The organism is Kosakonia sacchari SP1, from assembly GCF_000300455.3.
Taxonomy (GTDB): domain Bacteria; phylum Pseudomonadota; class Gammaproteobacteria; order Enterobacterales; family Enterobacteriaceae; genus Kosakonia; species Kosakonia sacchari.
This window is the reverse complement of the sequence record NZ_CP007215.2, coordinates 3,736,251-3,793,921: the sequence shown is the minus strand read 5'-3', so window position 1 is coordinate 3,793,921 and position 57,671 is coordinate 3,736,251. Positions and strand designations below refer to the sequence as shown.

Sequence of the window (57,671 nt, the reverse complement as noted above, 5' to 3'; positions counted from 1 at the left end):
AAGTGCTGGAAAATGAACCTTATTACGCGCTGGCTCACCCTTACCTGGCGACAGAACAGGAATTAATTGAAGCGGGTAAAGGGCTTATTGAGCGCGGTGCGGATGTGCTGATGCTGGATTGCCTTGGTTTCCACCAGTATCACCGCGATTTACTGCAAAAAGCGCTGGATGTGCCCGTTTTACTGTCGAATGTGCTGGCCGCGCGGCTGGCATCTGAACTGCTGGTTTAGGCCTGCAATCGTGTGAATTTCTCGTGACAGAAGCAAAGTCCGGCCTCTATAGTGTTTTTCCATACATTTTCTTTATAAGGGCCAGTTCATGCTTCAAAGTAACGAATACTTTTCCGGTAAAGTGAAATCCATTGGTTTTACCAGCAGTAGCACTGGCCGTGCCAGCGTTGGGGTTATGGCGGAAGGGGAATACACTTTCAGCACCGCGCAGCCGGAAGAGATGACGGTGGTAAGCGGCGCGCTGAATGTGCTGCTGCCGGGCGAAACCGAATGGAAAGCTTACGCCGCGGGCGAAGTGTTCAACGTACCTGGTCATAGCGAGTTTCATTTGCAGGTGGCGGAACCGAGTTCTTACCTCTGCCGTTACCTCTAATGTAAAACGCCCGGAAAATCCGGGCGTTTGTCTGTGGAGAAAAGGTTAGCGCTGTGCTTCGCCGCCTAAGCCTTCCACCAGATTTTGAATCAACGCCGCCAGTTCGCCGGTCATCAGAATAAAATCGGCATCGAAGCGCTGGGCAAAATCTTCTCTGTCGATATCTTCATTCTGATCGCGCAGCTCATCGCAGAATTTCAGGCGTTTTACGGAACCGTCATCGCACATCAGGAACTGGATACGCTGCTGCCAGTCGAGCGCCAGCTTCGTGACCACTTTGCCTGCCTCAATGTGTACGGCAATTTCATCGCTCACCAGATCCTGTTTTTTCGCACGGATCACGCCGCCATCTTCCAGCATCGCTTTCAGTTCTGCTTCGTCCAGCAACTGGAAACCCTGCGCTACCGTACCGGAACGCACCCATTCGGTCAGCGTCAGTTCGATAGGATTTTCCATCGTCAGCGGTACCACCGGCAGCGAGCCGAGGCTTTTTCGCAGCAACGCCAGCGTGTCTTCCGCTTTTTTGGCACTGGCGCAGTCGACCATAATCAGGCCATTCACAGTGTCGATCCACATCATGGTCTGGCTGAAGCGGCTGAATGCACGCGGCAGTAAGGAGTGCAGCACTTCGTCTTTCAGCGAATCTTTTTCTGTTTTTTTCAGCTTGCGACCCTGCTCGGCTTCAAGACGGGAAATTTTTGCTTCCAGCGCTTGTTTGACTACCGGCGTCGGCAGAATTTTTTCTTCTTTACGCGCGCAGATAATAATCTGGCCGTTGTTGCTATGGGTCAGCGCGTCGCTGTGTGAACCCATCGGTGGAACCCATCCAGTTTTCGCCATATCCTGACTACCGCATGGAGTAAACGATAGTGGGGCAAGCTGTTTTTCCATCTCTTCCGCACGCAGCGCAACATCGCGGCTGAGACGGTATACCATTAAATTTTTGAACCACAGCATGATTTTTTCCACGGCCTTGTCGTTAAATGCAGCGGGCATGATAGCGAATTGTCGCCGCCGTTGCATTGCTAATGCGTGGTCCACTATGAGGAGTTTGATGTGCGTATCGGTATCGACTTAGGTGGTACAAAAACAGAAATCATTGCGCTGGGTGAACAAGGCGAAGAGTTGTTTCGCCATCGCCAGGCCACGCCGCGTGACTATTGGCAGACCATTGAGCTAATCGCCTCGTTGGTGGATCTCACGGAAAAAGCGACCGGGCAGCGCGGCACGGTGGGCATGGGCATTCCCGGTTCGATTTCGCCCTACACCGGTGTGGTGAAAAATGCCAATTCAACCTGGTTGAACGGTAAACCGTTCGATAAGGATTTGAGCCAGCGGTTAAATCGCGAAGTGAGGCTGGCAAACGATGCCAACTGCCTGGCGGTTTCCGAGGCGGTGGACGGCGCGGCAGCCGGTGCGCAAACGGTGTTTGCGGTGATTATTGGCACCGGCTGCGGCTCCGGTGTGGCGCTTAACGGGCATGCGCACATCGGCGGTAACGGCACCGCAGGCGAGTGGGGGCACAATCCGTTGCCGTGGATGGATGAGGACGAGCTGCGCTATCGCAGCGAAGTTCCCTGTTATTGCGGCAAGCAGGGCTGTATTGAAACCTTTATTTCCGGCACCGGCTTTGCCACGGATTATCAGCGGCTTAGCGGCAAGGCGCTCAGGGGCAATGAGATCATGCGTCTGGTCAACGAACAGGATGCGGTGGCGGAACTGGCGATTAGCCGCTACGAGCTGCGGCTGGCGAAATCGCTGGCGCATGTGGTGAACATTCTTGACCCGGATGTGATTGTGCTGGGCGGCGGCATGAGTAACGTCGAGCGTCTTTACCAGACCGTACCGGTGCTGCTGCGCAATTGGGTATTTGGCGGTGAGTGCGAAACGCCGATCCGCAAAGCGCTGCACGGCGATTCCAGTGGCGTACGCGGCGCGGCCTGGCTGTGGCCGCAGGGCGAATAAACAACAAGGGCGCGGTTAAGCGCCCTGATTTTTAACTCACCGCGAATTTCCCGTCGAGCTTGCTGTAGCCCAGTCCGTTAATTTTCTTCACTTTGATCTGCACCGGGATGCGCTCTTTCATTGCTTCCACATGGCTAATCACGCCGATGGTTTTGCCGCTGGCGTTCAGCGCGTCAAGAGCATCCAGCGCCGTGTCCAGCGTTTCGCTGTCCAGCGTGCCGAAGCCTTCATCGAGGAACAGTGAATCGATGCGGGTTTTATGACTCACCAGATCGGAGAGCGCCAGTGCCAGCGCCAGACTGACCAGGAAACTCTCGCCGCCGGAAAGGGTGCGTGTATCGCGTACCGCATCCGCTTGCCAGGTGTCGACTACCTCCAGTTCCAGGGCATCGCTCTCCTTGCGTTTCAGCAGATAACGTCCGTGCAGGCGATTAAGCTGGTTGTTCGCCAGCCAGACGAGGTTATCCAGCGTTAAACCCTGGGCGAATTTGCGGAATTTATCTCCCTCTTTGGAGCCGATAAGCGCATTCAGATGGCCCCAGTCGTCATACAACACGCTGGCATGCGCTATCTCCTGCATTACATTTTGCTGGCGCTTACGGTTATCTTCATCCTGCTTCAACTGTTGACGGCATTCCCCCTGGCGGGTGGTATTTTCCCGAAGCTGGTGCGACATCGAGTCCAGCGCCAGGCCGATGCTTTCAACCGTGGTATCCGGGGCGAGTGCCGCAGGCGGCTGTGCCTGGTGTGCGCTCAGTGCCTGTTCAGCGCTGTTCGCTACTGCCTGTTTCTGCTGGCATTCGCTGTCGAGCTTCTGACGTAACTGCTCAAGGCGCTGGCGTTCAGGTTCGGTGAGCAGGGCGTCTAGAAAGGCCTGATGATCGGTGAAAACGCTTTTTCCCAGCGCATCGGTAAATTGTTGCTCCAGCGCGGCTGCGGTTTGCTCCTCTTGCGCCAGTTGCTGATGCAGGGTTTGCCACTGGCTTTGCAGCGCAAGACAGGCATCGTGTACTTTCCGCCAGCCTTCCAGCGCTGCTGTCTGCCCGTCGTTGGCGCTGTCGCTTTCCGGTAGTGTGTCGAGGATCGGCGTGAGTTGCGCCATCTTTTCGTGCAGCGCACTGAGCTGTTGCTGCTGATATTGCCACTGTTCGGCTTCCTGCGTGCGCGCCGCCAGCCACAGCTCCTCTTCGCCTTCCGGCGGCAGGGCCAGATCCAGTTGTTGCAGCGTGGTCGCCAGTTTTTCACGGCGGGCAACCACAGCTTGTTGATACTGCTCGCTTTGTTGATGAAGTTCGCGGATTTGCAACTGCAGTGTCTGGCGCTGGTTCAGCAAATAAAGCTGATGTTCATAAGCATCCTGCGCGCTTTGCCAACTGGTAAGCTCGCGATGCGGCTCCAGCGTGACGCTGAGCGCGGCACAGGCTTTTGCCCACTCCTGCAACCAGTTTTGCTCCTCTTGTTGTAGGTTTTTCACTTCGCGCTCATCTTTTTCGTAGCGTTCAGCCAACCCTTTCAGCCGCTCGCCAAGTGCGACGCCATCCTCTTTGACCTGGCGCACTTCCAGATCCAGCGCGCTGCGCCGTGCCTGATTGACGCCTGGCTCAAGAGTTTGATAATGCGCAATCGCCGGATGTTCGGTTGCGCCACACAGCGGGCAAGGGTGACCCGGTTGCAGACGCGCGCGCTCGCTTTCCAGATCTTTGATGCGGTTTTCCAGCTCGCAAATGGTCGTGACTTCCGTCAGCAGCTGGTTTTTCTCTTTGTACAGCTCGCGTTTACGCGCCAGTTCAACACCGATCTTTTCCTGCTCGGCGCGTAAATCAAGCAAGCTCTGCTGGCGCTGCGCCAGCTGTTTGCGCAGCGGAGCAAAACGGGCATGCAGGGCGGTAAGTTGCTGGCGTAGCGGGCGGTTTTGCGCGCACAACGCCATTGCCGCCGCCGTCTCTTCCGCGCTCATTGCCAGTGTCGATTCAGGCAAGGTGCGCAGTTTCGCCTCGTGAGTCTGCACACGCTGTTGCAGGCCGAGCCACTGTTTTTTCTCTTCTTCCAGCTGGTTGAACAACACGCGCCAGCCGGTTAATTCGTTCTGCCAGCGCTCAAAACGGGCGTTCTCAGCAAGCCAGCTTTCCAGCGTTTTCTGCGTTTCCCGCAATGTTGCATGCTGCTGCTGGGCGCTAACGCGAATGCGCGCACGCTGTAACAGGCTGGCATGTAAGCGAGTATTTACTTCTTCGCTCTGCGCACGGGTGCGAACCAGCGCTTTACGCTGCTCCTCAAGCCGATCCCATAGCGGGCGCAATTGCAGCGCCGGTTGCGCGCGTTCCAGCGCCGCTATCTGAGGCTGAGCACCGGCCAGCGCCTGCTGAGCCTGTACCAGTGCGGCCTGCGCGCGTCCGCGCGCGGCGCGTAACTCTGCGTCGCGGTTCAACCAGTTGGCCTGCGCCTGTATGTCGCGCTGCCCTGCCAGCAAACGTTGCTCTTCGTCAGTAAGCGCCTGCAAACGTTGCGCAAGCTGCTGGCGCTGCTCATCACTAAGCAGTTCCACGCCTTTTGCCTGCGCCTGCAACTGCTCAAGCCGGGTTTTCGCCGCTTTGTGTTTTTCAAACACCATGGCGGAAATCTGGCCGTAAATCTCGGTGCCGGTCAGCTCTTCGAGCAGCTCTGCGCGTTCACGCGGTTTCGCATTGAGGAAGGCGGCGAACTGCCCCTGCGACAGCAGCATGGAACGGGTAAAGCGGCCATAATCCAGCCCGGTCAGTGAGGCGGTAAGATCAAGCTTATCTTTCACTTTATCGGCAAGGATTTTGCCATCGGCGCAGGCCGCCAGCTCAACGCGCGGGGCTTGCAAGTTTCCATCCGGCAGCCCGCGGGCGCGGCTCTGGCTCCAGAACGCGCGGTAGGCGACGCCTTTCACTTCAAACTCCACTTCGGCAAGGCAGTCAGCTGTATCGCGGGTCATTAAATCGTTTTGCGATTGTGAAAGGGTGCTAAGGCGCGGTGTTTCGTGGTACAGCGCCAGGCAGATGGCGTCGAGCAGCGTGGTTTTCCCCGCACCGGTCGCGCCGGTAATGGCGAACAGACCGTTGCTTGCGAACGGCTCTTCGGTGAAGTCTATTTTCCACTCGCCTTTAAGCGAGTTCAGGTTTTTTAGCCGCAGGCTCAGGATTTTCATGCCTCATTCTCCTCATCCAGCGCCTGGCGCGCTTCGCTAAACAGCGTGTGTAACCGCGCATTTTGTGTGTCGTCGAGTTCTGCCAGCGCAAGGCGGCGGGCGAAGACCTCTTCGACTTTTAATTCGTTTAAGGTTTCGCGTAACTCGCCGGAAAGAATTCGTTCGCGCTGTTCGCGGCTGCGGCGCACCAGCAGCACTTCGACTGGCAAATCTTCTGTCACCTGCTGGATTTTGCGCTGCATATCCGCCAGATATTCATGACTTTCGATTTCAATATCCAGCCATACGGGGGGCTCTGCGGGGGCATTGCGCCACTGTTCTAACTGACGGCAGATTTCAACAAAATCGCCTTTGATCACCGCTAACGGTTGGGTTGCCGGCACCGCCAGCGCCGTGACATCGGCGAGCTTACCTTCGGCGAATGTCACCAGATTGACGCTTTTGTTTTTCCCGGTTTCATCAAAACTCAACGCAATGGGCGAGCCGCAGTAGCGGATATGCTCCTGGCCGCCAATCTTCTGCGCCCGATGAATGTGGCCGAGCGCGAGGTAATCCACCGGCGGAAAATTTTGTGCAGGGAAGGCGTCTAACGTGCCGATATAAATATCACGTACCGCGTCACTTTTACTGGCACCCACCGTGGTTAAATGGCCGCTGGCGATAATCGGCAGTGGTTTGTCACCGCGCAGTTCACAGGCTTTAGTAAATTGCTGTTGATAGTAATCGGTGATCGCCGCCAGCAAATGTTGATGTTTTTGTTGTCCGGAAAGCCCTGCCTGGCTAACGGTAATGTCGCGCGGGCGTAAAAATGGCACCGGACAAAATACCGCACCGGGTTCGCCATCGCGGCGCTCTAGCAGGAACGGCTGGGCGCCTGCACTGGCTACCACGGTGGTTTTCAGGTAGGCGAGGATCTCTTTTGATTCGTTTAGTGTGGCCACGGAATCGTGGTTTCCCGCCAGCACGATAAGCTGGCAGCCCGTTTGCTGGAGTTTGACCACAAAGCGGTTATAAAGCTCGCGGGCATAGCTGGGCGGGGAACCAGTGTCGAAAATATCGCCTGCGACAATAATGGCATCCACCTGATGCGTTTCGGCGGCGGCGAGCAGCCAGTCGAGAAAAGCGTCATGTTCGGCGGCGCGGTTTTTACTGTAGAAGTTTTGACCCAGATGCCAGTCTGAAGTGTGAATGATGCGCATAGCGGTTCCGTGGCGAAAAAGCGTAAAGCAGATTATAAACATTAAGCAGATGAGGGACATAACCGAACGCAAATTTGCGCTGTCACACAGCCACCGCGCGGGTCATATAGCGGTCATCTTATTCATAAATCTGTCATAAAACTGACGCATAATGGCGCCGCTACCTATACTGACGACTTAATTAAAACAGGGCGAATTATGGCGAGACGAATTCTGGTCGTAGAAGATGAAGCACCGATCCGTGAAATGGTGTGCTTCGTGCTCGAGCAAAATGGTTTTCAACCGGTGGAAGCTGAAGATTATGACAGCGCGGTGAACCAACTTAACGAACCCTGGCCCGACCTGGTTTTACTGGACTGGATGCTGCCTGGCGGTTCTGGCATTCAGTTTATTAAACATCTTAAACGCGAAGCGATGACCCGTGATATTCCGGTGATGATGCTGACCGCGCGCGGGGAGGAAGAGGATCGCGTTCGCGGTCTGGAAACGGGGGCGGACGATTACATTACCAAGCCATTTTCACCGAAAGAGCTGGTCGCGCGCATTAAAGCCGTGATGCGCCGTATTTCACCGATGGCGGTGGAAGAGGTGATTGAAATGCAGGGGCTGAGCCTCGATCCTTCCTCACATCGCGTAATGACCGGTGAGAATCCGCTGGATATGGGACCGACAGAGTTTAAACTCTTACATTTCTTTATGACGCACCCCGAACGTGTTTATAGCCGCGAACAACTGCTGAACCACGTATGGGGAACCAATGTTTACGTTGAAGACAGAACCGTGGACGTGCATATTCGCCGTCTGCGCAAAGCGCTGGAACACAGCGGCCACGATCGTATGGTGCAAACAGTGCGCGGCACGGGATATCGTTTTTCGACCCGTTTCTGAAATTTGACAGGAGTGTGACGCGTGCTGGAACGGCTGTCATGGAAAAGGCTGGTGCTGGAGCTCCTCCTTTGTTGTATCCCCGCCTTTATTCTCGGCGCGATTTTCGGTTACCTGCCCTGGTTTTTGTTCGCCGCGGTAACCGGGTTGCTGATCTGGCATTTCTGGAATTTACTGCGCCTTTCCTGGTGGTTGTGGGTCGATAAAAGCATGACGCCGCCGCCGGGCACGGGAAGCTGGGAGCCGCTACTTTACGGGCTACACCAGATGCAGATGCGTAACAAAAAGCGCCGCCGCGAACTGGGAAATTTGATCAAACGCTTTCGCAGCGGTGCGGAATCGCTGCCGGATGCGGTGATCCTCACCACCGAAGAGGGGGCGATTTTCTGGTGTAACGGTCTTGCACAGCAGATGCTGGGGCTGCGCTGGCCGGACGACAACGGCCAGAATATCCTTAACTTGCTGCGCTACCCAGAATTTACGAAATACATCAGGAATCAGGAGTTTGGCCGACCTCTGCATCTGGTGCTCAATAATGGGCGGCATCTTGAGATCCGCGTCATGCCCTACAGCGAGCAACAACTGCTAATGGTGGCGCGTGATGTGACGCAAATGCACCAGCTGGAAGGTGCGCGGCGTAACTTTTTTGCCAACGTTAGTCATGAACTGCGCACGCCGTTAACGGTTTTGCAGGGCTACCTGGAAATGATGCAGGAGCAAACACTGGAAGGGGCGCCGCGCGAAAAAGCGCTGCACACTATGCGTGAACAAACGTCGCGGATGGAAGGGTTGGTCCGCCAGTTACTCACGCTGTCGAAAATTGAAGCTGCGCCGACGCTACCGCCTAACGAAACCATTGATGTGCCGATGATGTTGCGGGTTGTCGAACGGGAAGCGCAAACCCTCAGTCAACAAAAGCACACTTTCAGTTTTGAAGTGGATAACGCGCTCAAAGTGCTTGGTAATGAGGAGCAACTGCGTAGCGCAATCTCGAATCTGGTCTATAACGCCGTCAACCACACGCCTGCAGGCACGCACGTTATTGTGCGCTGGCAGCATGTACCGCAGGGCGCGGAATTTAGCGTGGAAGATAACGGACCGGGCATTGCCGCAGAACATATTCCGCGCCTGACCGAACGTTTCTACCGGGTGGATAAAGCCCGCTCGCGGCAAACCGGCGGCAGCGGTCTTGGGTTAGCGATTGTCAAACACGCGGTGAATCACCACGAAAGCCGCCTTGATATCGTCAGCGAACCGGGCAAGCGTACCCGCTTTAGCTTTGTCCTGCCGGAACGTCTGGTTGCCAAAAAAGCCGCTTCCTGAAGGCTCTGTCAGCATATCTTTCCAGCGGCCTGCGAAAACAGGCCGCTTTCCCGCACCGTCTACCACAGCTGAAACGTATTTTGTACGTCTGCTGCTTTTTTGTTCGCATGATCAGCCATGTGTTTTTCTTATAAATGGAGTATTTGACTGCTTGTTTTTTGCAATGCAGCATAACCATCTGGTTTTGCGATCCCACCTTGCCTTTAAACGTTATAAGCGTTTAAATTGCGCCCGTACATTGTCAGACCGACTGTGTTTACGTGGTAAATCGAAAAACTATTCTTCGCCACGTTGTACATAAAGCATTTCCCGCTGATTTTTCACGCAATTGGCGTTTTATTGTTCGGTCGGGAAAGGCCAATAATTCATCACTTTACGACACCACATCCACAGGCAGTAAAACTTATGACCCATCACTTAAAACCACGAGACATTGTTGCTCTGGGCTTTATGACCTTTGCCCTCTTCGTAGGCGCAGGTAACATCATTTTTCCTCCGATGGTCGGCTTACAGGCGGGTGAACACGTCTGGACGGCGGCGTTTGGCTTTCTGATTACCGCTGTGGGTTTGCCGGTGCTCACCGTTGTCGCGCTGGCGAAAGTCGGCGGTGGCGTCGATAGCCTAAGCACGCCGATTGGGAAAGTGGCGGGTGTTCTGCTGGCAACGGTTTGCTACCTGGCGGTTGGGCCACTGTTTGCGACGCCGCGTACGGCAACCGTCTCGTTTGAAGTCGGGATTGCACCGCTGACCGGCGAAGGCGCGATGCCGCTGCTGATTTACAGCGTGGTTTACTTCGCGCTGGTGATCCTGGTGTCGCTCTATCCGGGCAAACTGCTTGATACCGTGGGTAACTTCCTTGCCCCGTTGAAAATCATCGCGCTGACTATCCTCTCGATCGCCGCGATTGTCTGGCCGGCGGGTTCCATCAGCCACGCGCTGGACGCCTACCAGAACGCCTCTTTCTCCAACGGTTTCGTCAACGGCTACCTGACGATGGATACGCTAGGCGCGATGGTTTTCGGCATTGTGATTGTTAACGCGGCGCGTTCGCGCGGCGTGACCGAAGCGCGTCTGCTGACCCGTTACACCGTTTGGGCTGGCCTGATGGCTGGCGTGGGTCTGACGCTGCTGTATCTGGCGCTGTTCCGCCTGGGCTCAGACAGCTCTTCGCTGGTTGAGCAATCTGCCAATGGCGCTGCCATTCTGCATGCTTACGTTCAGCACACCTTTGGCGGTGCGGGCAGCTTCCTGCTGGCGGCACTGATTTTCATCGCCTGCCTGGTGACGGCGGTTGGCCTGACCTGCGCCTGTGCCGAGTTTTTCGCGCAGTATCTGCCGCTCTCTTACCGTGCGCTGGTGTTTATTCTGGGTATCTTCTCAATGGCGGTGTCCAACCTCGGGTTGAGCCACCTGATTCAGATTTCGATTCCGGTGCTGACGATGATCTACCCGCCCTGTATCGTACTGGTGGTGCTGAGTTTTACCCGCTCCTTCTGGAACAGTTCAACACGCGTTATCGCACCGGTCATGTTTATCAGCCTGCTTTTTGGTATCCTTGACGGCGTGAAAGCCTCCGCGTTTGCTGAACACCTTCCTGCCTGGACACAGCGCTTGCCGCTGGCGGAGCAGGGGCTGGCCTGGTTGATGCCAAGTCTGGTGATGGTGATTCTGGCCGCAATCTGGGATCGCGCTGCAGGACGACAAGTGACTTCCAGCGCGCATTAACAGCAGCAAACACGGTTTGTTTAACCACGGGGTACGCGCTCCGTGGTTTTTTATTTTTGTGTTGAATAATGGCAGTGGAAACGATGGAAAGTACTAATAAGCTGAAGCGTGGGCTAAGCACCCGCCACATTCGCTTTATGGCGCTGGGTTCAGCGATTGGCACCGGGTTGTTTTACGGCTCCGCAGACGCCATCAAAATGGCCGGGCCAAGCGTGCTGCTGGCTTACATTATTGGCGGTGTCGCCGCGTATATCATTATGCGTGCGCTGGGCGAAATGTCCGTGCATAACCCTTCTGCCAGTTCCTTCTCCCGCTACGCGCAGGAAAATCTCGGCCCGCTGGCCGGTTATATCACCGGCTGGACCTACTGTTTTGAAATCCTGATTGTCGCCATTGCCGATGTGACCGCTTTCGGCATCTATATGGGCGTCTGGTTCCCGACGGTGCCGCACTGGATTTGGGTATTGAGCGTGGTGCTGATTATCTGCGCCATTAACCTGATGAGCGTGAAGGTGTTCGGCGAACTGGAGTTCTGGTTCTCGTTCTTTAAAGTCGCCACGATCATCATCATGATTGTCGCCGGGTTCGGCATCATCATCTGGGGGATTGGCAACGGTGGTGAGCCGACCGGCATCAGCAACTTGTGGAGCCACGGCGGCTTCTTCAGCAATGGCTGGCTTGGCACGGTGATGGCGCTGCAGATGGTGATGTTCGCCTACGGCGGTATTGAGATCATTGGTATCACCGCCGGCGAAGCGAAAGACCCGGAAAAGTCGATCCCGCGCGCCATCAACTCCGTGCCGCTGCGTATTCTGGTGTTCTATGTTGGGACGCTGTTCGTGATTATGTCCATTTATCCATGGAACCAGGTAGGCACTAACGGCAGCCCGTTTGTGCTGACCTTCCAGCATATGGGTATCACCTTTGCCGCCAGCATTCTTAACTTTGTGGTGTTGACCGCCTCGCTTTCCGCCATCAACAGCGATGTGTTCGGTGTCGGACGGATGCTGCACGGCATGGCTGAGCAGGGAAGTGCGCCGAAGATGTTCGCCAAAACCTCGCGTCGCGGTATTCCGTGGGTCACGGTGATGGTGATGACGGTCGCGCTGCTGCTGGCGGTCTATCTGAACTACATCATGCCGGAAAATGTCTTCCTGGTGATTGCCTCGTTGGCGACCTTCGCCACGGTGTGGGTGTGGATCATGATCCTGCTCTCGCAGATTGGTTTCCGCCGCCGTCTCTCTGCTGATGAAGTGAAAGCGCTGAAATTCAAAGTGCCTGGTGGGGTAGCCACTACCGTTGCCGGGTTGATTTTCCTCGTGTTTATTATTGTGCTGATTGGCTGGCACCCGGACACCCGCATCTCTCTGTATGTTGGCTTCGCGTGGATTGTGCTGCTGCTGATTGGCTGGATGTTTAAACGCCGCAAAGCCTGATAACTGTGCCGGATAAGCGTCAGGCTTGTCCGGCATGTTCCCCTCGTTACTGGCTTACACCACCGGCGTCAGCAGTTTCCCTTGCGCAAAATAGCTCACCAGATTATTGATGGTTAGATCCGCCATCGCCTGGCGCGTTTCGGCGGTATTACTGGCGATATGCGGCAATAACACCACGTTTTGCAGGCTGCGCAGCGCGGGCGGAATATGCGGTTCCTCTTCAAACACATCCAGCCCGGCGCCGCGTAATTTCCCTTCCTGAAGCACAGCGATTAACGCCTCCGTATCAACCACGCTGCCGCGCGCAATATTGATCAGAATGCCCTCCGGCCCCAGCGCTTCCAGCACTTCACGGTTGATAATGTGCTGCGTTTTCGCACCGCCTGGCAATGTGAGCACTAAAAAATCGACCGCGTTCGCCAGCTTGATAAGCGAGTCATGGCGCTGCCAGTGGTTGTTGCGCGCTTCCCGTGGGCTGAAATAATGAATCGGCATATTGAATGCCGCGGCACGTTGGGCGATGTCATGGCCAATATTGCCCATGCCAACAATGCCACAGCGCTTGCCGCTCATCTTCCATGCGCCGGGAAAGGCGCCATGTTCCCATTCGCCCGCGCGAGCAAAGCGGTCGGCCTCGCAAATTTTCCGCGTCACGGCCAGCATTAACGCCAGCCCGGTATCGGCCACGCATTCGTTAAGCACGTTCGGTGTGTTGCTGACTTTTATTCCGCGCTGGCGACAGACATTGAGATCGGTGGCATCCACGCCGACGCCGAAACCGCTGATCACTTCCAGCGCTGGAAGCTGCTCTATCAGCGCGGTACTGATGCCTTTCGCGGCGCGTGTCAAGGCGCCACGTATGGCAGAAGCGCGTTCGCGCACTAGAGCCTGTGCATTGGGCTGCCAGTAACGATGCACCACGAAATGGCGTTCGAGGGTGTCGATCATCGCCTGCGGAATTTCGCTAATGACGAGGATCTCGGGTTTGTTGCTCATACTAAGCCCTTTATTCATCTATAGTTTTTATCAGTATAAAAAGCACGTCTGCCTGCGGCTTCGGGCATCAGCACGAAGCGGGCGCGGAAAAACTCACACAAATGCCTGGTGAATATCTCGCCAGATCACATCTGCGCCCTCTCTCTCACCCCCGGAAAAAAGCGGAAAGAAGGAGGCAGGGTGAGAATCGCTGTGGAAGAGTGGCGTCATTTTGAGCAAAGGGGATTTTTTGATGTTGAATGCATGGCATTTGCCCGTCGCGCCGTTTGTGAAACAGAATCAGGATCAATTAGTTATTAGCCTTTGGCTAAGCGGAACCTCGCTGCCGGAGCGGGTGACGCTGCGCACGGAAATCGATAACGAAGAGACGCCGGTAGTAATGCATCGCGCGCGCAAACCGACAGCCGATGGGGTGACTGTCTGGCGGGCGGCAATCGATGTCGCGAATGGGCAGCCGCGTCGTCGCTACAGCTTTAAACTGCTATGGGAAAACCGCCAGATCTGGTTTACGCCGCAGGGTTTTAGCCACTTTCCGCCCGCGCGGCTTGAGCAGTTCGCTATAGATGCGCCGGATAGCGGGCCGCAATGGGTGGCGGATCAGGTGTTCTATCAGATTTTCCCGGATCGTTTTGCCCGCAGCCTGCCGCGCGGCGAAAATCAAGACCAAATCTATCATCACCATGCGGCCGGGCAGCCAATCGTCATGCGTGAATGGGACGATCCGCTGACTGGCGACGCGGGCGGTTCGACCTTTTATGGCGGCGATCTTGACGGCATCAGCGAAAAACTGCCGTACCTGAAAAAGCTCGGCGTCACTGCGCTGTATCTCAACCCGGTATTTGTCGCCCCCAGCGTACATAAATATGACACCGAAGATTATCGCCATGTTGATCCGCAGTTCGGCGGCGATGAGGCGCTACTGCGCCTGCGACACAACACGTGCGAAGCGGGTATGAAGCTAATTCTGGATGGCGTTTTTAATCACACCGGCGATTCCCACGCGTGGTTCGACCGGCATAACCGCGCAACGGGTGGTGCGTGCCACAACCCGGACTCACGCTGGCGTAGCTGGTTCAGCTTTGATGAAAATGGTCACGCCCGCGACTGGCTGGGGTATGCGAGCCTGCCGAAACTCGATTACCAGTCACCCGCGGTCGTGGACGAAATCTATCAGGGCGAAGAGAGCGTGGTGCGCCACTGGTTGAAAGCGCCGTGGCACATGGATGGCTGGCGGCTGGATGTGGTGCATATGCTGGGCGAAGATGGCGGTGCGCGTAACAATTTGTGCCATGTCACGGGCATTACGCAGGCGGCGAAAGAGACTCAGCCGCAGGCGTATGTTGTTGGCGAACATTTTGGTGATGCCCGCCAGTGGTTACAGGCGGATGCCGAAGACGCGGCGATGAATTATCGCGGTTTTACCCTGCCAGTGTGGGCTTTTCTGGCTAAGACCGATCTCTCTTATGATCCGCAAAAAATCGATGCGCAAACCTGCGCGGCATGGATGGATAACTACCGCGCCGGGCTGTCGCATCAGCAGCAATTGCGCATGTTTAACCAGCTCGACAGTCACGATACGCCGCGCTTTAAAACGGTGCTCGGCAACGACATTGCGCGCTTACCGTTGGCGGTGGTCTGGCTGTTTAGCTGGCCGGGCACGCCGTGTATTTATTACGGCGACGAAGTGGGGCTGGATGGCGCTAACGATCCGTTTTGCCGCAAGCCATTCCCGTGGGACAAAAAGCGCCAGGATGGCAAGCTGCTGGCGCTTTATCAGCGCATGGCGAAGTTGCGTTCACGTTCGCAAGCGTTGCGCTACGGCGGCTGTCTGGTGATTTATGCGCACGACAATGTGCTGGTATTTTTGCGGGTTTACCGTCAACAACGGGTTTTAGTCGCCATTAACCGGGGTGAGGCCTGTGAAGTTGTACTGGAGGATTCACCGCTGTTACGGGGGAAAAGCTGGCGGCTTCAGGAAGGTACAGGTACGCTACAGGATGATGTGCTGACGCTTTCAGCCATTAGCGCATCTGTCTGGTCCGCCGCCTGAATCGCCACGCGAAAAGGGGCGGGCATTACGTCTCCCCTTTAGCGAAGGCGATAGTACATGGATGGTCTTTTACTCTTTGGCGTGGTGGTGCTGTTTCTGGCGCTGGTAGTGGTGCCCATTGTGGCCATCACTGCCTGGCGACGCAGCGTTGCCACCCAGAATGAACTGCAACAACTGCGTCAGCGGCTGAGCATACTGGAACGGCAGTTTTCGGCGACGCCGGAAAGCCGCGAACCAACATCGGTGGCGGCGGCTGAAATTGCGCATTCCACCGAACCGGTTGAAATCCCTCAACCTGCCGCGCCAGTGGAAAACCCGTGGGGGCGAAAAGCCGAATCGCCTGTGGCGGCGGAAAACCCGTGGGGACGCAAAGCTGAAACACCTGCGCCGGCTATGCCCGCGCCCGCTATTGACGAACCTGCCGTAACAACAAAAACGCCGGAAACTGCATCGTGGGGAATGGTGACGTCACTGGTACGCTGGTTTGTGCAGGGCAACCCACTGGCAAAACTGGGCGTTATCCTGCTGTTTATCGGTCTCTCTTTCCTGCTGCGCTACACCGTGGAATACGCGTTATTCCCGCTCGAATTGCGGCTGGCCGCCGTCGCGCTGGTGGCGATGGTGCTGCTCGGGCTTGGCTGGCGGTTGCGGCATAAACAGACGGTCTTTGCGCTAATACTGCAAGGCGGCGCGGTTGGTGCGCTCTATCTCACCGTCTTTGGCGCGTTTCGCTTATGGCAGATGCTGCCGATGACGCTGGCCTTTGTGCTGTTAATTGTTATCTGTGCGGCGAGCGTTGGCCTGGCGGTGCTGCAAAAAGCACTGAGCCTGGCGTTGCTGGCAAGCCTTGGCGGCTATCTCGCGCCGATCCTGCTCTCTACCGGCGGCGGCAGCCATATTGCGTTGTTCTCATTTTACCTTCTGCTTTCGGTAGGGATCCTCGCCATCAGTATCTGGCAGCACTGGCGCGAGTTGAACCTGCTCGGCATGGTCTTCACTTTCGGAGTTGCCGGGCTGTGGGGCATGGATAACTATCGCCCGGAATTTTATCTCAGCTGCCAGTTGTTCCTGATGGCTAACATTCTCATCTTCGGTGTACTGAGCGTGGCGCTTTCACTGCGCGCGCAGCGCCGGGGCGAGCGCATTATTGATGGTGTTTTACTCTTTGCGCCGCCGCTGGCGGGTTTTGGTATGCAGTACGCTATCACGCAACACTGGCATTATGGCCCGGCATTTAGCGCGCTGGGCTTTGGCCTCTTCTATCTGGCGCTGGCGATGCTGGCGCTCAAACGATTCCCTGCAACCGCAAAACCGCTGGTGCTGGCAGCGCTGGCGCTCGGCGGCGCGTTTGCCACGCTCGCCATTCCGCTGGCGCTGTCGGCGCGCTGGACGGCAATGGCCTGGGCGCTGGAAGGGCTGGGTATTTTGTGGCTTGGCGTGCAGCAAAATCTGCGCCGCATGAGCTACAGCGGCAGCGCATTACTTCTGCTGGCGTTGTGCAGCGCGCTGTGGGCGGCGGCGGACGGCATCAATGCCGTGTCGACATTGCTGATCTTTGCCGTGCTCAGCGCATGCTGGCTGGCGGCTTCATGGCTGTGGCGTGGTTTGCGACAAGAGGGAAGCTGGCTACTGCTGGTGGGCGGCATCGCATTTTGGGTAGTGGCGCTCGGCGGCGCGTCTCAGGCTGCGCTGCCAGCCTTCGTTGATAACGGATTCGGCGTGCTGGCGTTGCTGGCGCTTTCCGTATGGTTATGGCGTGCGGGTAGCTTGCGCTGGTCGTGGCCGGAACTGGGTTACGCCCGCTGGCTGTTATGGCCGGGAATGGCAGTCATGCTGGTCTGGCAGATTATGACCGAGGGGCACCTGCTAGCGGCGGGTTGGCCGAATCTGGCCTGGTGTGTCGCACTGCCAGCCGCGTTCCTGCTGCTTTACCGCGAGCAAGAGACGATACCCGCGCGGGTGTCGCAAGGTTTGCATATTTCGTTGTTGTGGATGCTGCTGCTGGCGGCAGGCACTGAGCTGTGGTGGTTCGTTGATGGGCTGGCGTGGGGGAATGAACCCTGGCAGGTCGGGCTGCCAATGGCGGCGGGTGGTGTCGTGATTGCGTTGGCGCTGGCGGCCATTCGCCGCCAGTTCTGGCCGTGGCGCATCTGGCCTGCGCTGTATGGCGCGCTGGGATTATTGCCGCTGGTTCCTGTGCTGCTGTGGTTGCTGGTGTATGCCAATCTGAGCGATGGGGTGGTGATGGGCATGCCGTATCTGCCTGTCATTAACCCGCTGGAAGAGGGCGCGGCGTTTGCGTTGCTCGGCGTCTGGCTGTACAGCCGTTTTGCCGAAGCGCACTACCCGGCGGTTGCGCCGCAACTCTGGCGTGCGCGCCCGTGGGTACTGGCGGCGCTTGGTTTCTGGTGGCTAAACGGTGTGTTACTGCGCCTGCTGGCTTACTACGGCGATGTGGCCTGGGAGAGTGAAAGCCTGTGGCAGTCGCGATTGATTCAGACCAGTTTTGCGCTGTTCTGGATGCTGATTGCGCTGGTGGTGATGATCCGCGCTACACGCCAGCATGCGCGCCAGCAGTGGTTGTGCGGCAGTGTGTTGCTGGGCGTGGTGCTGCTCAAATTAATGCTGGTAGACAGCGCTGGCGGCGGCGGGCTTTCGCGAGCCATTGCCTTTATTGGGGTAGCGGTGCTGGTGCTGATTGTGGGGTATTTTTCACCCCTGCCGCCAAAGGCTGTGCGGGAAGAGAACAAGGGAGGTGAGCAATGAAAAAATGGCATGGATTACTACTGGCCGCACTGGTGACCACCGCAGGCGCGGCGACAGGCAGTGATGCTGTTCCGGATTCACCGCCGGATTACGCGTTTGGCGCGACACTCGACCTACCGCAACCGGCATCCTGGTATCGTGTCGATCTGCCACAGGATACTTACGCGCAGAGCGCCTGGCCGGATCTGCGCGATGTGCGGGTGTTTAACCACGATGGCGAGCGTGTGCCGTTTACGCTGGAAACGCAGCGCGTCACCGCGCGTGCGCCAGAGCCCATTGCGCTGCGCGTATTCCCGCTGGATACGTCGCCGGTTGACACCGGTACAGAGGGGCAACATGTGGTGCGTTTGCACTCCTCGTCCGGCGTTGATATTCGTATTGAAGGCGAGCCTGACGAGGTGGTCGGGCAGAGCTATTTACTGGCGTTCCCGGAAAATACGCCGGAAAACTTTAATCTCGCGCAGCTGAAGCTGGCCTGGTCAGAACCTGTAAAAAACTGGCGTGGCAAAGTGACGCTCTTTTTCAGCAGTGATATGCGCAACTGGACAACGTTGCAGAACGACGCGCCGGTGATGGAGCTGGCGAGTGGCAGCGATCGGCTGAAACTCGATCAGATTAACCTCGACCAGCCGATGCCCGCCGATGGCGTACGTTATTTGCTGATGGTGTTTGATACCCCGAACCTGCCAGTAACGATTACGCAGGTTACCGCGCGGCCAGGTAGTGAGCCAACACCGCTGGAACAGGTGGAAATGGCAGGCCACGAACAACGGATTTCCCCGACCGAAGCGCAGTATCAATGGGCACAACCGCAGCCATTAAGCGCGCTGTCGATAAGGCTTGCGCAAGAGGGCGTGTTGCCGGTATCGATTGACTGGCGCAGCAGTGCCAGCGGTGAGTGGAAAGCGTTAAGTAAAACGGTGCTATGGGCGCTTAATGGACGTACTTCCGCGCCGCTCAGCCTGCCAGGCGATGCCGTGCAGGCGGTGCGCATCACTACGCTTGATGCCCGTTTACCCGAAGCATTACCACAGGTGACCGGCAGCCGTGACCGACAATCGCTGGTCTTTAATGCGCAGGGCAAGGGCCCGTTTATGCTGGCGTGGGGCAACCGGGCAGCGGCGCCTGTTGCGGTGACGATGGAAGGATTGATCCCGGAAGCGCTGCGTAAACAGCTCGATCTTACGGCGATACCGGAAGTGCAAGTGCAGGATCGTGTGGTGCTTAGCGGCGAGGAGAGGCTGACGGCGACATCACCGACAGAGCGACAGCAGACGTGGAAAACAGTGCTGGTGTGGGGCGTCTTGTTGTTGGGGGTTGTGGTGCTGGTATGGATGGCACTGCGCATCTGGCGTGAAGTGAAAACAGGCAAATAACGATCCGCTTTTTCAGCGGGCGACATTGAATTGCCCCTGAACGGTGCGCGGAACCTGGCAAGCCGCGGCAGCCCGTGGTGTTAGTTCGTCATCTTAAAACAATGCGGTCGATCCAGACTTGTTGATGACGACGCATACTGATGTTGGTTTGAATTAGCCATAAAAAAGGCCCGCAGTGCGGGCCTTTATCTATACAGCCAATTACAGGCTGGAGACGTTTTCGCTCAGGTATTTTGCCACGCCGTCCGGTGAGGCGTTCATCCCTTCTTTGCCTTTTTCCCACTGCGCCGGGCACACTTCGCCGTGCTCTTCGTGGAACTGCAGCGCGTCAACCATGCGCAGCATTTCATCGATGTTACGACCCAGCGGCAGGTCATTGACGACCTGGTGGCGCACGATGCCGTTTTTGTCGATCAGGAAAGAACCACGCAGGGCAACGCCCGCGTCCGGATGCTCAATACCGTAAGCCTGCTGAATTTCACGTTTGATGTCAGCGACCATCGCGTATTTCACCGCGCCGATACCGCCTTTCTCAACCGGCGTATTACGCCATGCGTTGTGAACAAACTCGGAGTCGAAAGAGACGCCAACCACTTCCACACCGCGGCTTTTGAACTCTTCGTAACGTTTGTCGAAAGCGATCAGTTCAGACGGGCAAACGAAGGTGAAGTCCATCGGCCAGAAGAACAGCACGGTCGCTTTACCGTTGGTGTGCTGTTTGAAGTTGAAGTTTTCAACAATTTCACCGCTGCCCAGAACGGCTGCGGCAGTAAAATCCGGTGCCTGACGAGTAACCAGTACCATATGTACTCCTGTGATTTACAAGGTTAATAGAACGCAACGCGGGCCAGTATAGGGAGAGGGGTAGGGTAGCTCAAAGCGCCATTGACAATCGCTGGTATAGGTTTTGTCTATCGATTGTTTTTGTAATGACGCTTTCCAAAATAGCGTAATGCACACGCAGTGCAAGAGTTAAAGCTGCTGATCTTTAGCCTGCGCCATCATGCGCGGATAGAATTCCCAGAATTGTGACTCCAGCGCGGCGTAGTTGGCGTCGAGATCCTGCCAGGAGTCGCGCAGTGCATCCAGACGCGGGCGACGGTTCGCCATGCCGTTAAGCACATTCTGGATAAAGGCCATCTCGCGGTAGCGCTCCAGCCAGCGCTCTGACCAAAGGTAATTGTTCAAATTAACAAATCGCGGCGGAGAGTCGGGCAGGATTGTCGACACCTGCGCACGGGCGTAGCGAACAAAATCATCCAGCGGGAAATCCGGCGAGATTTGCGCCCAGTGGCGGGAGAGAAAATGATCCCACATCACATCCAGCGTGATCGGCGCGACCCGCCGGGTTTCTGGGCGGAACCACTCGCGGGCGGTTTTGACTTCCGGCAGGTTGTCAGTCATGACGTCGATACGGCGATGCATCTGGATCCCGTCAACGATCTCCACCGGGTAGAGGTCTTGCGGGTTGCCGCGAACAAAATCCGCCAGCAGGTTGCCGGGCAGGGAACTGTCGGCAAGATGGGCTAAGTGCAGGTGTGCTAAAAAATTCATGCTTATTGTTTGTCCAAAAGCGGCTAACGGTTGCAGCGAAGGGGCGTGGGCACTAGACTACCCGCCTCTTAAATATGTATCGAGTTAGTGTCATGCGCGTTACCGATTTTTCCTTTGAATTGCCCGAATCCCTGATTGCCCATTACCCGCAGCCTGAGCGCAGCAGTTGCCGCTTACTGTCGCTGGATGGCCCAACAGGCGCGCTGACGCACGGTACTTTCACCGATTTGCTCGACAAGCTCAACCCCGGCGATCTGCTGGTGTTCAATAATACCCGCGTAATTCCGGCGCGCCTGTTCGGCCGTAAAGCCAGCGGCGGCAAGATTGAAATGCTGGTCGAACGCATGCTCGACGATAAACGTATTCTGGCACATATTCGCGCTTCCAAAGCGCCAAAGCCGGGCGCGGAACTGCTGCTGGGTGACGCGGAAGATATCCAGGCGACGATGGTGGCGCGCCACGACGCGCTGTTCGAAGTTGAGTTTCACGATGAACGTCCGGTGCTGGATATCCTCAATGCTATCGGCCATATGCCGCTGCCGCCCTATATTGACCGCCCTGATGAAGAGGCGGACCGTGAACTCTACCAGACCGTGTACAGCCAGAAGCCTGGCGCGGTTGCCGCACCGACGGCAGGGCTGCATTTTGATGAGCCTTTGCTTGAGCGTTTGCGTAATAAAGGCATCGAAATGGCGTTTGTGACGCTGCATGTGGGGGCGGGAACTTTCCAGCCGGTGCGCGTAGATAGCATCGAAGATCACATTATGCATTCTGAATATGCCGAAGTGCCGCAGGAGGTTGTTGACGCGGTGCTGGCGGCAAAAGCGCGTGGCAACCGGGTCGTTGCCGTGGGAACCACGTCCGTGCGTTCGCTGGAAAGCGCCGCGCAGGCAGCAAAAAAAGATCTGATCGAGCCGTTTTTCGGCGATACGCAGATTTTCATTTATCCGGGTTATCAGTACCGGGTGATTGATGCGCTGGTCACTAACTTCCACTTGCCCGAATCGACGCTGATCATGCTGGTTTCTGCCTTCGCCGGGTACCAACACATCATGAATGCGTACCGCGCCGCAGTTGCAGAGAAATATCGCTTTTTTAGTTACGGGGATGCGATGTTTATCACGTACAATCCGCAAGCCATTTTTGAACGCGTCGGGGAATAGGTCTGCGGCGCTGGTTTTAAACGTCAGACTGTCTTTCTGGCTGGAGAAGAAATGAAATTTGAACTGGATACCACTGACGGACGCGCCCGCCGCGGTCGTCTGGTGTTTGATCGCGGCGTGGTTGAAACGCCAGCGTTTATGCCTGTGGGTACTTACGGCACCGTAAAAGGGATGACGCCGGAAGAAGTTGAAGCCACTGGCGCGCAGATTATCCTCGGCAACACTTTCCACCTGTGGCTGCGTCCGGGTCAGGAGATCATGAAGCTGCACGGCGATCTGCACGACTTTATGCAGTGGAAAGGCCCAATCCTTACCGATTCCGGCGGTTTCCAGGTGTTCAGCCTTGGTGACATCCGCAAGATCACCGAAGCGGGCGTGCACTTCCGTAATCCGATCAACGGCGATCCTATTTTCCTCGATCCTGAAAAATCGATGGAGATTCAGTATGATCTCGGTTCCGATATCGTGATGATCTTCGACGAATGTACGCCGTATCCGGCGGACTGGGATTACGCAAAGCGCTCCATGGAGATGTCTCTGCGCTGGGCGAAACGCAGCCGTGAGCGTTTTGATGGGCTGGGTAACAAAAACGCGCTGTTCGGTATTATTCAGGGCAGCGTTTACGAAGATTTACGCGATATCTCGGTCAAAGGTCTGGTAGAGATTGGCTTTGATGGCTACGCTGTCGGCGGTCTGGCTGTGGGCGAACCGAAAGAAGATATGCACCGTATTCTGGAGCATGTCTGCCCGCAAATCCCCGCAGACAAACCACGATACCTGATGGGCGTCGGTAAACCAGAAGATCTGGTTGAAGGCGTGCGACGCGGCATTGATATGTTTGACTGCGTGATGCCGACGCGCAACGCCCGTAACGGTCACTTGTTTGTGACCAATGGCGTGGTGAAAATCCGTAACGCGAAATATAAAAGCGATACCGGCCCGCTTGATGGCGAGTGTGATTGCTATACCTGTCGCAATTATTCTCTTGCTTACTTGCATCATCTCGACCGTTGCAACGAAATATTGGGCGCGCGTCTCAATACTATTCATAACCTGCGGTATTATCAGCGTTTAATGGCTGGTTTACGCAAGGCTATCGAAGAGGGTAAATTAGAGAGCTTCGTCGCGGATTTTTACCAGCGTCAGGGGCGGTCTGTACCACCTTTGAACGTTGATTAATTTAATAATGAGGGAATTTGAATGAGCTTTTTTATTTCTGATGCGGTAGCAGCAGCAGGCGCACCGGCAGCCCAAAGCCAGTGGACGTTGATTCCGATGCTGGTGGTGTTCGGTCTGATTTTTTACTTCATGATCCTGCGCCCGCAGCAAAAACGCACGAAAGAGCATAAAAAGCTGATGGACTCCATCGCCAAAGGTGATGAAGTGCTGACCAACGGTGGTCTGATTGGCCGCGTGACCAAAGTAGCAGAGACTGGCTACATTGCTATCGCACTGAACGACACCACCGAAGTGGTAATCAAACGTGACTTCGTAGCTGCCGTTCTGCCGAAAGGCACGATGAAGGCGCTGTAATCTATTGTTTTCCCAAAGGGAACTGCCGTGTTAAACCGTTATCCTTTGTGGAAGTACATTATGCTGGTCGTCGTCATTATCGTCGGCCTGCTTTACGCACTTCCCAACCTGTATGGTGAGGATCCGGCTGTTCAGATCACTGGCGCGCGCGGCGTCGCCGCCAGTGAGCAAACGCTGATCCAGGTCCAGAACGATCTACAAAAAGAAAAAATCAACGCGAAGTCTGTGGCACTGGAAGAGGGCGCGATTCTTGCTCGCTTCGATTCTACTGATACGCAGCTGCGCGCCCGCGAAGTGCTGGTTAGCGCGTTAGGCGATCAGTACGTTGTCGCGCTTAACCTTGCTCCGGCAACACCACGCTGGTTGACCGCCATTAAAGCCGAACCGATGAAACTCGGTCTCGATCTGCGCGGCGGTGTGCACTTCCTGATGGAAGTGGATATGCAAACGGCGCTCAGTAAACTGCAGGAACAGAACATGGACAGCCTGCGCAGCGATCTGCGCGACAAAGGCATTCCTTACACCACCGTGCGTAAGGAAGATAACTATGGCCTGAGCATTCAGTTCCGCGACAGCGCGGCGCGCGATCAGGCGAATGCTTACCTGACAGCCCGCCACCGCGATCTCGTTATCTCCAACCAGGGCGACAATGTACTGCGCGCCGTGATGAGCGATGCGCGTCTGAGCGAAGCCCGCGAATATGCTGTTCAGCAGAACATTAATATCCTGCGTAACCGTGTAAACCAACTGGGCGTGGCTGAGCCGCTGGTACAGCGCCAGGGTGCTGACCGCATCGTGGTTGAGCTGCCGGGTATTCAGGATACAGCACGTGCGAAGGAGATTCTGGGCGCTACCGCGACGCTGGAATTCCGCCTCGTTAACAGCAGTGTGGATGCTTCCGCCGCCGCTGCTGGCCGCGTACCGGGTGACTCCGAAGTGAAACAGACACGCGAAGGTCAGCCCGTTGTGCTGTACAAACGCGTGATCCTGACCGGTGACCATATCACCGATTCCACTTCCAGCCAGGATGAGTACAACCAACCGCAGGTGAACATTTCACTGGATAGTGCGGGTGGCAACATCATGTCTAACTTCACCAAGGACAATATCGGTAAGCCGATGGCGACCTTGTTTGTGGAGTACAAAGACAGCGGTAAAAAAGATGCCAACGGACGTGCGGTGCTGGTGAAACAGGAAGAGGTGATTAACATCGCTAACATCCAGTCTCGCCTCGGCAACAGCTTCCGTATTACCGGTATCAGCAACCCGACCGAAGCGCGTCAGCTTTCTCTGCTGCTGCGTGCTGGTGCGCTGATTGCGCCGATTCAGATTGTAGAAGAACGTACCATCGGCCCGACGCTTGGTTCGCAGAACATCACGCAGGGTCTGGAAGCGTGCCTGGCAGGTCTGGTGGTTTCTATCATCTTCATGATCTTCTTCTATAAGAAGTTTGGTCTGATCGCCACGTCTGCACTGATTGCCAACCTGGTGTTAATTGTCGGCATTATGTCGTTGTTGCCTGGCGCAACGCTGACAATGCCGGGGATTGCCGGGATCGTGCTTACCCTCGCGGTAGCGGTGGACGCCAACGTTCTGATAAACGAACGTATTAAAGAAGAGCTTAGCAATGGCCGTTCAGTGCAGCAGGCGATTCACGAAGGTTATCAGGGCGCGTTTTCGTCCATTTTCGATGCGAACGTTACCACGTTGATCAAAGTACTTATTCTTTACGCAGTAGGTACTGGTTCAATTAAAGGGTTTGCGATCACTACCGGTATCGGTGTGGCGACCTCTATGTTCACCGCCATTGTCGGCACCCGTGCCATCGTCAACCTGTTGTACGGCGGCAAACGCATTAACAAGCTGTCTATCTGAGGAGTGCGTTGTGGCACAGGATTATACTGTTGAACAATTGAACCACGGCCGTAAAGTCTGGGACTTTATGCGCTGGGACAACTGGGCTTTTATCATTTCCGGCGCGCTGCTGATACTCTCCATCGCTGTGATGGGCGTTCGCGGCTTTAACTGGGGCCTGGATTTTACCGGTGGTACGGTCATCGAAATCTCGCTGGAAAAACCAGCGGATATGGATTTGATGCGTGACGCGCTGGAGAAAGCGGGCTTCCAGGAGCCGCTGTTGCAAAACTTCGGTAGCAGCCGCGACATCATGGTACGTATGCCGCCTGCTCAGGGCGAAACCGGTGGCCAGGTGCTGGGAAGTAAAGTCGTTAGCGTGATTAACGAAGCGACCAGCCAAAATGCAGCCGTGAAACGTATTGAGTTTGTCGGTCCGAGCGTGGGTGCTGATCTGGCGCAGACGGGGGGAATGGCGCTGCTGGTTGCGTTGATCAGTATTCTGGTTTATGTCGGTTTCCGCTTCGAGTGGCGTTTGGCCGCTGGTGTGGTTATCGCACTGGCGCACGACGTCATTATCACGATGGGCGTACTCTCGCTGTTCCAGATTGAGATTGACCTGACCATCGTGGCATCGCTGATGTCGGTAATCGGTTACTCGCTTAACGACAGCATCGTGGTATCTGACCGTATTCGTGAGAACTTCCGCAAGATCCGCCGCGGCACGCCATACGAGATCTTTAACATCTCTCTGACGCAAACATTGCACCGTACGTTGATCACGTCCGGTACGACGTTAGTCGTGATTTTGATGCTTTATCTCTTTGGTGGCGCGATGCTGAAGGGCTTCTCGCTGACCATGCTTATCGGTGTTTCCATCGGTACGGCTTCGTCTATCTATGTCGCGTCTGCTCTGGCGCTGAAAATGGGGATGAAGCGCGAGCATTTACTGCAGCAGAAAGTGGAAAAAGAAGGGGCGGACCAGCCGTCTATTCTGCCGTAACCATTCGTTGCACAGAACAAACCGCAGCCACGTGCTGCGGTTTTTTTTATCTCTGCATGAACACCACCTCCTATGGAGGTGGTCAGTAAGAGGTTTTGTCTTTGTCTTATTGTCTTTGGATTTAAATCGTTCAGAACAGGCAGAGACTAATTGTAGGGCTTTTAGTACGCCCCTGTGGAGCGAAATCAATGCCACCTGCTAAGCAGGTGGTTTTTTTACCTGTAGTATTTTTTCTATTTATAATAAACGCATGTTTATTTATTAAGGATATTAATTTCGATTTTTTATTTTTATGAAATGCGAGCCTCTTTCCTTTATTAAATATTCATTCTGCATTGCCATTTTTTTTTGTTAAAGTGCGAGAACTCGTAATGATATGGTTGTGACCAGAGATTTATAAGCGTGTTGAAACCGAAAAAAGTGTTGATTGCTGATGATCACCCTATTTATTTGATGGGGATGCGAACGTTGCTCGCACCACTTTCCGCACAATACCTCATCATTGATGAAGCCATGACCACCGATGAAGTCGTGGCAAAGCTGGAGCAGCACGCAGCCGATATTCTGATAACCGATCTCAGCATGCCCGGAGAGCGATACAATGATGGTCTGGCGCTCATTCAATTATTAAAAAGACGTTGGCCAGATTTGCTGATTATTGTGGTTTCTATGATCAATAACCCCGGTATTCAGCATTCATTACTCCGTCTCGGAGTGCACACGGTATTAAATAAGGCCAGCTTGTCGACAAAGCTGTTACAGACATTGCAAGCGCTCACCTCGCCTGCTATTTCCCCGAGAACGAATACGCCGCAAGAAGACGATTCCGCGCAACTTGAGGTGAAGTTGACGCCAAAAGAGAATGAAGTGTTACGCCTGTTATTGCGCGGCATGACGGTGAACGATATCAGTACCCGGCTTAGCAGGACGAAACAAACCGTCAGCGCACAGAAAAAAAGTGCCATGCGCAAACTGGGTGTCACCTCCGAATACGAGCTCTATCAATACCTGCAGCAAATTGGATTAACAAGTTAACGACATGGAGTTAGTTATGCATGGAATGCAGACATTACTTGCGACGTGCAGTGCTGAGCAGCAGCGCGCGCTCGCCCAACAGTTGCGCTTTTGCAGTGATGTAAACATCGCCACTGTGAATATAAGCGATGCGCAGAATGTGCTTTCCCTTCACACATGGCATGCGCTATTGGTCGATTTGAGTGAGAGTGCACATTCAGGTGTTGATTTAGTTGAGAAGCTTCTCGCTGCGGAGTTGGCGGGAGAATTAACATTACCTTCGTTATTACTGGCCTGCATAGACAATAAACAGCCAGAAACAGAATCAATGCTACGTCTGAAGGGATTCGACCATATTTTGTCTCTTCCTTTATCTGCAGAGCGTTTACGCTACTCTTTTCAGTCGAGGGATATAGCACAACCGGTGCTGCGTGAATTACATCTGCTGGCGAATCATCAGCAGCCAATAATTGATGCCATGCTCCCGAAGCTATTACAGGCGTTAGCGGCCGATATTCAACAACTCGACATCATCGCGCACGCAGGAACACTCCTTCAGATCGCGAATCTTGCCCACCGAATGAAATCTTCCTGGTATCTTTTGGGAATGCGCCGGGCGATACGCTACTGCATCGTGATGGAACGATTGCCGAAGTTGATTGATGAGGGAACGATAAATCAAGAAAATATTTCTAAAATGCGTCAGCGTTTTATTTCACTCATGTTTAAAGATTATAACCAACTGGTTTTATTATTTGGTTAATTGACTGTGAGGATGCTCGCGTCGAATTATTGATAGGTTTTACATATTGCATCGACCAGCAATTGCCAACGGGAAAAGCGAATGTCTTCTTTGATTTTCCACCGTATTAAATGGTGCGTTTTTTTATTATCGCTTCTCTTTATTTGCTGCCTCGCAGTAAATGCCCGTCCGACAAATATCGCTTTTTATACGGCCGATATTTCCGGCAGCGGAGCAGCAGAAAAGCAAGTCATCCATCCGATCGGATCTGCAGCCGTGAATACGTTTCCGGTGAATAATGGAGTTGCTGCGCAAAAGAGCGTGTTTTGGCAGGGCGGGCGCCGTCATATCAAGGTCATTAGTCTGGTGATGTCGGTGATTGTTATCATCTCGATGGTATGGATCATTTCGCTCAGACGCCAGGTCAACCAGCGTATACGTATGCAACAGCGACTTAAAGAGCAACTCGCCTGCATGAGCAATATGATGTTTTCCGTCCCCTGGCCGGTCGCGGTGCGTAATCTGCGCGGGGAGCTTGTCAGTTGTAATAGCCGCTATCTGGAAGAGATGAGCGTCACACGTGAAGAGGTGTATGGGAAAACCGTCGACGTTTTGCCTCTGCCGGATTTCATGATCCGTGAGTTTCACCGCGACTATCAGCGGGTGATTACCACAGGTGTCCCGCACATGCGTGACAGGTTGCTGACGTTTAACCACTCAGCCCAATCACGCACTGTTTTTTACTGGATCATTCCTTTTCACGGGAGCGATGGCCGAAACAATGGTGTTTTAAGTGGCTGGATAGACATGACGGAGCGGCAGGAATTCATTCAGCAATTGAATGAAGCGAGGGATGAAGCCGTAGCGGCAAATCGGGCGAAGACGAATTTTCTCTCGGTGATGAGCCATGAAATTCGCACACCGTTAAACGCGATTCTTGGCATTCTGGAACTGCAAATCAAACAGAATGTGCTGGCGCAACAGCCACAGCCAATGTTGGAAGTTGCGCACGATGCCGCAAAAAATTTACTCGCTGTTGTGGGGGATATTCTGGATATTTCACGGATTGAATCGGGCCGTATGGCAATCGCGCCGCGAAAAGAGGAACTGATTGCGTTGACACGCTCGGTGGCGCTGTTATTCAAAGAGGCGACCGATCAAAAACAGCTAACAATTAATATGCACGTAGAAGGTGGCGATCGATGTCTGCTAAAAATTGACCCTCATCGTTATAAACAGATCCTTTCGAACCTGTTAAGTAATGCGGTTAAATTTACTCGCGAAGGTTCAATAGACGTCATTCTAAAACATGAACCGGCTGTTGAGGGGATGATTGCGGTTTCGCTGACCGTAAAAGATACCGGTATCGGCATTACGCCCGAAGACCAAAAAAGGCTTTTTAAACCCTTCACCCAGTTGGGTTCCGATAAAGACGCCTCGCGGCTCGGCTCAGGGCTGGGGCTGTTTATCTGCCGTACCCTGTGCGAACTGATGAAAGGGGAATTAACGCTGGAAAGCACCCCTGGCGAAGGTACCGCTGTGCATGTGCGTTTGCGCCTGCCTGCTGTAGCGGTAAATTCTGCTGAGCATGTGTCGGCTGTGCCAGCAAGGCGCTCATCTTCCGGCGTAAAACGGGTGCTCATAGTTGATGATTATCCGCCGAACCTTATGTTGTTACGTCATCAACTTGAATTTCTTGGTCATCAGGTTAGCGAAGCAACGAATGGAGAAGAAGCGCTAACCCTTTGGCTGATGACCCGCAATTACGATTACATTCTGATCGATTGCAACATGCCGGTGATGGATGGTTTCACGCTGGCAAAGCTGATACGCGCGGAAGAGCTGCGTTCCCGAGAGACGCGTGCAACGCTGTTGGGGTTCACCGCCATTGCGCAAGCCGAGGTTGTTGAACAATGCATCGCGGCAGGAATGGATGGTTGTTTGTTCAAGCCTTGCAGCCAGGAAGTTATCAATAAATGGATTAAATAACTGTTGATAATTTTTAAGTTATACATAAAGGCCTGTGTTGGAAAAATACAGAGGCCTTTTTATTTACCGGCTAATAGATTAAATGCGATGCAGAAATTTACATTGCGATATCAAACATCCGCGTCTGAAATAATAAACAATAAAGCTGGCAATCCGTTCGCACATTGAGTTTTCCCATGGCACGGAGTTTATGTGCGCTGACAGTTTTAATACTGATGTTCATGCGTTTGGAAATCGTTGTTAACGAAAGTCCACGGCATAATAAGCGTAAAACCTCACTTTCGCGCGTTGATAATTCCTGCGGCGTCAGCGCATCGCGGCGGAAAAGTGAATCCATTAACCCTCGTTCAATATAGACTTCGTCCATCAGCACGGTAGTAATGGCCCGCCAGAGCGTGCGTTCGCTGGTGTTACGGCTTATATAGCCTTTGGCACCCGCCTCCAGCGCAATACGAATAAGATTCGTATTGTTATAAGGTGATAACACGATGGTTTTTGTCGTGGGGTAACGGCTTGATATCCATTTTACCAGTGCAACGCCATCCAGTTCCGACACAGGGTTACCCGTTTTAATGGTATGCAGGCCATACCCCAGAAAGAGAAGATCCACTTTTTTACTGGCGAGAATATCAAGAAGCTCTGTTTGCTCATTGGTATCACCGATAACATCAATATCAAGTTTATCAGTATTAAGATTGCTGTTTTTTAGTGAGTTAATCATCGAGGTCATTCCCCGACGTATAATGGCATGCTCATCCACAATTAAAATATTAATGGACATAGATTAACCTCCTAAACCTGCCTGAGGAATGTAAGCGGGATAGAGAAGATACGATGTTCTATTCCTGTTTTCTATCTGACCAGTAAGAAAAATGACCATGATATTTAAGCCCGGTTTGTAAGGTTTGATAGATAAAATGCCTGGGTCCATTTCAAAACTGCGCGTTATATTCCTGAAGCGGATGAATTTCCCTTCAACGCCTGTTGGGAGCGGGAGTCAGGTTATTCGCACTGCTATTGCGGGGAGGAGATTGATGATGCCCGGCAATATCACGCAGTTTAAAAATAGTAATCCACAGAGAGTTGCCAGCGCCTGTCTGGCTGCACGCTATAGGTCTTTTTCACCTCAGGGCGATAGATTTTTTGCCACTGAAGGGCGATATCCACCGAATTCAGGTGACGCCTTAGCTCGACAAATCCCATATTTTTCTGGCGCTGCAAATCCCGCTGCCAAATCAGGTTGAAGTCATACTGGTCGGCGATGTCTTTCCAGTACGCCTGCAATAGCGCACCACGCCGTGGCGTCAGCCCGTCTTGCGCTTGCTGCGCGGTGCTGTCTGCGGGAGAAGCGGCAATCTGCGCGGCAATATAAGGGGGCGCGGTACGAAGTGCGGAGATGGCCTTTTGGCTGTCGGCACTGCCGTTATAGTGCCCCTCAAGACGCAGGGTTAAATGGTTCTCGCCAGTCCAGGTTAAACCAACGGCTGCACGGTTACGCCACGCCGTATCCCACTGGCTTTCGGGTAGCGCTTCCTGCCAGTTGAAGGGCTGGCGTCCTCCCGCCCATTCCGCATAGACCAGCGCGGAGCGCGACAGCACCCGCGAAAGGTTGACGCCCAACTGAGGTGATCGGTGTTCTTCCTGTAGCAGCAATAACTGAGGATTAAGGTTTTCGGCAAAGCGATAGCTTCCCGCCAGTAAGACGCGTTCTCGGGGATTGCTGGCATTCCAGTCAAGGCTGGCGCTGTTCTGCCGATGGCTGGCACTGATTTTTGGCGACCAGATCACCGTTGCCGCCGCGTTGTCCCAAAATTTTTGCAAACGGATCATGGCATTGCCCAGGCGGTTACTGCGCAGGGACTCCGGATCGGCCGATATGGCTGAACGCACAGTACCGCGACCAAGAAAGTCGGTAGGGTTGTAGCCCAGCGCAACACCATAACGGGTGTTAACGCGCCCGACATCGACGGAGGCCTGAGACGTCAGCGCATAGCTAAGCCAGGCTTCACGCAAGGTATTGATATTACGATTTTGGCTCAGATGGTGAGAGAAGCGGCTATCGAAGCGGTTCGAAAGTACAGCCCGCCAGTTGCGTAACAGGGTTTTGTCCCAGCGCATATCCAGCGACGTGCGTTGCTCTTTGGCGCTGTTTTCGTTCAGGCTGCTGGCTATTTCGAGTAGTCCACTTAGCGCCTTATTTTCCACAGCGGTAAACTCGGTCTTATCCGCCAGTTCAAGCGCCGCCAGGGTGCTATCCTGCTGTTCGCTGGCAGAAGCGTTGCACAGCGCGCCGAGTGCGATGAGCCAGCTTAAGCGCGCGCGCGTAGCCTTCATTGATCCGTATCCTTAAAGTGCGCCAGATAATCGCGCTGTAGCCACGCTTCCGGGACATCTCGCCAGGCAAAATTCTGCTGGCGCAGAACGGTAACAAGCTGGGCGTTGACGCCATCAATGATCACCGCCTCGGTGGGACGCACACCGCCAAGCGCAGGTTCGTAGCGACGATACCAGGTCGTTTTCAGCAGGTTGCCATTAACGGCGTAAAACTCCGCTTTACGGCTTTTGAAATCGTTTTTGTCGACCCAAAGATCCATCGAAGGGTAGGGCGCGTCCGGATTGGTGGCGACTAAATGCAAGTGGTAGCAGTCGCGCATTTGTTTTTCGCCGTCCTGGATCTGCTCTTCCGCCACCAAGCTTGCCTTGTAATCTTCGGCCCAGTTTGCCGTTACGACATCGCCGTTAGAGGCTTGTCCCAACAGACGCTGTTGCGGGGAGATTGGCACGCTCGCCTGGCTTGCCGGGTCATAAAGCCACAGATCGCGGCCGCTTTTCAGGGTCAACTTACCCGCATCGCGCTGCGGACTGATAAAGCGCAGCAGGCTGCGGAATTGACCGCCATTCGGCGATGCGCGCGAGTAAAGTACCAGTTTGCTGGTGTCGTTCTGCTTGCCGTTTTTATAACTGATAAGCGTTGTGACCAGGCTAAAGGAGCGATCCGGGTTACGCACCTCGTCGCTTTTTTTCAGGATTTGTTGCGCTTCAAGTGCGGCGCTTGCTGGCATCGCGGCTAACAAGAGCCACACCAGGCACAAGGGTGCCAGTGGTTTGTTTTGCAATTGCATTACGTTCTTCCTTGTTGATAGATGAAGGGCAGGATCAGATATGGCGCAGCGCCTCGACGATAGAGACATTCGCCGCGCGACGTGCAGGCCACCATGATGAGATCACGGTTATCAGCAACAACACACCGACCACACTGCTCATCATTGCCCACTCTCCCCACACGCTGATATGGATCCTGATTGGCACTGTCACGCCGGGAGGCTGCCAGGTAAGCCCGGCGTGATTGATCAGATACGCCAGCAATAAAGAGACGATTACCCCGATAATCGAGCCGAACACCCCCAGTAGCGAGCCTTCGCTGAGAAACAAGCGCTGGATATCACGCCGTTTCTGCCCGACAGCACGCAGCGTGCCAATCTCCACTGTGCGCTCCATTACCGCCATTCCCATGGTGTTACTGACGGTGAATAGCGCGATGGCGAGGATGAGAACCAGCATGAAATTGAGCATGTTGTCGAACATTTTCAGTACCTGTTTATACAACGGCTGCAGCTCGGTGAAGTCATATACTGTCAGCGGAGAATCCGCGAGTTCACTGGTAAAAAGCTGCTGGAGACGCGCTCGCGCCGCCGCCAGTTGCGAGGTGCTGTGCAGTTGCAGAATGATAGCCGTCACGCCCGGCGTCTCCTGACCAAACAGCAGTTGTTGCGCCTGGTGCAGATGGATGCCAACAAAGCTATCATCCAGCTCGCGAGCGGGTTGCGGCTGAATGCCTTCCACTTTAACGCGCACAATATTTGGTGCGCCGTTACCGGAAGCCGCCAGCAGTTCAATGTAATTGTCGTTGTCTGTAGCGTGCGCCTGCCGCGCTTGCTGCGACAGTTGCAGAAGATCGGCCGGGAGATCGGCGGCGTGGTTCTCTTTGGCTGGCGGAGCACTGCAAGGCTGGTTTTTTGCGAGGTTGCACAATTGCAGCAAACGCGCCAGGCCGCCGCCAATAAATGCCGAATCCGCTGCGGCACCAGAGTATATCTGGCGGTTTTGCAGGAAATCACCGAGGTGGTATTCGTCCCATTTATTCAGTTGAATTTTTCCTGCCGCGTCACTGCCGTAAATAAGCGCCGGACGTGATGTCCCGATCGCGTAATGCCCGGCGATGCCTGTCAGCGTCAGCACCGGCGTGCTGACGGTTAGCATCGGTTGCAGTACCGGATCGCGTGCGATGATGTCCATCACTTTCTGGTAATTGCGGATGCTGTATTGCGCCGGGTTTCCCGTACCGTGCAATAAATAATCCCGATGCTGGATTTGCAGGTGACCGGTGCTGCGCACAAATGTCGTTTGCAAACTGTATTTGATGGAGTGGTTATAACCGCCAAACAGCAGAATACCGACGGCACCCACCACGATTGCACAGAGTGTTGATAAGGTCCGCCGACGGTTGCGCAGCAGGTTGCGCAGCGCGTGTTTGAGCGTTTTTAGTTTCAGCATGTTCTCTCCTTAGCGATCGCCCGGGCCGTTCACACTGCCGTCGTGGACGACATACAAATCATCGGCCTCGGCAATCACCTGCGGATCGTGGGAAGAGAACACCACCGTAACGGCATGCTCCCGCTGTAAACGCCGTAACAGCTGTAAAATGGATTTGCCTGTTTTGCTGTCGAGGTTCGCCGTGGGTTCGTCGGCCACCACCAGCGTTGGGCGGTGAATGAGCGCGCGGGCGATAGCGACGCGCTGACGCTGGCCACCAGAGAGCTGGTTCGGCAACGAATCGGCTTTATCGCCAAGTCCGACGCTCTCAAGCATGTCGTTGACCGCCTGCTTGCGCCAGGCCGCCGTTCGACGCTGAGCGAGAAGCGGAATTTCCACGTTTTCGCGCGCGGTCAGCACCGGGATAAGATTGAAATTCTGGAAGATAAATCCAAGGTTACGGGCGCGAAAAGCGCTGCACTGGTCGTCATTGAGGCTGTTCATTTCGCGATCTGCGATCACCAGACGGCCACTATCGGGAGTATCAATACCGCCGATTAAGTTCAGTAGTGTCGTTTTGCCACTGCCGGACTGACCGGATAATACGGTAAACCGTTTTGCTGCAATGTTGAGCGTCACCTCTTTTAATGCGTCAACACGAACCTGTCCTAATAAATAACTTTTACTGACGGCCTGCATTTCAACTGCCCACATCGTTCCCTGTTCCTTAGCGTGTAATTCCTGTTTGTATCGGCTACCCCATTACGGCAGGGGGCGGAGTTTATAGATATCATTTCGCTTTGAATACATAGCCTGCTCATTAATGCTTTAGTTAATTATGTTTTTCGGATAATTATCGCGACGGGACGGAAAATAGTAAGACGATCCCTACTGACAATATGCTGTCAGGAGTCCTCTGGCAGACTCGCTGTGTTGATTTTTTTAACGCAGAGGAACAGAGCATGAACACATTAGTGAATTGGTTTGAATTGCCGGTACAGCAACTGGATCGTGCAGTCGCGTTTTATGAGCATGTATTAGGTAGTCAGTTTCGCCATGAGACTGTAGCTGGTATCGAAATGGCGGTATTTCCGCATGTAAAACCTGCGACCGGCGGTGCGCTGGTAAAAGGACCAATGTTCCAGCCGGTAAGCGGTGGTACAGTGGTCTACCTGGCGACGGCAAACCTTGCGGCTGCGCTGGAACGCGTGCGTGAAAAGAGCGGTGAATGTTGTTTTGGCCCGGAAGTATTGCCGCAGGGCATTGGTACTATTGCCCTGATTATTGACAGTGAGGGTAACCGGGTTGGATTGCATCAACCCGCCTGAACCACTGATGCCCGTGCTGATGCGCGGGCTTTTCTTCATCCGGATAAGTTATGAGCCGTCGTGCTGATCGATTGTTTCAGATAGTTCAGGTTCTGCGTGCCCGACGTCGCGTGACGGCGGCGCTACTGGCCGAGCGGCTGGAGGTTTCTGAACGCACCATCTATCGCGACATTCGCGATTTGTCACTTTCCGGCGTACCGATTCAGGGCGAGGCGGGCAGCGGTTACCGTTTACTGCCCGGTTTCGATTTGCCGCCGTTAATGTTTACCGGTCTTGAGGTTGAAGCACTAATTGCCGCTATCGGCATGTTGCAAACCTGGAGCGGCGATACGCTGGCACAGGCTGCCGGTTCGGCGCAGGAAAAACTGTTGGCGGTACTGCCTTACGACAAACGCATTACGGCTGAACGCAACCGCATCGTTTCACCCAATTTTGATAAATACCCGCAGGTACGCGTCTGGTTTGATGTGATGCACCAGGCGATGCGGCTGCATCAGGAGTTGCATCTGCATTATGAAGACGACAAAGGAAAAGCCTCGGAGCGGGTGATCCATCCGTTAGGGCTGTCGTTTATGGGAAGTGTGTGGGTATTGGTGTCGTGGTGTACGTTACGCGATGACTATCGTTGTTTTCGTCTCGATCGCTGCACATCGGTCGCTTTTACCGGCAAGACATTTACGGAACGCGCGGACAGATCGATGCAGGATTTCGTTAACCTGCAGAAAGCGCGCTGGCAATAAAAAAGCCGACCATCGGGTCGGCTCTTATGCAATGCAGTGGGATTAGAAGTTGTAACCAACAACCAGGTAACCACCCCAACCGGTAGAACGCACATAGCTATCGCCCATGGCTGCATCATCTTTGAACTGACCGCCATTGTGCCAATAACGGGCTACCACAGAGTAGTGCCAGTGATCGTAGCCCAGCGAAAGAATATGGCTGGAAGCAATCGAGTTGTTGGTGCGGAACTGCTCGCCGTTAACATAGTAGCGGCTGTCGCCCAGTTTTGAACCCCAGTCAAAGTTGGTAAAGCCGATGTAGCTCAGTTGGCCGCCCCACAGGCTGGTGATTGGCACAAAGTATTTCACTTTGAAGCGGTAGCCGTCCCATTCGTTTTGGTTTTCGGCACCGTAGTTCTGCCACTGATATTTCGCATAGACGTTCAGGGAGAGGCTCATCGGCAAGCCGGTGTCGATGTCGGTACCCAGACCCATGTACCAGGTGCTCTGACGACCAGATTCGTTGCGACCCATGTCGTAGATGTAGTTGTTAGCGAAGTACCACTCTTTGAACGGACCAAAACTCAGATCGGTTCCGGTCAGTTTATCAATAGAGAAACGTGGCTCGATTTCCATAAACAGCGGCGAACCGTGGTTCCAGATCCCCTTCGCACCGGTGTTACCACCGAAGAAGACTGGCGCATCCAGGTAGCCGTAGAAATCAAACCAATCTTTCTTGGCGAACGCTTCATATTCCAGATAAGTATCGTTACGCGGAACAGGTCCGAAACGGGTGTGATAACTCCCCACCACGTTTACGCTCTGGTGCCACCAGTCGGAAACGTATTCAGGTTTGCTGTTATCCGCTGCGTTAGCAGTAAAAGAAGCGGAAAGCGCCAGAGCAGCACCGGCTGCGAGAATTGTTTTTTTCATCATTACGCCACTGATTGAGATCCCAGACGGGAGTGAAAGAAAGCACGCATGGAGTTTCTAAATGTTTCATATTTCTGCGCGCCTATTATAAGTATCCGCGTTCACAAAAATATGTGTTGTTTCACATTATTGACACACGCGTAATCGATTGCGTTCACGTTTGCGTGCAATAAACGACGGCGATTGTACTGGCATTTATCGATATTGCAAATTGGTGAATGTGATGAACAGATGACAAAAAAGAAGAAAACACATGACAGAGAGTAAGAAAGGGCGACAGCGTCGCCCCTGAGGTTATTGCAAATTGGCGGGCTGGATATCGTGAATGCGGACAAAGCCTAACTGCTCTGGCGTGATGCCGTTAAGTTGCAGCGGAATATCAACGTCGCTCGGCGCCAGTGTGCTGGCCGGTGCGTTAATCAGCTGGTTTTGTACGTTCACTTCCTGGTAGTTCTCGGTGGTGCCCTGAATCTGGCCCCATTCAACGGTGCCGCTAAAAGCCGGTAACGGATCGTTGGATTCGCCCTGGATTCGCAACACGACCCGGGTTCCCGCCGCATTCGGCGCGATATTTTGCAACGACATACGCAGCATACCGATTTGGCTATTCAAGCGGGCGGGCGTATTGGCGCCTGGCAGTAGGTAAACGCCGCTACCGGATTTGGCATTCAGCGTGTTCTGCTGGGTGATTTTCACCGTCTCTTTATTAAGCTTGCTCATTTCATTATTGAGCGTGCTGACACTTTGATGAAGCTGGCGAACTTCGCTTTGCTGGGCGCAGGCACTGAGGGCAAAAAGGCTTCCCAGTAACAGGGTTCTTAGGTAACGTCTTGTCATTGTGTCTGTTTCCTTGGATAGGATCTTCTCTGTAATGGTAGATCGCAACGGCCTCGTTGCCATCGATCCATTGTCTCAAAAACGGTCTGCCTTTGTTGTCATGCCAGTTCAGGGTAAAATAGATTTCAGTTAACTCTAACGTCAGGACGCCGTATGCATTGCCCATTCTGTTTCGCCGTGGATACCAAAGTTATCGATTCTCGCCTGGTGGGTGAAGGTTCATCCGTTCGCCGTCGCCGGCAGTGCCTGGTCTGTAATGAGCGTTTCACCACCTTTGAAGTGGCGGAGCTTGTGATGCCGCGCGTTGTGAAAAGCAATGATGTGCGTGAACCGTTCAATGAAGAGAAGCTGCGTCGTGGCATGTTAAAAGCGCTCGAAAAGCGCCCTGTGAGCGCGGATGACGTTGAAATGGCGCTGAATCACATTAAATCGCAACTTCGCGCAACCGGTGAACGGGAAGTGCCGAGTAAGATGATTGGCAATTTGGTGATGGAGCAGCTGAAAAAGCTCGATAAAGTGGCCTATGTCCGCTTTGCCTCTGTCTACCGTAGCTTTGAAGATATTCGCGAATTTGGCGAAGAGATCGCACGTCTACAGGACTAATCATGCACGACGAAATGTACATGGCGCGAGCGCTGAAACTGGCGCAGCGCGGGCGTTTTACCACTCACCCGAACCCGCGTGTCGGCTGCGTCATTGTCAACGATGGCGAAATTGTCGGCGAAGGTTTTCATTACCGCGCTGGCGAACCGCACGCGGAAGTGCATGCGTTGCGCATGGCGGGCGAACGGGCCCGCGGTGCAACAGCATATGTCACGCTCGAACCGTGCAGCCATCACGGGCGTACTCCGCCATGCTGTGAAGCGCTGATTAATGCTGGCGTTGCGCGCGTGGTTGCCGCAATGCAGGATCCTAACCCACAGGTTGCCGGGCGCGGTTTGTATCGCTTGCAGCAGGAAGGTATTGAAGTCAGTCACGGGTTAATGATGAGTGAAGCCGAAGCGTTGAATAAAGGCTTCCTCAAACGTATGCGCACCGGGTTTCCTTACGTGCAACTTAAGCTCGGCGCGTCGCTTGATGGACGTACCGCGATGGCCAGCGGCGAAAGCCAGTGGATCACCTCACCGCAGGCGCGACGTGACGTACAGCAGCTACGCGCGCAGAGCCACGCGATCCTGACCAGCAGTGAAACGGTGCTGGCGGACGATCCGGCGCTGACTGTGCGCTGGGCAGAGTTAAATGCCGATACTCAGGCGCTTTACCCGCAGGAAAATTTGCGTCAACCGGTACGCATTGTTGTCGACAGCCAGAACCGGGTGACACCGCAGCATCAGTTAGTCGGCCTGCCGGGAGAAACCTGGTTTGCTCGTACGCGCGCCGATGAGCGCCAGTGGCCTGAAAACGTGCGTGAAATTATCGTACCGGAACATAATGGCCACGCCGATCTGGTCACGCTGATGATGCTGCTCGGCAAACAGCAGATCAACAGTGTGTGGGTCGAAGCGGGCGCACACCTTGCCGGAGCATTGTTGCAGGCCGGTCTGGTGGATGAGCTGATTGTCTATCTGGCACCTACACTGTTAGGCAGCGATGCGCGCGGTCTGTGTGTGCTGCCGGGGTTATCCGCCCTTGCGGAGGCACCACACTTTAAATTCAATGAGATACGTCAGGTTGGCCCCGATGTCTGCCTGCATCTCACTCATGCGTGATGCCTGCTGTAAAAGGGAAGCAGCGCGTAAAATATTATGCTAAAATCCGCCCCCCTGCGGGGTCCGAACTGAACCTGTGAAGGAAGTGTATGAACATTATTGAAGCCAACGTTGCTGCTCCGGACGCTCGCGTCGCCATCACCATTGCGCGTTTCAACAACTTCATCAACGACAGCCTGCTGGAAGGCGCGATTGATGCGCTGAAACGCATCGGTCAGGTGAAAGATAACAACATCACCGTTGTGTGGGTGCCTGGCGCTTACGAACTGCCGCTGGCGGCAGGTGCGTTGGCGAAAACCGGTAAATATGACGCGGTGATTGCACTTGGCACCGTAATCCGCGGCGGCACCGCGCACTTCGAATATGTTGCCGGCGGTGCAAGCAATGGTCTGGCGCATGTTGCCCAGGAAAGCGAGATCCCGGTAGCTTTCGGTGTGCTGACCACTGAGAGTATTGAACAAGCCATCGAACGCGCTGGCACCAAAGCCGGTAATAAAGGTGCGGAAGCCGCACTGACCGCGCTTGAAATGATTAATGTATTGAAAGCCATCAAGGCCTGATTTTTGTAAGGGGAATTCCGTGAAACCTGCTGCTCGTCGCCGCGCCCGTGAGTGTGCCGTCCAGGCGCTCTACTCCTGGCAGTTGTCCCAGAACGACATCTCTGATGTTGAGTACCAGTTCCTGGCAGAGCAAGACGTTAAAGATGTTGACGTCCTGTACTTCCGTGAACTGTTGACCGGGGTGGCGACTAATAGCGCATATCTCGATGGCTTAATGAAGCCGTACCTGTCCCGTTTGCTCGAAGAGCTGGGCCAGGTTGAGAAAGCGGTATTGCGTATCGCGCTGTTCGAACTGTCCAAACGTGATGATGTGCCGTACAAAGTGGCGATCAACGAGGCTATCGAACTGGCAAAAACCTTCGGCGCTGAAGACAGCCACAAGTTTGTTAACGGCGTGCTGGATAAAGCCGCACCTGCGATCCGCCCCCACAAAAAGTGATCCGCAAGCCGGAAACTGGCGCTGCACGTTGCGCGTCGGTTCCGGCTTTTTCTTTTTTCTACAGAGGCATAACGTATGGCATGCGGCGAATTTTCCCTGATTGCCCGTTATTTTGACCGCGTACGAAATTCCCGTCGCGATGTAGAAACTGGCATCGGCGACGACTGCGCACTACTCAATGTTGCCGAAAAACAGACGCTGGCGATAAGCGTCGATACGCTGGTGGCGGGCAACCATTTTCTGCCGGATATCGATCCGGCCGATCTGGCGTATAAAGCGATGGCATCGAATCTCAGCGATTTGGCGGCGATGGGTGCCGATCCGGCGTGGTTAACGCTGGCCCTGACGCTGCCCGAAGCGGATGAAGCGTGGCTGCAAGCGTTTAGCGACAGCCTGTTCGAGCAGCTCAATTACTACGATATGCAACTGATTGGCGGCGACACTACGCGTGGCCCGCTGTCGATGACGATTGGCATTCATGGTTATGTGCCGGTTGGGCGGGCAATGAAACGTTCAGGCGCGAAGCCAGGTGACTGGATTTACGTCACCGGTACGCCGGGTGACAGTGCTGCCGGGCTGGCGATTTTGCAACAGCGTTTAGCCGTTAACGATAGCGCTGATGCGCAGTATTTGCTCCAGCGCCACCTGCGCCCAACACCGCGCGTATTGCAGGGGCAGGCGCTGCGTAATCTCGCAAGTTCGGCGATTGATCTCTCCGATGGTCTGATTTCTGACCTGGCGCATGTGTTGAAAGCCAGCGGCTGCGGCGCGCGTATCGATCTGGATGCGTTGCCATTTTCCAACGCCGTCCGCCGCCATGTCATGCCGGATCAGGCACTGCGCTGGGCGCTTGCCGGCGGGGAAGATTACGAATTGTGCTTTACCGTGCCGGAGCTGAACCGCGGCGCGCTGGATGTCGCGATTGGTCAGTTGGGCGCGCCTTTTACCTGTATCGGGCAGATCAGTGCGGATATTGAAGGGCTACATTTCACCCGCGACGGCAAAGCCGTGACGCTTGACTGGAAAGGATATGACCACTTTGCCGCGCACTAAAGATGTGGCGAAAAGCCGCCTTAATTTACGCAACCCCTGGCATTTGCTGGCTACTGGCTTTGGTAGCGGTTTAAGCCCTATCGTGCCGGGAACAATGGGCTCGCTGGCGTCGATTCCCTTCTGGTGGGCAATGACCTTTTTGCCCTGGCAGCTCTACTCGCTGCTGGTGATGCTTGGGATCTCGCTTGGCGTTTACCTCTGCCACCAGACGGCAAAAGACATGGGCGTGCACGATCACGGCAGTATTGTCTGGGATGAGTTCATCGGCATGTGGATAACGCTGATGGCGCTGCCAACCACGGACTGGCAGTGGGTCGCCGTGGGGTTTGTGTTGTTCCGTATTCTGGATATGTGGAAGCCGTGGCCGATCCGTTGGTTTGATCGCAACGTGCACGGCGGTATGGGGATCATGGTCGATGATATCGTCGCCGGGATCATCGCCGCCGGGCTGCTCTATCTGATTGGTCATCACTGGCCTCTTGGGCTTATTTGATGCTTTCCCTCTCCCGGCGGGAGAGGGCGGTTTCGCGTTTACTTAAAGCCAACCACCGGATGCGGTTGATACGGCGTCTCCAGCTCGGCAATCTGCTCCGGTTTCAGCGTTAAATCCACCGCGCCCAGTAAATCGTCCAGTTGCTCTTCACGCGATGTACCAATAATCGGCGCGGCAACACCGGGTTTACTCAGCAGCCACGCCAGCGCGACCTGCGCGCGCGATGCGCCAGTCTCTTCTGCCACACCCGCCAGCCGCTCGGCGATCTGTGCGTCGTTGTCATCCGTTTCGCTGTACAGCGTTTTGCCGAATTCATCTGACACCAGACGCGCAGTGGTTTCCCCCCACGGACGCGTTAAACGTCCGCGCGCGAGCGGGCTCCACGGAATAATCGCCACGCCCTCTTTGTAGCACAGCGGCAGCATCTCGCGCTCTTCCTCGCGATAGATCAGATTGTAGTGATCCTGCATGGTAACAAAACGCGCCCAGCCGTTTTGCTCCTGCAACGTTAACGCCTGGGCAAACTGGCGGGCGTGCATTGACGATGCGCCGATATAGCGCGCCTTACCCGCTTTTACTACCTCGTCCAGCGCTTCCAGTGTCTCTTCGATAGGCGTGGTGTAATCCCAGCGATGGATTTGCAGTAAATCCACATATTCCATGCCAAGACGCCGCAGGCTGTCGTCAATGGAGCGTAGAATTTGCGCGCGTGACAGGCCTTCGGGCAAATCGCCAACCTGGTGATACACTTTGGTGGCGACGACCACATCTTCGCGGCGGGCGAAATCACGCAGCGCCCGGCCAACAATCTCTTCACTGCTGCCGTCCGAGTAGCTGTTTGCGGTATCGAAAAAGTTGATGCCGCCTTCCAGGGCGCGTTTGATGATGGGGCGGCTGCTCTCTTCAGGCAATGTCCAGGCGTGTTTACCGCGATCCGGCTCGCCAAACGTCATGCAGCCCAGACAAAGGCGGGAAACCTTCAGGTCTGTTTTTCCTAATGTGTTGTATTGCATGGTTCCACTCCTGCTTGTCAAAACGTATGTTTAAGCATAGCAGGAGCGGAAAGGGGAGGTCAGGCAAGCCAGTTTCTGATGCGGGATTCAATGCCTGCGGTATCCAGGCCTATTTCAGCGCGGGCTTCATCCTGCGTGCCTTGCGGGATAAAGAAATCCGGCAGTCCGAGATTCAGCACCGGCACCGGTTTGCGGTTAGCCATCAGCACCTCATTCACGCCGCTGCCTGCGCCACCGATAATGGCGTTTTCTTCCAGCGTTACCAGCGATTCATGGTGCGCGGCGGTTTCCAGAATCAGCGCCTCATCCAGCGGTTTGGCAAAACGCATATCGATAAGTGTGGCGTTCAGCGCTTCGGCGGCTTTCTCCGCCTCCGGCAACAGCGTACCAAAGTTCAGGATCGCCACTTTTTCGCCACGGCGTTTCACCACACCTTTGCCGATGGGCATTTTTTCCAGCGGTTGCAGCGGCACACCAACGGCATTACCGCGCGGGTAGCGCACCGCGCTTGGGCCATCTGCGTAGTGATAGCCGGTAAACAGCATCTGGCGACATTCGTTCTCGTCGCTCGGTGTCATCACTACCATGCCCGGGATGCAGCGCAGATAAGAGATATCAAACGCGCCCTGGTGAGTTTGACCGTCTGCACCAACGATCCCGGCACGGTCGATAGCGAACAGCACCGGCAGTTTCTGGATCGCCACATCATGAATAACCTGATCGTAGGCACGTTGTAGGAAGGTAGAGTAAATCGCCACCACCGGCTTATAGCCGCCAATCGCAAGACCTGCGGCAAATGTCACCGCATGCTGTTCGGCTATTGCCACATCAAAGTATTGATCCGGATATTTGCGCGAAAACTCAACCATGCCGGAACCTTCACGCATCGCCGGCGTGATCGCCATCAGCTTGCTGTCTTTGGCGGCGGTTTCGCACAGCCAGTCGCCGAAAATCTTCGAATAGCTCGGCATGCCGCCGCTGCTTTTTGGCAGCGTTCCGCTGGTAGGATCGAATTTCGGTACGGCGTGGAAAGTGATCGGATCTTTTTCAGCCGGCTCATAACCGCGCCCTTTTTTGGTCATGATATGCAGGAACTGCGGGCCTTTCAGATCGCGCATATTGCGTAGCGTCTGCACTAAACCCAGCACATCGTGACCGTCGACCGGGCCGATATAGTTAAAGCCCAGCTCTTCAAATAGCGTACCCGGTACCACCATGCCTTTGATGTGCTCTTCGGTGCGCTTAATCAGCTCTTTAATCGGCGGTACGCCGGAAAGCACTTTTTTGCCGCCTTCGCGCAGCGTGGAGTAGAGCTTGCCGGAGAGCAACTGCGCCAGGTGATTATTCAGCGCGCCGACATTCTCAGAAATCGACATTTCGTTGTCGTTTAACACCACCAGCATATCCGGACGGATATCGCCCGCGTGGTTCATGGCTTCAAACGCCATGCCAGCGGTGATCGCGCCATCGCCAATTACGCAGACGGTGCGACGCTGTTTGCCCTCTTTCGCGGCTGCGACAGCCACGCCAATACCGGCGCTAATGGACGTTGATGAATGGCCGACGCTCAGCACGTCGTATTCGCTTTCGCCGCGCCATGGGAAAGGGTGCAACCCGTTTTTCTGCCGGATGGTGCCGATTTTGTCACGACGTCCGGTCAGGATTTTATGTGGATACGCCTGGTGACCCACGTCCCAGATCAACTGATCAAACGGCGTGTTGTAGACGTAATGTAGCGCGACGGTCAATTCAACCGTGCCAAGCCCGGAGGCGAAGTGCCCGCTGGAGCGGCTCACGCTGTCGAGCAGGTAGCGGCGCAGTTCGTCGCATAGCTTCGGCAGGCTCTCTTTCGGCAGCAGGCGCAACTCTTGCGTGGTATCAACCAGCGCCAGCGTCGGGTATTTGGCTATATCAAAACTCATCAGAGACTCATCGTGGTGTTTTCGTTATTTATCACGCTGGATTATGTAATTCGCCAGTGCTTCCAGTGCCGTCGTATCCAGCGACTGTGCCGCAAGCAGGCTTAAAGCTTGCCGGGCGTCGTCAATCAGGTCGCGGGCTTTTGTCCGGGCTTGCTCAAGACCCAGTAGTGCAGGATAGGTGCTTTTCCCCAGTTGCTGGTCAGCGCCCTGGCGTTTGCCAAGCGTTGCAGTATCGCCGACAACATCCAGGATGTCATCCTGAACCTGGAACGCCAGACCAACACATTCGGCATAGCGATCGAGCAACGGCAGGGCTTCGCGGCCCTTATCACCTGCGCTTAGCGCGCCCATTCGCACCGCTGCGCGAATCAGCGCGCCGGTTTTGTGGCGGTGGATCTGCTCCAGTTCAGCCAGCGAAACACACTTGCCTTCTGCTGCCAAATCCAGCGCCTGGCCGCCGCACATTCCGGCAACGCCGCTGGCGTGAGCCAGTTCCGAAACCATCGCCAGCCGGTCACGCGCATCGACTTCTGCCATTGGCGCATCCGCAAGAATGGAGAAAGCCAAGGTTTGTAACGCATCACCCGCGAGGATGGCGCTGGCTTCACCAAACTTAATATGGCATGTCGGTAAACCCCGACGGAGATCATCATCATCCATGGCGGGCAGATCGTCGTGGATCAGCGAGTAAGCGTGAATACATTCCACCGCCGCTGCGGGCGCATCCAGCGTTTGCTGGCTAACGCCGAACATGGTGCCCGTGGCATAAACCAAAAAAGGGCGCAGACGTTTACCGCCTAATAGTGCGCCATAGGAAATGGCCTCAACCAGAGGAGTGTTCTGAAAGGGCAGTGGTGCGATAAATTGGCGCAGCGCTTCATTGGCCTGAGAGACACAGGCCTGTAGCTGTTGATCGAAATCCATTTATTCAGCGTCCGGAGCAAAAGGCGTAAGGGGAGCCTCTTGTGAATCAGAGAGCAGGATCTGCACGCGTTGTTCCGCTTGCTGGAGTTTCACCTGTCCCTGGCGCGCCAGTTGCACGCCGCGTTCGAATTCATTGAGTGCCTCTTCAAGCGGAAGATCGCCGCTTTCAAGACGAGTGACAATCTGTTCCAGTTCGCTTAGCGCTGTTTCAAAACTGGCCGGTGCGTCGTTTTTCTTTGGCATAGTGAATGTCTGACTCTTCTATTGTTCTGGCTCAACGTAGCTATGGTAGCGAAGTCACGGCGCTTAGCAAATAACGCGCAATGGTAATGCAATGTGCGCAGCTTTATTGCGATGGTGGTATACTCCTGCGCCTGGATGCAGCCGCGGGTATGGGGCTGCTGTATTATTTTCCTATACAGGCCCAGCCGGGCTTGCCAACGAACCATTGCCGCCATGAAGTTTATCATTAAATTGTTCCCGGAAATCACCATCAAAAGCCAATCTGTGCGTTTGCGCTTTATTAAAATTTTGACCGGGAACATTCGTAACGTTCTGAAGCAATACGACGAGACCCTCGCCGTTGTCCGCCACTGGGATCATATTGAAGTGCGCGCCAAAGATGAAAGTCAGCGCCTGGCTATCCGCGACGCGTTGACCCGTATTCCGGGCATCCATCATATTCTCGAAGTGGAAGATGTTCCTTTCACCTCGCTGCACGATATTTTTGAGAAAGCGCTGGTGCAGTACCGCGAGCAGATCGAAGGTAAAACCTTCTGCGTACGCGTTAAACGTCGCGGTAAGCATGAGTTTAGCTCGATTGAAGTTGAACGTTATGTTGGCGGTGGTCTGAACCAGCATGTCGAATCGGCGCGCGTCAAACTGACTCACCCGGATGTAACGGTGAACCTGGAGATCGAAGACGATCGCCTGCTGTTAGTGAAAGGTCGCTATGAAGGTATCGGCGGTTTCCCGATCGGCACCCAGGAAGATGTGCTGTCGCTTATCTCCGGCGGTTTCGACTCTGGCGTTTCCAGCTATATGTTGATGCGCCGCGGTTGCCGCGTACACTACTGCTTCTTTAACTTGGGCGGCGCAGCACATGAAATTGGTGTTCGCCAGGTCGCACACTATTTGTGGAACCGTTTTGGTAGCTCCCACCGCGTGCGTTTTGTGGCGATCAACTTTGAGCCAGTGGTTGGTGAAATCCTCGAAAAAGTGGATGACGGCCAGATGGGCGTGGTGTTGAAACGCATGATGGTGCGCGCAGCGTCAAAAGTGGCTGAACGCTACGGCGTGCAAGCGCTGGTGACTGGTGAAGCACTGGGCCAGGTTTCCAGCCAGACGCTGACCAACCTGCGTTTGATTGACAACGTTTCTGACACGCTGATTTTGCGTCCGCTTATCTCTTACGATAAAGAGCACATCATTGACCTGGCGCGTGAAATCGGTACTGAAGATTTCGCCCGTACCATGCCGGAATATTGCGGAGTGATCTCGAAAAGCCCAACCGTTAAAGCGGTGAAGGCGAAGATCGAAGCGGAAGAGGAGCATTTTGACTTCTCCATTCTCGATAACGTGGTTGCTGAAGCGAGCAATATCGATATCCGCGAAATTGCCCAGCAGACCCAGGAAACGGTGGTCGAAGTCGAAACGGTAACCGGTTTTGGCCCGAACGATGTGATCCTGGATATCCGTTCTATTGATGAACAGGATGACAAACCGTTGAAGCTGGAAGGGATCGACGTGGTTTCGCTGCCGTTCTATAAACTGAGTACCAAGTTTGGCGACCTCGATCAGAACAAAACCTGGCTTTTGTGGTGCGAACGCGGCGTGATGAGCCGTCTGCAGGCGCTCTATCTGCGCGAGCAGGGCTTTGCCAACGTTAAAGTTTATCGCCCATAAAAAACTGCCGGAAAGGGGGACCTTTTCCGGCAGCTTTCGCGTTAATTTGCATTGAAAGCCCGGTAGGCATCGCCGGGCTTTTTGTTTTCAGGCTTCGTAGTAGTTATAAATTCCGGCGGCCATCACCAGTTGTGACGCCACTTCGTGCGCTTTTTCGCGCCCCACCAGCAAATCAATAATCTTCAAACCAAAATCGATGGCGGTGCCCGGTCCCTGGCTGGTGAGTAGATTGACGCGCGGATCCCACACTACACGTTTATCCTGCCACTGTTCGGCGGGAATAGTCTCTTTCAGTCCGGGAAAGCCGGTCATGTTGCCCAGCGGAAAAATCTCATGCGGCACCAGCACGGTGCCCGTTGCCGCGCAAATCGCGGCAACAATACGGCCCGAGAGATGGAACTGGCGCACCGTTTCTACCAGTAACGGACTATCGCGAAAATTCTCTGCCCCTTTCAGACCACCGGGCAGCACAATCACGTCGTAATCGCCATCTGCTACTTCTACTAACGGCGCATCCGCCACCAGTTTGACGCCGCGTGAGCAGGTGATGACCAGGTCGCCATCACTGGCGACGCTGGTGGTGGTAACGGCAATTCCACCACGTACCAGCAAATCGATAGTGGTGACCGCTTCGGTCTCTTCACTACCAGGGGCGAGACATATCAGAGCCGATGCGCTCATACTCACTCTCCTTACGTTTGATCATTTCATACAGACGGGCGTTTTCCGGCACTGCGATACCGTGCGCGCGAGCGCGTCTGAGCAGGTAACCCGTAATATAATCGCACTCGGTATGGCGCATCGCACGCACGTCCTGCAACATAGATGAAATATTTTCTGCCGTGTTTTCAATAATCTGATTTACGTAGCTCAGTAAATCATCGGCAGAAATATGGTGGCCTTCACGTTCAATCACCGCAGCAACTTCATGCGTGACCTTTTGGATCTCCTCCGGGAAAGCACGCAGATCGCCATTTTTACAGTCATGCAGCGCGGTTAACGGGTTGATGACGCAGTTCACTGCCAGCTTGCGCCACAGCGCCGGACGAATCGTGTTATGCCAGGCTACGTCCGGCAGCACATCTTGCAGAATGTCGGCCAGATAGCTGAACTCGCCATCCTGCTGCCGCGCCGGGCCAATGTGCGTGGTGCCGCTGGCAACGTGTACGATAACGTTGCCATCGCGGCGCGCAGCATGAGTCGTGGTGCCGATCAGTAACGGATTCGCCAGTGCTTTCAACTCTTCGACAGTACCCATGCCGTTGTGAATCAGTAACACGGGAGTTGAAGGTGAGAGTGTTGCAGCCAGTCCTTTCACCGCATCGGAAACTTGCCACGCTTTTAACGTCACCAGCAATAAATCGCTTCGCGCCAGAAATTCAGGATCGTTGGCCGTCAGGGATTCGTTAAATATTGAGCCGTCTTCATCAACGACATTCACACTGCAAAATGGCTGTGGAACGCGCAACCAACCCTGTACCTCATGTCCCTTTTTACATAACGCGGTTAACCACAATTGCCCTAAAGCACCGCATCCGAGTACGGTAATTCTCATTTATCCTCCTCACCTGCAACGTCGCCAGGTGTTGCTTTCACCATTATAGCGCTGTCGGCTAAGCTTCCCGTATTACAAGTTGAGTTATGCCTCGTTGCGGGTATTATGCAACGCAACAAATGCAGAGGGAGAAGAAAAGATGCCATCTTTCGATATCGTTTCCGAAGTTGAAATGCGTGAAGTGCAAAACGGCGTTGAGAATGCGACCCGTGAAGTAGGGACTCGTTTTGATTTTCGCAACGTTGAAGCCACGTTTGACCTGAACGAAGAGAAACAGACCATTAAGGTGTTGAGCGAATCCGATTTCCAGGTTAATCAGCTGCTGGATATTTTGCGCGCTAAATTGCTGAAACGCGGCATTGAAGGGGCCTCGCTGGACGTGCCGGAAGAGTTTGTCCACAGCGGCAAGACCTGGTTCGTGGAAGCAAAACTGAAACAGGGTATTGATGCAGCGACGGCGAAGAAAATCATCAAGCTGATTAAAGACAGCAAGCTGAAAGTGCAGGCGCAGATTCAGGGCGAAGAGATCCGTGTGACCGGGAAATCCCGTGATGATTTGCAGTCCGTCATGGCGCTGGTACGCGGCGGCAATCTCGGTCAGCCGTTCCAGTTCAAAAACTTCCGCGATTAATGTGCGTGCTCTCTCCCCGGCGGAGAGAGCGTGTCACAGCGTTAACCCACTACGGCTTGTTCAACTTCAAAGCGATTAGTGATCTTACTGTCGATTTTGACGTAAGCACTGCGCTCTTCGGCAACCACCAGCACTTCACTCACGCCCTCAGTTGCCAGCAAACGCTGCTGCAGCGCGTCATTGATGGTGACATTTTCCGGGATCGCGATGCGTAAGCTGCTGACATAGGGCGGTTCCTGCATGGTGCCCGCAACAAGCAGCCAAACCATCGCCAGCAATGCGCCGGCAAGGAACACCGTTTGCGAATCAAACAGACCATCTACCCAACCGCCAAGCGCACCGCCAATCGCCACGCCGATAAACTGGCTGGTGGAGTAAATCCCCATCGCCGTGCCTTTATAACCTGCAGGCGCTTCTTTACTGATTAACGAAGGTAATAAGGCTTCCATCAGGTTGAAGGCGAGGAAAAAGATCTGCACGCCAATGACGATTTCCCAGAAATGTGGCCCCGCGCCCCACAACACGATTTCCGCTATCAGCAGCAGCGCCACGCAGAACACGAAAACGCGCTTCATGCGGCGCTTTACTTCGGCGTAGATAATAAATGGCACCACCGAAACGAAAGAGATAAGCATGGTAACCAGGTAGATTTTCCAGTGATCCGGTGCGAGAAAACCGGCGGCTTCGAGTTGCCCAGGCAGGGCAACGAACGTCGACATCAGCAGGATATGCAGGCACATAATGCCAAAGTTGAGTTTTAGCAGTTTCGGGTTGACCATCACCATCTGGAAACAGTCTTTCACCATGCCGGATTCGCGGTTACGCACATGTTGCTGGCTGTCTGGCACGACCCATAGAGTCAACGCAATACCGGCAGTTGCCAGCCCGGCAATCATCCAGAACAGCGCATGCAAACCCAACTGATGCGTGATAATCGGGCCAAGCACCATGGCGATGGCGAAGGTGACGCCAAAACTAACGCCGATAAAGGCCATCGCTTTGGTGCGATTTTGTTCGCGAGTGAGATCGGAAAGCAGCGCCATGACGGCGGCGGCGATAGCGCCGGAGCCCTGTAATGCGCGGCCAAGAATAATGCCCCAGATAGAATCGGAAAGGGCGGCAATCACGCTACCGGCGACAAAAATCGCTAACCCGCCAACGATAAGCGGCTTGCGGCCGATGCGGTCAGAAAGTAAGCCAAAGGGAATTTGAAACACGGCTTGCGCGAGGCCATAAATACCAATCGCCAGACCGATGAGTGCTTCACTGGCGCCCTGCAGCGCCATGCCGTAAGTGGTCAGAACGGGCAGGACCATAAACATGCCGAGCATGCGCAGCGAGAATACAGTCCCTAAACCCCAGGTGGCGCGCAACTCGCCTGGCGTCATTTTATAATCGTTCATTACCACCTCAATTTGAAAACCGGACATAGTGTAGTGCGGGGGCAGGGCGGGGTAAATAACAGCTTAATTAACAAATATTACCTGTAAAGCGGGGCGTGTTTGGGCATGAAAAAAGGGTGCCGTAGCACCCTTTAGAATGGCGGTTTGGATCACCAGACGTAGGTCAACAGGTTATGGGAATCCGGCACCATAAAATCGACCGACATCATCACGCTGAGCGAGGTGATAGCGACAATGGAGAAGACGAACAGTTTGCGCGCCCACACCTTGTCATCCTCAACTTTATATCCACGCAGCGCCATGCCTAACCACCAGAGGCTTACCGCTGCGGCAACGACCAGGTATTTGTAACCGGCATAGCCGCCAAGCGACAGCATCAAAGTGGCGATAGCGAACGCCAGGATGTAGAGCGTGATATGGTTTTTCGCCACGGAAATGCCTTTCACCACCGGCAGTACCGGGATGTTCGCTGCCTGATAATCTTTAAAGCGGAAAATCGCGATGGCATACGAGTGAGGCATCTGCCACAGGCTGAAAATCGCCAGCAGGATCGCCGCGCCGCTGTCAAACTCGTTGGTGACGGCACAGTAGCCAATCACCGGCGGCGCAGCGCCGGAGAGTGAACCAATCAGCGTACCGTAAACGGAGTGGCGTTTCATATACAGGCTGTAGACGCCCACATATACCACGAACCCCATAACCCCGAGCCAGCAGGCCAGCGGGTTAGCGCCAAACCACAGCAGCATGAAGCCAGCAATACCCAGCAAGGCGGCGTAAACCAGCGAGACTTTTGGCGAGATCAGCCCTCTGACCAGCACCCTGTTTTTCGTCCGTTCCATCTTTTTGTCGATGTCACGATCGATGTAGTTGTTAAAAACACAACCAGAGGCGACCACCAGCGACACACCAATCAGCGTGTAGATGAACAGGGGATAGTCGATGTGGCCTTTAGAGGCCAGCAGGAATCCCCCGATCACGGAGATCAAGTTGCCAAAAATAATGCCCGGTTTCGTGACTTGCAGGTATTGCTTAAACATACTTCGCCGCTCTTATCGAACCATCATGTTGTAGTTGAGGTTCCACATAATCCAGATGGAACCTACCACCACGATCGCGATGATCAGCACAGTAAAGACGAAAGCCGTCATGTTCCAGCCTTCATCAGACTTGGTGTTCATGTGCAGGAAGCACACCAGATGCACCAGAATCTGTACTACTGCGGTCACCAGCACGGTGCCAAGAATCGCCACGTGGGACGCAGTACCGCTCATCACCATCCAGAACGGGATCACTGTCAGGATGATCGACAGGATAAAACCTGTCATGTAGGTTTTTACGCTACCGTGGGAAGCGCCATGATCGGTTGAATGACTCATTACATCGCCCCCATCAGATAAACGACTGAGAATACGCAAATCCATACCACGTCCAGGAAGTGCCAGAACAGGCTCAGGCACAGGATACGTGTACGGTTTGTACTGGTCAGGCCGCGACGGGAAATCTGGAACATCAGCACAGCCATCCAGATCAGACCCGAGGTCACGTGCAGACCGTGGGTACCAACCAGCGCGAAGAACGCTGACAGGAAGCCGCTGCGATCCGGACCCATACCTTCAACAATCAGGTGATGGAATTCATAGAGTTCCATCCCGATGAAGCCTGCGCCGAACAGCCAGGTCAACGCCAGCCAGGAAACAACCTGGCTTTTGTTGTTTTTATACATGGCGATCGCCGCCATGCCATAGGTAATGGAGCTGAACAGCAGCAGGGCGGTTTCCACCAGAACGAACGGCAGTTCAAAGATGTCTTTACCCGACGGGCCACCCGCCGTGTTATTCACTAACACGGCATAGGTCGCGAACAGGATCGAGAACAGAATGCAGTCGCTCATCAGGTAGATCCAGAAACCGAAGACTTTCGTCGGTCCTGAATCATGGTGCCCATGTTCGTGCGCGTGGGCGTTCGCAGTTGTCAGAGTATCAGTTGCCATTTTTCAGCCCTGCCTTTTTGATCTCATCGAAATGCTGATTTTCCAGTTTTTCGACTTCTGCAACCGGTACGTAGTAATCCACGTCCTCGTCAAAGCTCTTCACAATCCAGCTAATTACGATGCCGGCGAAACCGACGATCGCCATCCACCAGATGTGCCAGATCATGGCAAAGCCAAACACCGTTGCGAAAGCGGCAATCACAATGCCCGCACCGCTGTTTTTCGGCATATGAATTTCTTCATAATGCGCAGGTTGCTTGTACGCTTCGCCTTTTTCTTTCATTTCCCAGAAGGCATCACGTTCATGAACGTGCGGCACTTCAGCGAAGTTGTAGAACGGCGGTGGAGAAGAGGTCGCCCACTCCAGCGTACGGCCGCCCCACGGGTCACCGGTCAGGTCACGGTTCTGGTGACGGTCGCGGATAGAGACGTAGTACTGAATCAGCTGGCACAGAATACCGCAGGCAATCAGCGCAGCGCCGCAAGCGGCAACCACCAGCATGGTGTGGAACTGCGGATCGATCTGCTGGCTCAGACGACGGGTCATGCCCATAAAGCCCAGCACATACAGCGGCATAAATGCCACGAAGAAGCCGATGATCCAGAACCAGAACGCGCGTTTACCCCAGGTTTCATTCAGGGTGAAACCAAACGCTTTCGGCCACCAGTAAGTGATACCCGCAAAGCAACCAAATACCACACCGCCGATGATGACGTTATGGAAGTGGGCAATCAGGAACAGACTGTTGTGCAGCACAAAGTCAGCGCCCGGTACCGCCAGCAGTACGCCGGTCATACCGCCCACAGAGAAGGTCACGATAAAGCCGATAGTCCACATCATTGCTGAATGGAACACGATACGGCCTTGGTACATGGTGAACAGCCAGTTGAAGATCTTCACCCCGGTCGGGATGGCGATAATCATGGTGGCGATACCGAAGAAGGCGTTAACGTTCGCGCCCGCACCCATGGTGAAGAAGTGGTGCAACCAAACGATAAACGACAGTACGGTAATACACACGGTCGCCCAAACGAGCGAGGTGTAACCGAACAGGCGCTTACGCGAGAAGGTCGCGGCGACTTCCGAGAACACACCGAACACTGGCAGAACCAGGATGTACACTTCCGGATGGCCCCAGGCCCAGATCAAGTTGATGTACATCATCATGTTGCCGCCCATTTCGTTGGTGAAGAAATGGGTACCCAGATAGCGGTCCAGGGTCAGCAGCGCGACGGTGACTGTCAGGATCGGGAACGAGGCGATAATCAGCACGTTGGCGCACAGTGATGCCCAGGTAAATACCGGCATCTTGAACATGGTCATGCCCGGCGCACGCATCTTCAGAATGGTGACGAAGAAGTTGATACCGGTCAGCGTCGTACCGATACCGGAGAGCTGAAGTGCCCAGATCCAGTAATCGACCCCTACGCCCGGACTGTACTCGATTCCCGATAGCGGCGGATAAGCCAGCCAGCCAGTCTGCGCGAATTCACCCACGCCGAGAGACAGGTTAACCAGGATCACACCGACAACCGTGAACCAGAAGCTCAGGTTGTTCAGGAACGGGAACGCCACGTCGCGAGCGCCGATCTGCAGTGGGATAACCACGTTCATCAGACCGATAACCAGCGGCATTGCTACGAAGAAGATCATGATCACGCCGTGGGCGGTGAAGATCTGATCGTAGTGGTGCGGCGGCAGGAAGCCTGCTTCACCCGCCGAGGCGAGTGCTTGCTGGCTACGCATCATGATGGCGTCAGCAAAGCCACGAATCAGCATCACGATACCGACGATGCAGTACATGATACCGAGCTTTTTGTGGTCAACCGAAGTCAGCCACTCTTTCCACAAGTAGTTCCACTTACCGAAGTAAGTAATCAGGGCCAGTAATGCCAGGCCACCGATGATAATAGCAGCCACCGTAACCACAATAATGGGTTCATGGTAGGGGACTGCATCCAGTGTCAATTTTCCGAACATCGTTTCTTCCTCGACCCCTTAGTGAGAGGTTTCCGCGTGGCTCATGTCCATGCCTTCCATACCTTCGTGCTCGCTATGCTCGCCCTTCGGTTGGTTCATGTCCATGCTCATGCCGTGGCCCATAAATTTGTTGATAACGTCTTTAAACAAATCGGGTTTCACGCTGGAGAAGTATTCAACCTTGTTGTATTCGCTTGGCGCAGCAAGTTTGTCATACGCAGCCATATCCGGCAGTGTATTCGGAGCTTGTTTCGCTTTTGCGACCCACTGGTCGAATGCGGCACGGTCCGGCGTAGCAATTGCTTTAAATTTCATACCCGAGAAGCCCGGGCCGCTGTAGCTTGCGGAGATACCATCGTAGGTACCAGCTTCGTTGGCAATCAGATGCAAGTTGGTCTGCATACCGGCCATCGCATAAATCTGGCTACCCAGTTTCGGGATAAAGAACGAGTTCATCACGGAGTTGGAGGTCACTTTGAACTGAACCGGAACGTTAGCCGGGAAGGCGATTTCGTTCACGGTAGCAATGCCCTGCTCCGGATAGATGAAGAACCATTTCCAGTCCATAGAAACAACTTCAATAGTGATCGGTTGTTCGTCATGGGCTAATGGTTTGCTTGGTTCAAGCGCGTGGGTGGTTTTCCATGTCAATACGGCAAGGAACAGGATGATCAGAATTGGCACCGTCCAGACCACAGCTTCCACTTTATTGGAGTGTGACCAGTTAGGGCTATACTTCGCATCTTTATTGCTCGCACGATACTTCCAGGCGAAACCAACGGCCATCAAGATGGCGGGAATAACGACAATCAACATCAGGCCAAAAGCCGTCAGTATCAGCGAACGTTGCTCCAGTCCAATCTGTCCTTTGGGGTCAAGAAGTGCAGAATCGCAGCCACTGAGTAAAACAGTACCGGCGATTAATGACAACCATCCCAAACTTTTATTGTATTTCCTGAGTCTCATTTAACGACCTCAATTCCACGGGATCTGGTGGCGCTTAAAGTGTGCGGGCATTTTACGGAAAGGTTACGTTACTGTAAACATGATTGGCTCTGTGTCAGCAAGGTGTTACTGGCTTTTGCCGTTTATGTCACATCGAATGCAACAATCTGTAAAAAAAGCGATTCGCACTGCCAGAGAGTGAGATTATAACGGAAAAATTACATCACAATCAGTGTTGGGGGTAAATTGGTATAACCAATCAATTAAATATACATTTATTTAACAAATACCCAGCAAATATCGAACATTATTGGAACGAACTTGAAACCCAACAATTAATAACCGTGCTGAATCGTTAAAGAGTAGCCTTTAATTTATAAGGCACAAAACAATTAAGATTTTTTATTTGTTCAGTTTGAATTAGGTGATTTGCTAAAAAGATAGGATGTT

Annotated in this window: 53 protein-coding genes (1 of these 53 only partly in view); 28 read left to right on the top strand and 25 right to left on the bottom strand. The window is 54.3% G+C overall.

The features are described 5' to 3' along the window. On the top strand, window positions 1-230 hold the end of the coding sequence (locus C813_RS40980; RefSeq protein WP_017458828.1) for an AroM family protein. The gene continues 448 nt to the left of window position 1, outside the view; only the last 230 of its 678 coding nucleotides appear in the window; its start codon lies off the left edge, out of view; its stop codon occupies window positions 228-230. 88 nt (window positions 231-318) lie between these two features. Further along, window positions 319-603, top strand: a complete 285-nt coding sequence (gene ppnP / locus C813_RS40975) for a pyrimidine/purine nucleoside phosphorylase (protein WP_017458829.1) — start codon at window positions 319-321, stop codon at window positions 601-603. 45 nt (window positions 604-648) lie between these two features. Here ppnP and rdgC read toward each other — a convergent pair whose 3' ends face one another. Then, a complete protein-coding gene (gene rdgC, locus C813_RS40970; protein WP_025263714.1) occupies window positions 649-1,560 on the bottom strand; it encodes a recombination-associated protein RdgC in 912 nt (303 codons plus the stop codon). Between the two features lie 99 nt (window positions 1,561-1,659). Between rdgC and mak the strand changes: the two genes are divergently transcribed. Next, window positions 1,660-2,568 carry a fructokinase gene (mak, locus tag C813_RS40965; RefSeq protein WP_017458831.1) on the top strand — a complete coding sequence of 303 codons (909 nt, stop codon included), beginning with the start codon at window positions 1,660-1,662 and terminating at the stop codon, window positions 2,566-2,568. Between the two features lie 31 nt (window positions 2,569-2,599). Here the strand turns inward: mak and sbcC are convergent, their stop codons facing one another. Then, the gene (sbcC, locus tag C813_RS40960) at window positions 2,600-5,740 is read right to left on the bottom strand and encodes an exonuclease subunit SbcC (protein ID WP_017458832.1); all 3,141 of its coding nucleotides are present in this window, start codon (window positions 5,738-5,740) and stop codon (window positions 2,600-2,602) included. Next, a complete protein-coding gene (gene sbcD / locus C813_RS40955; RefSeq protein ID WP_017458833.1) occupies window positions 5,737-6,939 on the bottom strand; it encodes an exonuclease subunit SbcD in 1,203 nt (400 codons plus the stop codon). The genes sbcC and sbcD overlap by 4 nt, the downstream gene beginning before the upstream one ends. A gap of 198 nt (window positions 6,940-7,137) precedes the next feature. On the opposite strand from sbcD, the gene phoB reads away from it, so the two are divergent. The 4 genes from phoB (at window position 7,138) to proY (ending at window position 12,308) form a co-directional block, all read left to right on the top strand. Then, entirely contained in the window at window positions 7,138-7,827 is a 690-nt protein-coding gene (gene phoB / locus C813_RS40950) for a phosphate response regulator transcription factor PhoB (RefSeq protein WP_007373472.1), read from the top strand. A gap of 21 nt (window positions 7,828-7,848) precedes the next feature. Continuing rightward, window positions 7,849-9,147 (top strand): phosphate regulon sensor histidine kinase PhoR, encoded by a 1,299-nt coding sequence (gene phoR, locus C813_RS40945; protein WP_017458834.1) that lies wholly within the window; start codon window positions 7,849-7,851, stop codon window positions 9,145-9,147. Window positions 9,148-9,552: 405 nt separating this feature from the next. Next, entirely contained in the window at window positions 9,553-10,872 is a 1,320-nt protein-coding gene (gene brnQ, locus C813_RS40940) for a branched-chain amino acid transporter carrier protein BrnQ (RefSeq protein WP_017458835.1), read from the top strand. An 83-nt stretch (window positions 10,873-10,955) separates the two neighbouring features. Beyond that, window positions 10,956-12,308 carry a proline-specific permease ProY gene (gene proY / locus C813_RS40935; RefSeq protein WP_017458836.1) on the top strand — a complete coding sequence of 451 codons (1,353 nt, stop codon included), beginning with the start codon at window positions 10,956-10,958 and terminating at the stop codon, window positions 12,306-12,308. Between the two features lie 54 nt (window positions 12,309-12,362). Here proY and C813_RS40930 read toward each other — a convergent pair whose 3' ends face one another. Continuing rightward, entirely contained in the window at window positions 12,363-13,304 is a 942-nt protein-coding gene (locus tag C813_RS40930; RefSeq protein WP_040016561.1) for a 2-hydroxyacid dehydrogenase, read from the bottom strand. 232 nt (window positions 13,305-13,536) lie between these two features. On the opposite strand from C813_RS40930, the gene malZ reads away from it, so the two are divergent. Genes malZ through C813_RS40915 form a run of 3 tightly spaced genes read left to right on the top strand, consistent with a single transcriptional unit; the run spans window position 13,537 to window position 19,496 of the window. After that, window positions 13,537-15,354, top strand: a complete 1,818-nt coding sequence (gene malZ, locus C813_RS40925; RefSeq protein WP_017458838.1) for a maltodextrin glucosidase — start codon at window positions 13,537-13,539, stop codon at window positions 15,352-15,354. 57 nt (window positions 15,355-15,411) lie between these two features. Next, entirely contained in the window at window positions 15,412-18,120 is a 2,709-nt protein-coding gene (locus C813_RS40920) for a DUF2339 domain-containing protein (RefSeq protein ID WP_017458839.1), read from the top strand. Further along, a complete protein-coding gene (locus tag C813_RS40915) occupies window positions 18,117-19,496 on the top strand; it encodes a DUF3999 family protein (RefSeq protein ID WP_017458840.1) in 1,380 nt (459 codons plus the stop codon). The genes C813_RS40920 and C813_RS40915 overlap by 4 nt, the downstream gene beginning before the upstream one ends. Window positions 19,497-19,697: 201 nt before the next feature. Here the strand turns inward: C813_RS40915 and C813_RS40910 are convergent, their stop codons facing one another. Both C813_RS40910 and acpH read right to left on the bottom strand, forming a co-directional pair. Beyond that, window positions 19,698-20,300 (bottom strand): peroxiredoxin C, encoded by a 603-nt coding sequence (locus C813_RS40910; RefSeq protein WP_017458841.1) that lies wholly within the window; start codon window positions 20,298-20,300, stop codon window positions 19,698-19,700. Window positions 20,301-20,468: 168 nt separating this feature from the next. Beyond that, window positions 20,469-21,050, bottom strand: a complete 582-nt coding sequence (acpH, locus tag C813_RS40905) for an ACP phosphodiesterase (RefSeq protein WP_017458842.1) — start codon at window positions 21,048-21,050, stop codon at window positions 20,469-20,471. Window positions 21,051-21,142: 92 nt separating this feature from the next. Between acpH and queA the strand changes: the two genes are divergently transcribed. The 8 genes from queA to C813_RS40865 all read left to right on the top strand — a co-directional run bounded on the left by queA (window position 21,143) and on the right by C813_RS40865 (window position 30,348). Further along, window positions 21,143-22,213: a tRNA preQ1(34) S-adenosylmethionine ribosyltransferase-isomerase QueA gene (gene queA / locus C813_RS40900; RefSeq protein ID WP_017458843.1), complete on the top strand. Its 1,071-nt coding sequence runs from the start codon at window positions 21,143-21,145 to the stop codon at window positions 22,211-22,213. A gap of 51 nt (window positions 22,214-22,264) precedes the next feature. Continuing rightward, window positions 22,265-23,392 (top strand): tRNA guanosine(34) transglycosylase Tgt, encoded by a 1,128-nt coding sequence (gene tgt / locus C813_RS40895; RefSeq protein ID WP_017458844.1) that lies wholly within the window; start codon window positions 22,265-22,267, stop codon window positions 23,390-23,392. A 21-nt stretch (window positions 23,393-23,413) separates the two neighbouring features. Beyond that, a complete protein-coding gene (yajC, locus tag C813_RS40890; RefSeq protein WP_017458845.1) occupies window positions 23,414-23,746 on the top strand; it encodes a preprotein translocase subunit YajC in 333 nt (110 codons plus the stop codon). A gap of 27 nt (window positions 23,747-23,773) precedes the next feature. Further along, window positions 23,774-25,621 (top strand): protein translocase subunit SecD, encoded by a 1,848-nt coding sequence (gene secD, locus C813_RS40885; protein WP_017458846.1) that lies wholly within the window; start codon window positions 23,774-23,776, stop codon window positions 25,619-25,621. Between the two features lie 10 nt (window positions 25,622-25,631). Next, window positions 25,632-26,603 carry a protein translocase subunit SecF gene (gene secF, locus C813_RS40880; RefSeq protein ID WP_017458847.1) on the top strand — a complete coding sequence of 324 codons (972 nt, stop codon included), beginning with the start codon at window positions 25,632-25,634 and terminating at the stop codon, window positions 26,601-26,603. 402 nt (window positions 26,604-27,005) lie between these two features. Beyond that, a complete protein-coding gene (locus C813_RS40875; RefSeq protein ID WP_017458848.1) occupies window positions 27,006-27,638 on the top strand; it encodes a response regulator in 633 nt (210 codons plus the stop codon). 16 nt (window positions 27,639-27,654) lie between these two features. After that, window positions 27,655-28,380, top strand: coding sequence for a hypothetical protein (locus C813_RS40870; RefSeq protein ID WP_017458849.1), 726 nt, complete (start codon window positions 27,655-27,657; stop codon window positions 28,378-28,380). 81 nt (window positions 28,381-28,461) lie between these two features. Further along, entirely contained in the window at window positions 28,462-30,348 is a 1,887-nt protein-coding gene (locus C813_RS40865; protein WP_017458850.1) for an ATP-binding protein, read from the top strand. A gap of 97 nt (window positions 30,349-30,445) precedes the next feature. Here C813_RS40865 and C813_RS40860 read toward each other — a convergent pair whose 3' ends face one another. The 5 genes from C813_RS40860 to C813_RS40840 form a co-directional block, all read right to left on the bottom strand. Next, window positions 30,446-31,129 carry a LuxR C-terminal-related transcriptional regulator gene (locus C813_RS40860; RefSeq protein ID WP_017458851.1) on the bottom strand — a complete coding sequence of 228 codons (684 nt, stop codon included), beginning with the start codon at window positions 31,127-31,129 and terminating at the stop codon, window positions 30,446-30,448. Window positions 31,130-31,407: 278 nt separating this feature from the next. Further along, complete coding sequence (locus C813_RS40855) at window positions 31,408-32,682, bottom strand: hypothetical protein (protein ID WP_017458852.1); 1,275 nt, start codon at window positions 32,680-32,682, stop codon at window positions 31,408-31,410. After that, window positions 32,679-33,470, bottom strand: a complete 792-nt coding sequence (locus C813_RS40850) for an outer membrane lipoprotein-sorting protein (RefSeq protein ID WP_017458853.1) — start codon at window positions 33,468-33,470, stop codon at window positions 32,679-32,681. The genes C813_RS40855 and C813_RS40850 overlap by 4 nt, the downstream gene beginning before the upstream one ends. A 34-nt stretch (window positions 33,471-33,504) precedes the next feature. Further along, on the bottom strand, window positions 33,505-34,902 hold the full coding sequence (locus tag C813_RS40845; protein ID WP_017458854.1) for an ABC transporter permease: 1,398 nt from the start codon (window positions 34,900-34,902) through the stop codon (window positions 33,505-33,507). Window positions 34,903-34,911: 9 nt separating this feature from the next. After that, complete coding sequence (locus C813_RS40840) at window positions 34,912-35,595, bottom strand: ABC transporter ATP-binding protein (protein ID WP_017458855.1); 684 nt, start codon at window positions 35,593-35,595, stop codon at window positions 34,912-34,914. 248 nt (window positions 35,596-35,843) lie between these two features. Here C813_RS40840 and C813_RS40835 point away from each other — a divergent pair, with 248 nt between their 5' ends. Next, window positions 35,844-36,209 (top strand): VOC family protein, encoded by a 366-nt coding sequence (locus tag C813_RS40835; protein ID WP_017458856.1) that lies wholly within the window; start codon window positions 35,844-35,846, stop codon window positions 36,207-36,209. 50 nt (window positions 36,210-36,259) lie between these two features. Continuing rightward, the gene (locus tag C813_RS40830; protein WP_017458857.1) at window positions 36,260-36,949 is read left to right on the top strand and encodes a helix-turn-helix transcriptional regulator; all 690 of its coding nucleotides are present in this window, start codon (window positions 36,260-36,262) and stop codon (window positions 36,947-36,949) included. A 42-nt stretch (window positions 36,950-36,991) separates the two neighbouring features. On the opposite strand, the gene C813_RS40825 is transcribed toward C813_RS40830, so the two are convergent. Continuing rightward, entirely contained in the window at window positions 36,992-37,861 is an 870-nt protein-coding gene (locus tag C813_RS40825) for a nucleoside-specific channel-forming protein Tsx (protein ID WP_017458858.1), read from the bottom strand. A 294-nt stretch (window positions 37,862-38,155) separates the two neighbouring features. Further along, window positions 38,156-38,698, bottom strand: coding sequence for a SadB/YajI family lipoprotein (locus C813_RS40820; protein ID WP_017458859.1), 543 nt, complete (start codon window positions 38,696-38,698; stop codon window positions 38,156-38,158). A gap of 153 nt (window positions 38,699-38,851) precedes the next feature. On the opposite strand from C813_RS40820, the gene nrdR reads away from it, so the two are divergent. From nrdR to pgpA, 6 genes are all read left to right on the top strand, one after another. Further along, window positions 38,852-39,301 carry a transcriptional regulator NrdR gene (gene nrdR, locus C813_RS40815; RefSeq protein ID WP_017458860.1) on the top strand — a complete coding sequence of 150 codons (450 nt, stop codon included), beginning with the start codon at window positions 38,852-38,854 and terminating at the stop codon, window positions 39,299-39,301. 2 nt (window positions 39,302-39,303) lie between these two features. After that, window positions 39,304-40,407, top strand: coding sequence for a bifunctional diaminohydroxyphosphoribosylaminopyrimidine deaminase/5-amino-6-(5-phosphoribosylamino)uracil reductase RibD (gene ribD / locus C813_RS40810; protein ID WP_017458861.1), 1,104 nt, complete (start codon window positions 39,304-39,306; stop codon window positions 40,405-40,407). Window positions 40,408-40,496: 89 nt separating this feature from the next. Next, window positions 40,497-40,967, top strand: coding sequence for a 6,7-dimethyl-8-ribityllumazine synthase (gene ribH / locus C813_RS40805; RefSeq protein WP_017458862.1), 471 nt, complete (start codon window positions 40,497-40,499; stop codon window positions 40,965-40,967). Between the two features lie 19 nt (window positions 40,968-40,986). Further along, on the top strand, window positions 40,987-41,406 hold the full coding sequence (nusB, locus tag C813_RS40800; protein ID WP_017458863.1) for a transcription antitermination factor NusB: 420 nt from the start codon (window positions 40,987-40,989) through the stop codon (window positions 41,404-41,406). Between the two features lie 75 nt (window positions 41,407-41,481). Then, on the top strand, window positions 41,482-42,459 hold the full coding sequence (gene thiL, locus C813_RS40795; protein WP_017458864.1) for a thiamine-phosphate kinase: 978 nt from the start codon (window positions 41,482-41,484) through the stop codon (window positions 42,457-42,459). Then, window positions 42,437-42,952, top strand: coding sequence for a phosphatidylglycerophosphatase A (gene pgpA / locus C813_RS40790; RefSeq protein WP_017458865.1), 516 nt, complete (start codon window positions 42,437-42,439; stop codon window positions 42,950-42,952). The genes thiL and pgpA overlap by 23 nt, the downstream gene beginning before the upstream one ends. Before the next feature lie 38 nt (window positions 42,953-42,990). Here pgpA and C813_RS40785 read toward each other — a convergent pair whose 3' ends face one another. From C813_RS40785 to xseB, 4 genes are read right to left on the bottom strand one after another with little or no spacing between them, the layout of a single operon-like run. Beyond that, window positions 42,991-43,965: an aldo/keto reductase gene (locus tag C813_RS40785; protein ID WP_017458866.1), complete on the bottom strand. Its 975-nt coding sequence runs from the start codon at window positions 43,963-43,965 to the stop codon at window positions 42,991-42,993. A gap of 59 nt (window positions 43,966-44,024) precedes the next feature. Continuing rightward, a complete protein-coding gene (dxs, locus tag C813_RS40780; protein ID WP_017458867.1) occupies window positions 44,025-45,887 on the bottom strand; it encodes a 1-deoxy-D-xylulose-5-phosphate synthase in 1,863 nt (620 codons plus the stop codon). A 24-nt stretch (window positions 45,888-45,911) separates the two neighbouring features. Further along, a complete protein-coding gene (gene ispA, locus C813_RS40775) occupies window positions 45,912-46,811 on the bottom strand; it encodes a (2E,6E)-farnesyl diphosphate synthase (protein WP_017458868.1) in 900 nt (299 codons plus the stop codon). Beyond that, window positions 46,812-47,054: an exodeoxyribonuclease VII small subunit gene (gene xseB, locus C813_RS40770; protein ID WP_017458869.1), complete on the bottom strand. Its 243-nt coding sequence runs from the start codon at window positions 47,052-47,054 to the stop codon at window positions 46,812-46,814. It lies immediately after the preceding gene. Between the two features lie 213 nt (window positions 47,055-47,267). Here xseB and thiI point away from each other — a divergent pair, with 213 nt between their 5' ends. Then, window positions 47,268-48,716: a tRNA uracil 4-sulfurtransferase ThiI gene (gene thiI / locus C813_RS40765; RefSeq protein ID WP_017458870.1), complete on the top strand. Its 1,449-nt coding sequence runs from the start codon at window positions 47,268-47,270 to the stop codon at window positions 48,714-48,716. Window positions 48,717-48,803: 87 nt separating this feature from the next. Here thiI and yajL read toward each other — a convergent pair whose 3' ends face one another. Together yajL and panE are read right to left on the bottom strand one after the other, a co-directional pair. After that, complete coding sequence (yajL, locus tag C813_RS40760) at window positions 48,804-49,397, bottom strand: protein deglycase YajL (RefSeq protein WP_017458871.1); 594 nt, start codon at window positions 49,395-49,397, stop codon at window positions 48,804-48,806. Then, window positions 49,360-50,271 carry a 2-dehydropantoate 2-reductase gene (panE, locus tag C813_RS40755; protein WP_017458872.1) on the bottom strand — a complete coding sequence of 304 codons (912 nt, stop codon included), beginning with the start codon at window positions 50,269-50,271 and terminating at the stop codon, window positions 49,360-49,362. Before panE ends, yajL begins: the two co-directional genes overlap by 38 nt. Before the next feature lie 139 nt (window positions 50,272-50,410). Between panE and C813_RS40750 the strand changes: the two genes are divergently transcribed. Beyond that, window positions 50,411-50,902: a YajQ family cyclic di-GMP-binding protein gene (locus C813_RS40750; protein ID WP_017458873.1), complete on the top strand. Its 492-nt coding sequence runs from the start codon at window positions 50,411-50,413 to the stop codon at window positions 50,900-50,902. Window positions 50,903-50,943: 41 nt separating this feature from the next. On the opposite strand, the gene C813_RS40745 is transcribed toward C813_RS40750, so the two are convergent. The 6 genes from C813_RS40745 to cyoA form a co-directional block, all read right to left on the bottom strand. Continuing rightward, a complete protein-coding gene (locus C813_RS40745; protein WP_017458874.1) occupies window positions 50,944-52,305 on the bottom strand; it encodes an MFS transporter in 1,362 nt (453 codons plus the stop codon). Between the two features lie 149 nt (window positions 52,306-52,454). Then, the gene (gene cyoE, locus C813_RS40740) at window positions 52,455-53,342 is read right to left on the bottom strand and encodes a heme o synthase (protein WP_017458875.1); all 888 of its coding nucleotides are present in this window, start codon (window positions 53,340-53,342) and stop codon (window positions 52,455-52,457) included. A 12-nt stretch (window positions 53,343-53,354) separates the two neighbouring features. Continuing rightward, on the bottom strand, window positions 53,355-53,681 hold the full coding sequence (locus C813_RS40735; protein WP_017458876.1) for a cytochrome o ubiquinol oxidase subunit IV: 327 nt from the start codon (window positions 53,679-53,681) through the stop codon (window positions 53,355-53,357). Next, complete coding sequence (locus C813_RS40730; protein WP_017458877.1) at window positions 53,681-54,295, bottom strand: cytochrome o ubiquinol oxidase subunit III; 615 nt, start codon at window positions 54,293-54,295, stop codon at window positions 53,681-53,683. The genes C813_RS40735 and C813_RS40730 overlap by 1 nt, the downstream gene beginning before the upstream one ends. Continuing rightward, complete coding sequence (gene cyoB, locus C813_RS40725; RefSeq protein WP_017458878.1) at window positions 54,285-56,276, bottom strand: cytochrome o ubiquinol oxidase subunit I; 1,992 nt, start codon at window positions 56,274-56,276, stop codon at window positions 54,285-54,287. Before cyoB ends, C813_RS40730 begins: the two co-directional genes overlap by 11 nt. 18 nt (window positions 56,277-56,294) lie before the next feature. Next, the gene (gene cyoA, locus C813_RS40720) at window positions 56,295-57,242 is read right to left on the bottom strand and encodes a cytochrome o ubiquinol oxidase subunit II (protein ID WP_017458879.1); all 948 of its coding nucleotides are present in this window, start codon (window positions 57,240-57,242) and stop codon (window positions 56,295-56,297) included. Window positions 57,243-57,671 lie beyond the last annotated feature (429 nt).

Excerpts from the sequence above, each read along its gene's own strand:
- ppnP (WP_017458829.1), top strand. The coding sequence starts at position 319 with ATGCTTCAAAGTAACGAATACTTTTCCGGTAAAGTGAAATCCATTGGT.
- rdgC (WP_025263714.1), bottom strand. The coding sequence starts at position 1,560 with ATGCTGTGGTTCAAAAATTTAATGGTATACCGTCTCAGCCGCGATGTT.
- sbcC (WP_017458832.1), bottom strand. The coding sequence starts at position 5,740 with ATGAAAATCCTGAGCCTGCGGCTAAAAAACCTGAACTCGCTTAAAGGC.
- sbcD (WP_017458833.1), bottom strand. The coding sequence starts at position 6,939 with ATGCGCATCATTCACACTTCAGACTGGCATCTGGGTCAAAACTTCTAC.
- phoB (WP_007373472.1), top strand. The coding sequence starts at position 7,138 with ATGGCGAGACGAATTCTGGTCGTAGAAGATGAAGCACCGATCCGTGAA.
- brnQ (WP_017458835.1), top strand. The coding sequence starts at position 9,553 with ATGACCCATCACTTAAAACCACGAGACATTGTTGCTCTGGGCTTTATG.
- proY (WP_017458836.1), top strand. The coding sequence starts at position 10,956 with ATGGAAAGTACTAATAAGCTGAAGCGTGGGCTAAGCACCCGCCACATT.
- C813_RS40930 (WP_040016561.1), bottom strand. The coding sequence starts at position 13,304 with ATGAGCAACAAACCCGAGATCCTCGTCATTAGCGAAATTCCGCAGGCG.
- malZ (WP_017458838.1), top strand. The coding sequence starts at position 13,537 with ATGTTGAATGCATGGCATTTGCCCGTCGCGCCGTTTGTGAAACAGAAT.
- C813_RS40920 (WP_017458839.1), top strand. The coding sequence starts at position 15,412 with ATGGATGGTCTTTTACTCTTTGGCGTGGTGGTGCTGTTTCTGGCGCTG.
- C813_RS40915 (WP_017458840.1), top strand. The coding sequence starts at position 18,117 with ATGAAAAAATGGCATGGATTACTACTGGCCGCACTGGTGACCACCGCA.
- C813_RS40910 (WP_017458841.1), bottom strand. The coding sequence starts at position 20,300 with ATGGTACTGGTTACTCGTCAGGCACCGGATTTTACTGCCGCAGCCGTT.
- acpH (WP_017458842.1), bottom strand. The coding sequence starts at position 21,050 with ATGAATTTTTTAGCACACCTGCACTTAGCCCATCTTGCCGACAGTTCC.
- queA (WP_017458843.1), top strand. The coding sequence starts at position 21,143 with ATGCGCGTTACCGATTTTTCCTTTGAATTGCCCGAATCCCTGATTGCC.
- tgt (WP_017458844.1), top strand. The coding sequence starts at position 22,265 with ATGAAATTTGAACTGGATACCACTGACGGACGCGCCCGCCGCGGTCGT.
- yajC (WP_017458845.1), top strand. The coding sequence starts at position 23,414 with ATGAGCTTTTTTATTTCTGATGCGGTAGCAGCAGCAGGCGCACCGGCA.
- C813_RS40870 (WP_017458849.1), top strand. The coding sequence starts at position 27,655 with ATGCATGGAATGCAGACATTACTTGCGACGTGCAGTGCTGAGCAGCAG.
- C813_RS40865 (WP_017458850.1), top strand. The coding sequence starts at position 28,462 with ATGTCTTCTTTGATTTTCCACCGTATTAAATGGTGCGTTTTTTTATTA.
- C813_RS40860 (WP_017458851.1), bottom strand. The coding sequence starts at position 31,129 with ATGTCCATTAATATTTTAATTGTGGATGAGCATGCCATTATACGTCGG.
- C813_RS40855 (WP_017458852.1), bottom strand. The coding sequence starts at position 32,682 with ATGAAGGCTACGCGCGCGCGCTTAAGCTGGCTCATCGCACTCGGCGCG.
- C813_RS40850 (WP_017458853.1), bottom strand. The coding sequence starts at position 33,470 with ATGCAATTGCAAAACAAACCACTGGCACCCTTGTGCCTGGTGTGGCTC.
- C813_RS40845 (WP_017458854.1), bottom strand. The coding sequence starts at position 34,902 with ATGCTGAAACTAAAAACGCTCAAACACGCGCTGCGCAACCTGCTGCGC.
- C813_RS40840 (WP_017458855.1), bottom strand. The coding sequence starts at position 35,595 with ATGTGGGCAGTTGAAATGCAGGCCGTCAGTAAAAGTTATTTATTAGGA.
- C813_RS40835 (WP_017458856.1), top strand. The coding sequence starts at position 35,844 with ATGAACACATTAGTGAATTGGTTTGAATTGCCGGTACAGCAACTGGAT.
- C813_RS40830 (WP_017458857.1), top strand. The coding sequence starts at position 36,260 with ATGAGCCGTCGTGCTGATCGATTGTTTCAGATAGTTCAGGTTCTGCGT.
- C813_RS40825 (WP_017458858.1), bottom strand. The coding sequence starts at position 37,861 with ATGAAAAAAACAATTCTCGCAGCCGGTGCTGCTCTGGCGCTTTCCGCT.
- C813_RS40820 (WP_017458859.1), bottom strand. The coding sequence starts at position 38,698 with ATGACAAGACGTTACCTAAGAACCCTGTTACTGGGAAGCCTTTTTGCC.
- nrdR (WP_017458860.1), top strand. The coding sequence starts at position 38,852 with ATGCATTGCCCATTCTGTTTCGCCGTGGATACCAAAGTTATCGATTCT.
- ribD (WP_017458861.1), top strand. The coding sequence starts at position 39,304 with ATGCACGACGAAATGTACATGGCGCGAGCGCTGAAACTGGCGCAGCGC.
- ribH (WP_017458862.1), top strand. The coding sequence starts at position 40,497 with ATGAACATTATTGAAGCCAACGTTGCTGCTCCGGACGCTCGCGTCGCC.
- thiL (WP_017458864.1), top strand. The coding sequence starts at position 41,482 with ATGGCATGCGGCGAATTTTCCCTGATTGCCCGTTATTTTGACCGCGTA.
- pgpA (WP_017458865.1), top strand. The coding sequence starts at position 42,437 with ATGACCACTTTGCCGCGCACTAAAGATGTGGCGAAAAGCCGCCTTAAT.
- C813_RS40785 (WP_017458866.1), bottom strand. The coding sequence starts at position 43,965 with ATGCAATACAACACATTAGGAAAAACAGACCTGAAGGTTTCCCGCCTT.
- dxs (WP_017458867.1), bottom strand. The coding sequence starts at position 45,887 with ATGAGTTTTGATATAGCCAAATACCCGACGCTGGCGCTGGTTGATACC.
- ispA (WP_017458868.1), bottom strand. The coding sequence starts at position 46,811 with ATGGATTTCGATCAACAGCTACAGGCCTGTGTCTCTCAGGCCAATGAA.
- xseB (WP_017458869.1), bottom strand. The coding sequence starts at position 47,054 with ATGCCAAAGAAAAACGACGCACCGGCCAGTTTTGAAACAGCGCTAAGC.
- thiI (WP_017458870.1), top strand. The coding sequence starts at position 47,268 with ATGAAGTTTATCATTAAATTGTTCCCGGAAATCACCATCAAAAGCCAA.
- yajL (WP_017458871.1), bottom strand. The coding sequence starts at position 49,397 with ATGAGCGCATCGGCTCTGATATGTCTCGCCCCTGGTAGTGAAGAGACC.
- panE (WP_017458872.1), bottom strand. The coding sequence starts at position 50,271 with ATGAGAATTACCGTACTCGGATGCGGTGCTTTAGGGCAATTGTGGTTA.
- C813_RS40750 (WP_017458873.1), top strand. The coding sequence starts at position 50,411 with ATGCCATCTTTCGATATCGTTTCCGAAGTTGAAATGCGTGAAGTGCAA.
- C813_RS40745 (WP_017458874.1), bottom strand. The coding sequence starts at position 52,305 with ATGAACGATTATAAAATGACGCCAGGCGAGTTGCGCGCCACCTGGGGT.
- cyoE (WP_017458875.1), bottom strand. The coding sequence starts at position 53,342 with ATGTTTAAGCAATACCTGCAAGTCACGAAACCGGGCATTATTTTTGGC.
- C813_RS40735 (WP_017458876.1), bottom strand. The coding sequence starts at position 53,681 with ATGAGTCATTCAACCGATCATGGCGCTTCCCACGGTAGCGTAAAAACC.
- C813_RS40730 (WP_017458877.1), bottom strand. The coding sequence starts at position 54,295 with ATGGCAACTGATACTCTGACAACTGCGAACGCCCACGCGCACGAACAT.
- cyoB (WP_017458878.1), bottom strand. The coding sequence starts at position 56,276 with ATGTTCGGAAAATTGACACTGGATGCAGTCCCCTACCATGAACCCATT.
- cyoA (WP_017458879.1), bottom strand. The coding sequence starts at position 57,242 with ATGAGACTCAGGAAATACAATAAAAGTTTGGGATGGTTGTCATTAATC.